The sequence below is a fragment of the Virgibacillus sp. MG-45 genome (assembly GCF_036409425.1).
Classification (GTDB): Bacteria; Bacillota; Bacilli; order Bacillales; family Amphibacillaceae; genus LDC-1.
Genome location: NZ_JAXOFU010000010.1, coordinates 57672 through 115342, shown reverse-complemented (window position 1 = coordinate 115342; position 57671 = coordinate 57672). Strand labels below are relative to the sequence as shown.

Sequence of the window (57671 nt, the reverse complement as noted above, 5' to 3'; positions counted from 1 at the left end):
GCGATAATTTTGATTATTAACATTGTCTACGTTTCATTTTTTACCATTCGTATGATTTTAACAATGAAGGGCCGGCGGTATATTGCTGCCTTTATAAGTATGTTTGAAGTCGTCATTTATGTGCTAGGATTAGGGCTCGTATTAGACAATTTAAATGAAATTCAAAATTTAGTCGCATACGCGCTTGGTTATGGTCTCGGTGTTATTGCTGGTTCCAAAATTGAAGAAAAGCTTGCCCTTGGATATATTACGGTGAACGTTATTTCATCCAACCCAGACATTGACTTTACTCGGAAATTACGGGATAAGGGCTATGGTGTCACGAGCTGGTTTGCCTATGGTATGGATGGGGATCGACTCGCCATGCAAATTTTAACTCCAAGAAAATATGAGCTAAAGCTATATGAAACGATAAAGCAAATCGATGCAAAGGCATTTATTATTGCTTATGAGCCAAAGCAAATACATGGTGGATTTTGGGTGAAGCAGGTTCGCAAAGGAAAACTTTTTCAAGTGAAACGGCGGGAAGCAGAGAAAGGAAACGCTTCTGGCGCAGCAACTGAAGCACAGACGATTCATGCTAATCAAAGTGAAAGCAATCCCAAATGATCGGAATTTAAAAATGTGTAAAAAGAAGATTTTTTTATCGTAGAGCTCAAAATCCGAACGTTATAAAATTTTATTGTAAAAATGTTCGTTTTCTGTTGACACTCGATGTTGCTCTTTGTTATGCTTAACCCGATAAAAGAATACGGTACCTCATATAATTTCGGGGATATGGCCCGATAGTCTCTACCTAGCACCGTAAATGCTGGACTATGAGGGAAGATGAAGGAAATCTGGCTCTTATACAATGTTATGTAGCCTGTTTTGCTGACGGCATGTTTTTCGTTATGGCGTTACGCCTATTCGTCTTCTCTCATGTAAGTTGGGGAGACGAATAGGCTTTTTTAATGGAGTGAATCAGAATTTCATAACATTAACATGTTGATATGCGTTAATACATGAAAGAGGGGATCTTATGGCTTTAATTGGTGTGATCATGGGGAGTATTTCAGATTGGGAAACGATGAAGCATACGTGCCAGGTCTTGGATGAGCTCGACATTTCATATGAGAAAGAAATCATTTCCGCACATCGGACGCCGAATGATATGTTTTCTTATGCTACCTCTGCTCGAGAACAGGGGTTAAAGGTAATTATCGCTGGCGCAGGAGGTGCTGCACATCTTCCTGGAATGGTGGCGGCACAAACGACACTTCCTGTAATCGGTGTGCCTGTGCAAAGTACATCACTTCAAGGACTTGATTCCTTGCTTTCCATTGTGCAAATGCCTGGTGGTGTGCCAACTGCTACGGTAGCGATTGGGAAACCAGGGGCAATAAATGCGGCAATTCTCGCAGCACAGATTCTTGGGACCTATGATGAAGCAATTGCAGCGCGTCTGTTATCGCAACGAAAGCGCATGGAAGAAAAGGTAACGGAAATGAGGGAGCAGCTTGCAACAAATTAAGCATATTCTACCACCACAAACAATCGGAATCGTAGGTGGGGGACAGCTTGGCAGAATGATGGCTATTGCAGCAAAACAAATGGGCTATCGCATTGTTGTATTAGATCCGACGCCAAATTGTCCTGCAGCACAAATTGCTGATCAACAAATAGAGGCAGCTTATGATGATATGGATGCAATCAGCGCGCTAACAAGACAGAGTGATGTTATCACGTATGAATTTGAAAATGTTGATCTTCATGCAGCTACTTATATGGTGAAGAAAGGAAAGCTCCCACAAGGCGCGTACCCTTTAGAAATCACGCAAAACAGGGAAAAGGAAAAGCAATTTATGAAACAGCTAGGACTACCTGTACCGCGCTTTGCGATTGTTACGAATGCGGAAGAATGCCAAAACGCTTTTGAGCATGTTCCACTCCCTGCTGTTATTAAAACTTGTCATGGAGGGTATGATGGCAAGGGGCAGCTCCTTGTGGAAGAACTTGCTGATAAAGAAAAAGCGGCGGCATTTGCTGAAAAGCATCAGCATTGCATCGTTGAACAGTGGATTCGCTTTGATAAAGAAATTTCGGTTATTTTCACTCGTGGAACTACGGGACAAATTACGTTTTTCCCACTTGCTGAAAATGAGCATAGAACACATATTTTACATAAGACGATTGCTCCTGCGAATGTGAGCGATAAAGTAAAAGAACAGGCATATGCAGCAACACGAAAGCTTGCGGAAGCAATGGATATTGTTGGCACATTTGCGATTGAAATGTTTGTGGAAGGTGAGACGATTTTTCTGAACGAAATGGCACCACGTCCACATAATTCTGGGCATTATACCATCGAAGGCTGTAATATTTCACAATTCAGCCAGCATGTTCGTGCTATTTGTGGCTTGCCACTCATTCCTGTTCAGCCTTTGCAGTGTGCGGTTATGGTGAATATTCTTGGAGAAGCAATGGATAAAGTTGTTTCTGTAATGCCACAGCTCTCGGATGGCTTTATCCACCTTTATGGAAAGGCACAGGCGAAAAGAAAACGAAAAATGGGGCATATTACCTTTATTGCAGATACAGTGGAACAATTAAATGAGCAGCTAAGCATGTTGGAGGAGGAAATACAATGATTGAACGTTATACAAGAGAAGAAATGGGAGCAATTTGGACGGAGGAGAATAAATTTAAGGCATGGCTTGAGGTAGAAGTGCTTGCCTGTGAAGCATGGAGTGAGCTCGGGGTCATTCCAAGTGATGATGTTAAAAAGCTACGAGCGAATGCCTCCTTTCAGATGGAACGAATTTATGAAATTGAACAGGAAACAAGACATGATGTTGTGGCATTCACGCGCGCCGTTTCTGAAACGTTAGGTGAAGAAAGAAAATGGGTGCATTACGGTTTAACATCAACGGATGTAGTGGATACCGCACTATCCTTTATCTTAAAGCAGGCAAATGCCATTATTCGTAAAGACTTACATCGTTTCATTGACATATTAAAGCAGCGAGCAATGGAGCATAAGCATACTGTCATGATGGGAAGAACCCATGGCGTACACGCAGAGCCAACCACATTTGGGCTAAAGCTGGCGCTATGGTATGAGGAAATGCAGCGTAACCTGGAACGCTTTGAATTAGCCGCAAAAAATATTGAATTTGGAAAGCTTTCTGGAGCAGTTGGAACCTATGCAAACATCGATCCATTTGTGGAAAAGTATGTTTGTTCAAAGCTAGGATTATCGCCTGCACCTGTTTCAACACAAACGTTGCAGCGTGACCGTCATGCAGCATATGTATCAACGCTTGCATTAATTGCGACCTCCATCGAGAAATTTGCGACTGAAATACGCGGCCTGCAAAAAACAGAAACACGTGAGGTTGAGGAGCAATTCCGAAAAGGTCAAAAAGGATCCTCGGCAATGCCGCACAAACGAAATCCAATCGGGTCTGAAAACATGACTGGAATGGCTCGTGTGCTTCGTGGCTATATGGTTACTGCCTATGAAAATGTCGCTCTATGGCATGAGCGGGATATTTCACATTCCTCTGCAGAGCGCGTAATTTTACCAGATGCAACGATTGCTTTAAATTATATGTTAAATCGATTTGGTAATATTTTAGAAAATTTAACCGTGTTTCCAGAAAATATGAAGCGTAATATTGATAAAACGCACGGGGTTATTTTTTCGCAGCGTGTGCTCTTAGCGCTTATTGACAAAGGAATGGTACGAGAAACGGCATATGATATTGTCCAGTCGAAAGCAATGCAAGCTTGGGAGTCCGAAACACATTTTAAAGAGCTAGTAGAACAGGATAAGGAAATAACCGAATTGCTTTCTCAAGCAGAAATTGATGCATGCTTTGACTACACATACCATTTGAAAAATGTGGATGCGATTTTTGAACGGATTGGACTGTAATGAGCTTAGTTATCGATAAAGTGAATGAGGTGATGTGAAGTGAAAGCAGCGCTTCTTTATGAAGGAAAAGCAAAAAAGGTTTACCAAGCTTCAGGTAATGAAGCACAGCTCGTATTATCATATAAAAATGATGCGACCGCTTTTAATGGGAAGAAAAAAGACGTATTTCCAGGGAAGGGACGTTTAAATAACGAAATTGCTGCAACGATTTTTTCCTACTTAGCGGAGCAAGAAATAGAAAGTCACTTTATTAAAAAATTAAATGAGACAGAGCAGCTTGTTCATAAAACGGAGATTGTTCCACTTGAGATTGTTGTGCGCAATATAGCGGCAGGGAGTATTGTAAAACGACTTGGGTTAAGAGAAAAAGAAGTATTTTCTCCGCCATTAGTAGAACTATATTACAAAAATGATGACTTGAACGATCCGCTAATCAATGATGAACATGCAAAGTTTTTAACAGATCTTACTTCTGTTGAGCTTCATGAAATCAAAGTGAAAGCATTTGAGATTAATACTTCACTTCGTTTGTTATTTCAATCTATTAATCTAACGTTAGTAGATTTTAAGCTAGAGTTTGGGCGGTTGTCAAATGGACGTATTATTCTTTCGGATGAAATTTCGCCAGACACGTGTCGCCTTTGGGATAAAGATACAGAGGCAAAGCTAGATAAGGACGTATTTAGACAAGGAACAGGAGATCTAATCCAGGTATATGAGCAAGTGCTTGAACGACTAACCAATTATGTCAGTGTGTAAAGGTGGGCAACAGCTTGTAGGTTTTTTTCTAGGAAATTACAACGAATATTGGAGGGGACGACGATGAAAACAATGCATGTACCGAGTGCAGAGGAAGTTGAAAAAGAAGGCTTGTATCGTGAGATGGGCTTAAGTGATGAAGAGTTCCATCGGATAAAAGAGATTCTAAAGCGACAACCCAATTATACGGAAGTAGGAATTTTTTCAGTCATGTGGTCAGAGCATTGTAGCTATAAAACATCAAAGCCTTTGCTGCGCAAGTTCCCGACAAAAGCGCCACACGTTTTACAAGGTCCAGGTGAAGGAGCTGGAGTCGTTGATATTGGAGATAACCAAGCAGTTGTATTTAAAGTGGAGAGTCATAATCATCCATCCGCTGTGGAGCCATTTGAAGCCGCTGCGACTGGAGTAGGCGGCATTGTTCGTGATGTATTTTCAATGGGAGCAAAGCCAATTGCAGCCTTGAATTCCTTACGCTTTGGCAGTTTAGATTCCACGCGAACCAGAGAGCTTTTTCAAGAAGTAGTACGTGGGATTGCCCATTATGGAAATACAATTGAGGTTCCAACTGTTGGTGGTGAAATTCAATTTGATACGTGCTATGAGGAAAATCCATTAGTGAATGCGATGGTGGTCGGCTTACTTCAGCATGATGAAGTGCAAAAAGGAATTGCAGCAGGAGTTGGCAACCTTGTCATATATGCCGGAGGAGACACGGGCCGAGATGGTATCCATGGGGCTACATTTGCTTCCGATGATTTAGGAGAAGAAGCAGAGACCAATCAGGCTGCCGTTGCTATTGGTAATCCAGAACTAGAGAAGCGGTTAATTTCTGCCTGTTTGGAATCGATTCATTCGGACGCATTAATTGGAATGCAAGATATGGGGGCAGCAGGACTTACTTCGTCAGCAAGTGAAATGGCAAGTAAGGCAGGTACCGGAATTGAAATGAATTTGGACCTCGTTCCGCAGCGTGAAAAGAATATGACCGCATATGAGCTCATGCTCTCTGAATCGCAGGAGCGTATGCTGCTTGTAGTGAAAAAAGGGAGAGAGCAAGAGATTATCGATATTTTCTCTAAGCATGATGTGTCTGCAGTCGTAGTTGGTAAAGTAATCGCGGAAAAAGCATTTCGCATTATCCAACACGGAGAAATGATGGCGGATATCCCAGTTGACGCCTTAGCGGAGGATGCACCTGTTTATGAATTACCTGCAAAGGAAGCGACTTATTATCAGGAGTTTCAAGCAATGCCTGCTTTTCTTCCTAAGGTTGATAACCCTGCAGAAATGCTGCGTACGCTTTTGCAGCAACCGACGATCGCATCGAAGGAATGGGCGTATTCACAATTTGATTCAGAAGCACAGCAGCAAACAATGGTTGGGCCGGGATCAGATGCAGCAGTAGTGAAAATAGCTGATAGTGAAAAAGCAATTGCAATAACAACCGATTGTAATTCACGGTATATTTACCTTGATCCAGAGGTAGGGGGAAGTATTGCGGTAGCAGAGGCAGCAAGGAATCTTGTAGCTTCAGGAGCGAAGCCACTCGCACTAACCGATGGGCTGAACTACGGAAACCCAACGAATCCAGAAGTATTTTGGCAAATGGAAAAAAGTGTAGCTGGTATTAGTAAGGCATGTGACATGCTTGGTACGCCAGTTATTAGTGGAAATGTTTCTTTATATAATCAATCAAAAGGAAAAGCAATTTTTCCAACACCGATTATTGGCATGGTTGGTCTATATACCTCATTAGATCATATTACTCCGAGTCATTTTCAGACGGCAGGCGATCTTATTTACGTAATTGGTGAAACGAAACCTGAGTTTGGTGGTAGTGAGCTTCAATTTGTGTTGGAAGGAAAATATGCTGGGAGAGCTCCAATACTAGATTTGGAAGTAGAGCGAAAACGTCAAGAACAGCTTTTACAAGCCATTGCAGCAGGAATTGTCTCTTCTGCACATGATCTGTCAGAAGGAGGGCTAGCTGTTGCGCTAGCAGAAAGCGTGTTTTCTAAAAAAGAGCTCGGACTCGAGGTAGAGCTAGTAGGTGATAGTACAACACAATTATTTAGTGAAAGCCAGTCACGCTTTGTTGTAACAGTAAAACGCGAGCATAAGGAACAGTTTGAGACATTGCTTGAGAATGGACAGCATATTGGGTATGTAACGGATGATTCAAGAATGATTGTAAAGGTGAATGGTAAGACAGTCATTGAAGAAGAGGTTAAAACGCTCAGCAAGCTATGGCGAGAAGCTATTCCAGCAAAGCTGAAATAAAACAAAAGTGGGGCATGGATAATGTTTGCGATTTGGGGACATGAAAATGCGGCAGAAATTACGTATTACGGGCTTCATGCCCTGCAGCATCGTGGGCAAGATGGGGCTGGCATCGTAACGAGTGATGGGCAACAGCTAAAGCTGCATAAAGAAGTTGGATTAGTAAATGATGTATTTAGTCGTGCCCAATTTGAGCGGCTTAGCGGACGCGCAGCAGTTGGTCATGTTCATTATATTGTAAACGGGGATGGCGGGCTAGATAATGTTCAGCCCCATCTCTTTCATTCTCAGTCTGGGAGTATGGCGTTCGCGCATATCGGTAATGTCATGAATGCACATCAGCTTCGTGGCGAACTAGAAAACGAAGGCAGTATTTTTCAAACAAAGGCAGATACAGAGCTTCTTGCACATCTGATTAAACGGAATGGCAATGCAATTACTGTTGCATCTCTTGCTGATGCGTTAGAGAAAATGATTGGAGCTTATGCTTTTATCGTCTTATCTGAAGAAAGGCTCTACGTTGCCCTTGATCCACATGGTATTCGGCCATTGTCGATAGGTAGGCTTGGTGAAGGCTATGTTGTTGCATCTGAGACATGTGCGTTTGATATTATTGGTGCAACTTTTGAACGTGAAGTATTACCAGGAGAAATTTTAACGATAAGTGATGAAGGTATCGAATCGAACCGCTTTGCGATTCGTGAGCAACGCAAGCTATGTGGGATGGAATATGTTTATTTTTCACGACCAGATAGCAACTTGAATTATGTGAATGTTCACGCTTCTAGGAAGCGCATGGGAATGGAACTGGCAAAGGAAGCGCCAGTAAATGCTGATGTCGTAACAGGTGTACCTGATTCAAGTATTTCTGCTGCAATTGGTTATGCGGAGCAAAGTGGTCTTCCATATGAAATGGGTCTTATTAAGAATCGGTATGTAGGGCGAACATTTATCAAACCCTCGCAGACACTGCGGGAGCAAGGGGTCAAAATGAAGCTATCACCACTGCACAGCATTGTGGAAGGAAAACGCATCGTTATGATCGATGATTCCATTGTTAGAGGAACGACGAGTATGAGAATTGTCCGCATGCTTAAGGAAGCAGGTGCGCTAGAGGTGCATGTACGAATTGCTTCTCCAGCAGTAAAAAACCCTTGTTACTATGGGATTGATATGTCCACGAAGCAGGAATTAATTGCCGCTAACTATTCACTAGAGGGAGTTTGCAAAAAAATAGGTGCTGACAGCCTAGCTTATTTAAGTCCAGAAGGCTTAGAACGCGCAATTGTAAAGGATCGGACAATTCATCAAGGCGTTTGTACAGCGTGCTTTACTGGGAATTATCCAGTGGTGGAAAAACAGCTGCAAACAACGTGGAAGCAACAATAATAAAAGGGCTGAGGTGTGAAGAGAATGTCGAATATATATAAAGATGCGGGCGTTGATGTAGAAAAGGGCTATGAAGCGGTTGAGCGAATGAAAAAGCATATTGCAAAAACAACAAGACCAGAGGTTCTCGGGGGAATTGGTGCCTTTGCTGGGTTGTTTGATTTAAGTGGTTTTTCCTACCGTGAGCCAGTACTTGTAACTGGAACAGATGGCGTAGGAACAAAATTAAAGCTTGCAATGGAAATGAATATTCATCACACCGTTGGCATTGACCTTGTAGCAATGTGTGTAAACGATATTATCGCACAAGGAGCACAGCCTTTATTCTTTCTTGATTACATAGCGTGTGGGAAAAATAATCCCGAAAAAATAGAGCAGCTTGTTGCTGGAATTGCGGATGGTTGTATACAAGCAGGTGCTGCCCTTATTGGTGGTGAAACAGCAGAAATGCCGGGAATGTATGAAGCGGATGAATATGATCTTGCAGGGTTTACGGTAGGTATTGCTGAAAAATCAAAGCTGATTACAGGAGATGCCATCACTATCGGTGATCTAGTAATTGGCTTACCATCGAGCGGGCTTCATTCGAATGGATTTTCTCTTGTACGCAAAGTATTGGCAGAAAGTAATCTTCAAGCAATTCCACAAGGCTTTGAAAAAACGTTAGGCGAGATTTTGCTTACCCCAACAAAAATTTATGCAAAGCAAATTGCAGCTATTGCAAAAATAACTACGATAAAAGGGATTTCACACATTACTGGTGGCGGATTTTATGAAAATATCCCTCGTATGCTGCCACAAGGCTTAGGAGTAAAGCTAGATGCTTCCTCTTGGCAGCTGCCAGACATATTTACATATATTCAACAAAGAGGAAATCTTTCTTTAGAGGAAATGGCTGGGGTCTTTAATATGGGAATCGGTATGGCAGTTGTTGTCGATAAGTCGGTAGCGCAAAACGTAGTAGAATGCTTACAGACAGAAGGTGAAATTGCAGCTATTATCGGCGAAGTGATCGAAAAAGAGGGGGTTCAAATACAGTGGTAAAGCAACCGAAAGCTGCTGTGTTTGCTTCTGGAACAGGCAGTAATTTTCAAGCCTTGATGGAATCAACGCTTGCCTGTGACATTTGTATGCTCGTTTGCGATCGTGCGGAGGCCGAGGTTGTTCAGAAAGCACGTCATTTCCAGCTAAGAACAATCCAATTTGATCCAACACGTTTTTTATCAAAGCAAGACTATGAGCAGATGCTCGTAGAGAAGCTACACGAAGAAAAAATAGAATGGATCTTTCTGGCGGGCTATATGCGAATAATAGGTCATATTCTACTTGAAGCATATGAAGGTAAGATTATTAATATTCATCCATCCCTGCTTCCGGCGTTTCCGGGTAAGGATGCAATTCGTCAGGCATGGGATAGAAAAGTGAGAACAACAGGTGTGACCATTCACTTCGTTGACGAAGGAATCGATACGGGAGCGATTATTGCACAGGAATCGGTCGCTATTTCACCAGAGGATACGCTCGATTTACTCACACAAAAAATACATCAAGTCGAGCATCGCTTGTATCCGAAAACAATTAATCTGTTACTCCATTCGTGTACGAATAAATAGCAATGCAATTAATTGGCCGGATTTATTCAACTGTATGGCTACTATTACTTGAAGAAGCAAGCCAGGAGAAGCTAGGACAGATACAGGCGTATGCCTGCTGTGTATGCGTCCTGCTTTCGTGAAATGTAACGGAATTATAACTATTATATGAGGAGCAAAGACAATGAAAAAACGTGCACTAATTAGTGTCTCAGACAAACAAGGCATCACTGATTTTGCTAAGCAGTTAGTAGAATTCGGCTATGAGATAATTTCAACAGGTGGAACGTTAACAGCGCTCCAAAAAGCTGGTATACCGGCGATTTCTGTAGAAGATATTACTGGTTTTCCAGAAATACTAGATGGAAGAGTGAAGACGCTACACCCATTTATTCATGGTGGTATCTTAGCAAAGCAAGCAGATCCTGAGCATGTAAGCCAGTTAAAAGCACATTCTATTGAACGAATTGATATCGTCATCGTTAATTTATATCCATTTAAACAGACACTCCTAAAAAAGGGTGCTACTCGAGCAGATAAAATAGAAAATATTGATATTGGTGGGCCTACAATGCTCCGTGCAGCTGCCAAAAACTATGAGAATATTACCGTTGTTGTCGATCCAGCAGATTATTCCCGCGTCTTAGAAGCACTGAAGAATAATAAAGTACATGACGAGCTCCGGAAACAGCTTGCAGCTAAAGTGTTTCGTCATACCGCAAATTATGATGCCATGATTTCTGGCTTTTTTAACGAAATAACCAATGATGAATTCCCGGAAACATACACGGCTACCTATGAAAAGGTACAAACGTTGCGCTATGGAGAAAATCCACATCAGCGTGCAGCATTTTATCGTGATCCACGGCAAGAAGTATTAAGTATCGCGGCAGCCAAGCAGCTTCATGGAAAAGCACTTTCCTATAATAACATTCAGGATGCAAATGCTTGCTTAGAAATTATCAGCGAGTACAAGGAGCCAACAGTTGTTGCGGTAAAGCATATGAACCCGTGTGGCATTGGAGTAGCTGATTCCTTGTACACTGCTTTTCAAAAAGCATATGCAGCAGACCCAATTTCTATTTTTGGAGGGATTGTTGCGGTGAATAAGGAAATCGATCAATCGCTAGCTGAGCAATTAAGCGGAATTTTTCTTGAGATTATCATCGCACCAAGCTTTACAGAGGAAGCACTTGCTTTGTTAACAACAAAGAAAAACATCCGTTTATTGACCCTATCGATGGACGAACTTCCTTCAATGAGCCATAAGCTTACAAGTGTAAATGGAGGCTTGCTCGTCCAAAGTATGGATCATGCACGTGTGAAGGAAGCTGACCTAGAGTTTGTAACGAGACGAAAGCCAACAGAAGCAGAGCTCTGTGATTTACTGTTTGCTTGGAAAGCAGTAAAGCATGTGAAGTCCAATGCAATTGTACTGGCAAAAAAACAACAAACGGTTGGCATAGGGGCAGGACAGATGAACCGTGTCGGAGCTGCAACTATCGCGATTAACCAAGCTGAAGAGCAGGCAATTGGTGCGGTGCTTGCATCAGATGCATTCTTTCCAATGCCTGATACAGTAGAAGCAGCTGCAAAGGCTGGAATTACTGCCATTATTCAACCAGGTGGATCAAAGCGTGACCAGGATTCGATTGATGTTTGCAACGAAAATGGTATCGCGATGGTGTTTACAAAGGTTCGTCATTTTAAACATTAATCGTGGTCGATGATATTGTTCGAAGCGAGCGATAAAAAACAGGGGCAAACCTATTCATTCTCAGAGAATAGAAAAAGCTTTGAAGGTAGAAAAAAGCAAGCTATATATCTGCATAAAGAGACCTGTGGAAAACGTCCGCTTGTAGTGCAAGTAACGTGTAATAATTTATAGAGTAAGACGTACTAAGCGGAAAATAGTGTTTAAACATCATATACAAGGAGGCATATGCATGAAGGTGTTAGTTGTAGGACGTGGGGGAAGAGAGCATAGTATTGCAATGAAGCTGTCAAAGAGTGTCCAGCTTGATAAACTCTATGTTGCACCAGGCAATGCCGGAATGGAAAAAATAGCAGAATGTATACCAATTAAAGAAACGAATATCGAGGGACTGCTCACGTTTGCCAAAGAAAATCAGATTGACCTAACGATTGTCGGACCAGAAAACCCACTCATGGCAGGAATCGCCAATCGCTTTCAGCAAGAACGGCTACCAATTTTTGCACCTACAAAAGAAGCGGCGATAGTAGAAGGAAGTAAAAGCTTTGCTAAAGCATTTATGATGAGACATGCCATTCCTACTGCACAGTATGAAGCATTTACAGATGCAGCGAAAGCGAAGCAATTTGTAAAAGAAAAAGGAGTCCCAATCGTCATTAAAGCAGATGGTCTTGCAGCAGGGAAAGGCGTTGTTGTCGCAGAAACAATCGAGGCAGCCGATGAAGCCATTGATGATATGCTCGTTGCTAAAGCATATGCGGAAGCAGGAAATAAGATTGTAATCGAGGAGTTTTTAGAGGGAAAAGAATTCTCTTTAATGGCATTTGTTCATCATGACAAGGTGTATCCAATGGTGCCTGCTCGTGACCATAAGCGTGCGTTTGATGGTGACAAAGGACCAAATACAGGTGGAATGGGTGCTTATGCGCCTGTTCAGGATGTTGATCAACAAATGCTAGCGTACGCAACTACAGCCGTTTTACAGAAAACGGTCGATGGTCTGAGGGCAGAAAACCGCCCATTTACAGGGATTCTGTATGCGGGGTTAATTCAAACAGCGGAAGGTACAAAGGTGATTGAATTTAATACGCGCTTTGGTGATCCAGAAACGCAGGTTGTTTTACCTTTACTAGAAAATGATTTGCTGCAAGTGCTGACAGATGTTCTCGCAGGCAATAATCCGCATTTATCGTGGGCACAAGAAACGTGTATAGGAGTCGTATTAGCAGCAGAAGGCTATCCAGAGCAATATAAAAAGGATGCGCCTGTTCCAGAACTTCTCGAGGATGGGTCCTTTATTGTTTATGCAGGAGTGAAGCAGACAAAAGCTGATGCCCGTTTGACTTCTGATGGTGGTCGGGTCCTCCTTGTTGGAGCAAAGCATGCGAATATACAAGAAGCAAGAAAAAATGTATATCGCACATTAGCGCTTTGCTCAGACCAAAACTCGTTTTTTTACCGTCAAGATATTGGGCAGGAGCTATAAGAAACAGAAAAGCTACATAAGATTACCTTGATGTGTCGTTATATATATGCGGCACTTTCTTTTATTCTCGTACGAACAAGCTTGACGCTATCAAAGGAGAATCCTACCTTTTTTAGGAAAAAAAAGAGATTTCGCAATTTGTCACAAAAAGTTTACTTTCATTCTTCAAAACTTTACAGTGTAAAAGCATAAAGTGTGTTAAACTAAAAAAAATTACAAAAATCACTGGAGAGTTGTTTTATGATGGAGAATTGGAATTGGAGAAATCGAGAATTACGAAAGCATGTTAGCGTTTTAGATGGGATCACATCTCCGACATTAGTTCTCACAAATGCTGTTTATTTAAATATGTATACGAAAGCATGGCTAGAGGCTAATATTTGGATTTATGATGAACGGATTGTATACGTAGGTGATGCAATGCCATCTCAGCAACAAGGAACAGAAATCGTGGATTGTACAGGTAAGTATCTTGTTCCAGGGTATATTGAACCACATGCACATCCCTTCCAATTATATAATCCAGAAGAACTTGCATATCATGCCGCTAAATTTGGTACCACAACCCTTGTTAGTGATAGCTTAATGTGGCATTTTTTAATGGATGACAAGAAAGCGTTTTCTTTATTGGATGCGTTTCAAAAGCTACCAATATCGATGTATTGGTGGGCGCGATATGATTCGCAAACTGCTTTACAGGATGAGGAAAAGCTGTTTAATACGAGAACTGTCCTTGATTGGTTAGCACATCCTGCTGTACTGCAAGGAGGAGAGCTTACTTCATGGCCAAATCTCTTAAATGGTGATGATCGGTTACTGTATTGGATTCAAGAAACAAAGCGACTTGGCAAACCAGTTGAAGGCCATTTTCCAGGGGCATCAGAAGAAACATTAACAAAGCTAAAGCTTTTAGGGGCGAGTGGGGACCATGAGTCTATCTCTGGAAAGGATATTGTCAAAAGGCTGCAGCTTGGTTATGAGGTTGGCTTACGCTATTCTTCTATTCGACCTGACCTGCCAAAGCTTATTTCTGAAATGCTACAAGAGCAGCTGACGACCTTTGACCATCTGACAATGACAACAGATGGGGCAACACCTGCTTTTTATGAACGTGGATTATTAAATGTTTGTATTGAAATTGCAATTGAAAATGGGCTGCCAGTTGAAGAAGCGTATCGAATGGCTTCCTTTAACGCGGCAAAGCATTTACGAATGGAAGAACAGCTCGGCAGCATCGCTCCTGGACGCGTCGCACATATAAATATGTTAGCGGCGAAGGATAATCCACACCCGGTAGATGTCATCGCAAAAGGAAAATGGCTTGTTCGAAATGGCGAAGAAGTGGAGCGTGCACGAACGATAGATTGGCAAGATTATGGGATCGATTCATTTGCCGTGGATTGGGATCTTACAATACATGATTTACAATTCTCATTACCACTTGGATTAGAGATGGTGAATGACGTTATTATGAAGCCATATGTGATTCAAACAGATCTCACGCCAGATATTCTGCCAGATAACCGACAAGATGCTTTTTTACTTCTTTTGGACAGGGAAGGAAAGTGGCGGGTTAATACGACAATAAAAGGATTTACAAACCGTCTAGGAGCAATTGCTAGCTCGTATTCTACAACAGGTGATATTGTCTTTATTGGTAAGAGTAAGCCAGATCTCCTTCTCGCTTGGAAAAGAATGAAAGCGATTGGTGGAGGAATTGTTGTTGTGCATCAAAGAGAGGTGCTTATCGAAATTCCACTTACACTAGGTGGGGTTATGTTTGATGGGGGAATGGAGACATTAATTGCCAAGGAAAAAGAGTTGAAGCAGCATTTAGAAGCATTTGGTTATCCATTTGCTGATCCGATATATAGTATCTTATTTTTATCCTCTACGCATTTGCCCTATATTCGTATTACCCAGCAAGGGATTATGGATATAAAGAAAAAAGCTGTCCTCTTCCCAGCTACGATGCGATAGCATATAATAGAAGCTGAGCTATTCAATTAGTCTAGCTTCTGTTATTTGCTTTTACTTCATTTGCAGAAGCGAAGCTGGGGAAACAGTTTTTTTATGATCAAGCGGTTGAAAAAGGGTGAGACTCCTTGAAATAGCGTCCGTTCAAACTCCCTACTGATTTAAATAAGCTCTCGTAGATACGATAGATTTTTTTAGGAAGCGTGTGTGCATTTATCCCTGAAAATTAAACGACAATCAAGCGAGGCTTATTTGATAAAAAAATAACATAGAATTAAAAAATCAACTTTAGTAGAAGGTGTTGGGGAAATGAAAAAATGGGTATCAATTTTATTCGTAGTTGCTATTACGGTATTTGCATTGACAGCATGCTCCAAGGACGATCAAAAAGCAGAAGACAATGAAGACAGAGAGAATAAGGTTTCGGAAAAGTCTCAAGCACCTAAGGATGTGTATCCGTTAACTGGGATTGGAACAAATGAAAAAGTGGATCAACGAATTGTTGGTGTGATGGTAAACAATCATTCCAATGCAAGACCACAAACGGGATTATCAAAAGCGGATATCGTTTTTGAAATATTAGCAGAAGGAAAAATCACACGTTTTTTAGCATTATTCCAAAGTGAGCAGCCAGAGGTTGTGGGGCCAGTTCGAAGCGCAAGAGAATACTATTTTGAGTTGGCAAATGGCTATGATGCACTTTATATTTATCATGGTGCTGCTCGATTTGTGGATGACATGATTAAGACACGCGGAATTGAGCATTTAAATGGTGCGTATTATGATAATGACGGACATCTTTTTAAGCGCGAAAGCTTCCGAAAAGCACCGCATAATTCCTATTTACAGTTTGATGCAGTAGTCGATGTTGCAGAAGAAAAGGGCTACGATATGAAACGGAATTATGAGTCATTGCCGTTTTTAACGAAGGATGAAATAAGTGCGCTTGAGGGTGAGCAAGCAGCACATGTTGAAATTGTCTATTCAACAAATCCAATGGAAATTGTAGAATATGATTATGATGAAGCAAGTGGGAAATATAATCGCTCGAATGATCGTGAACAAACCGTAGAATTAGAAACAAAGGAAGCCATTCAAGCAGACAACGTATTTATTATCCAAACGCATCATGAAATCATTGATGATGATGGTAGACGAGCAGTTGACATCGAATCAGGTGGAGAAGCATACTTACTACAAAAAGGAAAGCTTCAGAAGCTGCAATGGGAAAATCGAAATGGCCGAATTCTACCAATAAAGGATGGACAGCCTGTCGGATTCGTACCAGGAAAAACATGGATTAATGTTATTCCGTCAAGCCCTGGATTGGAACAGTCTGTACATGTTTCAAATGAGTAGTGCAGGAGGCGTCTTATATGCAAATTGATAAGTTACGAGGGGAACAGCTAGATCAGCTTTTTGATGCGATTCTCTCATTAAAGGATCGAGAAGAATGCTATCGCTTTTTTGATGATATTGCGACGATGAGTGAAATCCATTCGATTTCTCAGCGGCTTCAGGTTGCCAAAATGCTAACCGAAGGACAAACATATAGTGTCATCGAAAAAGAAACAAAAGCATCCACTGCTACGATATCCCGGGTGCGCAGATGTATTAATTATGGTAGTGACGGGTATAAAATGGTTCTCGATCGTATGAAAAAAAAGAAAGAAAAATAATGGAGGGGCAACCCATAAGTCATGCAAGGCTTATGAGCTGCCCCTTATCGTTTGGTTCTGAATAAAAGCCAATAGATAGACCTCGCTAAATCGTAATCTAGAAGAGGTATTCGAAAAAACTTTTGGTTCTCCTTATTTTCCCCTACCGATTTTTGCTATAATAAACTAATGGATTATGATAATGGAGGTTTAGTCCTTTGTATACAATTAAAAATGAATGGAAGCATATGTTTAAGCTAGATCCAGCAAAGGAAATTTCTGATGAACAGCTGGAGCGGGTATGTGAGTCAGGTACAGATGCGATTATTGTCGGTGGAACAGATGATGTTACATTGGACAATGTGCTCGATTTATTATCAAGCATCCGACGCTATACGGTTCCGTGTATATTAGAGGTTTCGAATATGGAAATGATTACCCCGGGGTTTGATCATTATTTTATCCCGATGGTATTGAATAGCACAGAGAAAAAATGGATGATGGATATCCAGCATGAAGCCATTAAGCAATATAAGGATATCATGGATTGGAATGAAATATTTGTCGAAGGCTATTGTATTCTAAATGAATCGGCGAAAGCCTTTACGACAACAAATTGTACGCTCCCTAATGAAATGGATGTAGAAGCGTATGCTTATATGGTAGAGAATGTATTTCATTTACCGATATTTTATATGGAATATAGCGGTACATATGGTGATCCGCAGCTCGTTGAAAAAGTAAAAGGTCAGCTTGAGGAGACATTGCTATTTTATGGTGGTGGGATCGAAAGTGTGGAACAGGCGAAAGAAATGAAGCAGCATGCGGATGTGATTATTGTAGGAAATAGCCTGTACACGAACTTTGAGGAAGCAATCCGAACAGTAGATGCAGTGAAATAGATTAAATAGTTGCATACAGTTAGATAGAGATTGAACAATTTTTTGGGTGGTGAGCAATAATGAGTCCAGCAACAAATGATTTATTAAAAGGACTAAATAAACAACAACTTGAAGCGGTAAAGCATACAGATGGACCGCTCTTAATTATGGCAGGTGCAGGAAGTGGAAAAACGCGAGTGCTAACACACCGCATTGCTTATTTGATGGAAGAGAAGGGTGTCGCGCCTCGGAATATTTTGGCGATTACCTTTACGAACAAAGCAGCGCGTGAAATGAAAGACAGGGTCGGGAGATTAGTAGGCCCTGAAAGTGAATATATGTGGGTATCAACCTTTCACTCGATGTGTGTACGGATACTGCGAAGAGATATCGATCGCATCGGTTATAATCGTAACTTTACAATTTTGGATAGTGGTGATCAGCTTTCTGTTGTAAAGCAAGTATTAAAGAATTTGAATATTGATCCGAAAAAATTTGATCCGCGTGCAATGCTCGGACAAATTAGTGCGGCTAAAAATGAGCTAGTAACACCAGAAAAATTTGCAGAACAGGTTGGCGATTTTTATAATCGGCAGGTTTCCAACGTGTACACTGCTTATCAAAAAATATTACGAAAAAACCAGTCACTGGATTTTGATGATTTAATCATGCAGACGATTCACTTGTTTCAACGTGTGCCAGAGGTTTTGGAATATTATCAGCGACGCTTTCAATACATTCATGTGGATGAGTATCAAGATACGAACCATGCACAATATTATTTAGTAAAACAGCTTGCCAGTCGTTTTCAAAACATTTGTGTGGTTGGGGACTCTGACCAGTCTATTTATCGTTGGCGAGGAGCCGATATTACGAACATTCTTACCTTTGAAAAAGACTATCCAGCTGCACAATCGATTTTTCTCGAGCAAAATTATCGCTCGACGAAGTCTATATTACAGGCGGCAAATAAAGTAATCAGCAATAATTCTAGTCGCAAGCCGAAAAATCTGTGGACCGAAAACCCAGATGGACAAAAAATTACGTATTTCCAAGGCGCAACGGAACAGGAAGAAGCGCTTTACGTAACAGATAAAATCCAAGCATTAGTTCGAGAAGAAGGCTATAAGCCGAGCGATATCGCGATATTATATCGAACAAACGCGCAATCACGTGCAATTGAGGATACGTTTGTTAAATCAGGTGTAAGCTATCAAATGGTTGGTGGCACGAAATTCTACGATCGTAAAGAGATTAAAGACATGATTGCGTATTTACGATTAATTACGAATCCAGATGATGACATTAGCTTTGAACGAGTAGTGAACGAGCCAAAGCGCGGGGTTGGAAAAACCTCTATCGATCGTTTGCGGGTTTATGCAATGGAACACGGGATTTCGTTTTATGATGCAGTAAAGGAAGTTGATTTTACCGGTGTATCGAAAAAGGCGGCAAATGCGCTCGCAGCGTTTGGTGACCTTATTCGAACACTCCATGAGCAACAAGAATTTTTAACAGCAACCGACATGGTAGAAGCTGTATTAACCCGCTCTGGCTATGAAGAAATGCTGAAAAACGAACGGACAATTGAAGCACAAAGTCGTTTAGAAAACCTTGAGGAATTTATGACGGTTACTCAGGATTTCGAAAAAAACGCGGCCGACAAAACATTAATTGCCTTTTTAACAGACCTTGCTTTAATTGCGGATATTGATCGGGTCGACGAAGCAGATCCTGATAATAACGAAAAAATAACATTGATGACATTACACGCAGCGAAAGGATTGGAATTCCCAGTCGTATTCTTAATTGGGATGGAGGAAAATGTATTCCCACATAGTCGTTCGTTATTTGATGACGACGAGATGGAGGAAGAACGCCGACTTGCTTATGTTGGAATAACAAGAGCAGAACAAAAGTTATTTCTTACACACGCAAAAATGCGTACCTTATATGGAAGAACAAATATGAATCCAATTAGTCGATTCATTAATGAAATCCCTGAAGAGCTCATGGATGGAATCGAACAAGCACGAACAACAATGTTTGGAAATGCTTTTGCAAATCGAAGAACGCAGGGACAGCCTGCTTCATTAAAGCGAAAAGCGCAAAAACTCCAAACAACAACAGGTGCAGAAAGCGAATCATGGCAGCCCGGTGATAAAGCAGCACATAAAAAGTGGGGTGTCGGAACGGTTGTGAAGGTACAGGGAGAAGGCGAAGGACTGGAGCTCGATGTAGCTTTTCCTGCCCCAACAGGAATCAAGCGTTTGCTTGCTAAATTTGCTCCAATAACGAAACAGTAGGGAGGTGCTTGCTGGTGGACAAACAACAAGCACAGGAAAAAATCCAAGCATTACGAGAGGTATTAAATCAATATAGCTATGAGTACCATGTGCTCGATAAGCCAACTGTTCCTGATGCAGAATATGATGAAAAGCTACAGGAGCTACGGCAGCTGGAGGAAGCTTTTCCAGAACTAATAACAGTTGATTCACCTACACAGCGGGTAGGGGATAAGCCGTTAGAAGGATTTACAAAAGTAGAGCATTCGATCCCAATGCTTAGTCTTGGTAATGCATTTAATGAACAGGATTTGCGCGATTTTGCGCGTCGAGCTAGTCAAGGAACCGATACGCCTCCTACGTATGTTTGTGAATTGAAAATTGATGGCTTAGCGGTATCCTTACGATATGAAAATGGTCAATTTGTTCAAGGCTCTACCCGTGGGGACGGGACAGTCGGTGAAGACATTACGAGCAATTTACGTACAATCAACAGTATTCCTTTATCGATTAAGGATAAGCATACAATTGAAGTGCGTGGTGAAGCCTATATGCCGCATAAATCCTTTTTAAAACTGAATAAAGCACGGGAAGAAAATGGGGAGGAGCTTTTTGCGAATCCGCGCAATGCTGCTGCTGGATCGTTACGTCAATTAGATCCCAAAATTGCAGCCTCCCGCAGTCTGGATGTTTTTTTGTATGGTGTAGGTGAATGGGAGGGTAAGCAGCTTGCTTCTCATAGTGAACGTTTAACTTATTTTAAGGAATTAGGTTTCAAAACGAACCCAGAATGGAAGAAATGCAGCACGATTGAAGAAGTCATCGATTATATAAACTATTGGACAGAGGCGCGTCCTAACCTGAATTATGAAATTGATGGCATTGTTGTAAAAGTTGATAACATTGCACAGCAGGAGGAGCTTGGCTACACTGCAAAAAGTCCGCGCTGGGCGATAGCATATAAATTTCCTGCTGAAGAGGTAATGACGACCCTTCGAGACATTGAATTAAGTGTTGGGAGAACAGGAGTAATTACACCAACGGCGATTCTTGATCCAGTGAAGGTGGCTGGTACGACCGTGCAACGGGCTTCATTACATAATGAGGACCTGATTCGTGAAAAAGACATTCGTATTGGTGATCCTGTTGTTGTGAAAAAAGCAGGCGATATTATTCCAGAAGTTGTCCGCGTTATTACAGAAAAACGAACAGGGAATGAGCAGCCGTTTTCCATGCCAACGGAGTGTCCAGCATGTGATAGTGAGCTTGTCCGTCTTGATGGAGAAGTCGCCTTACGCTGTATGAATCCGAATTGTCCTGCGCAATTGCAGGAAGGGCTTATTCACTTTGTTTCACGGAATGCAATGAACATTGATGGACTTGGAGAAAAGGTTATTAGCCAGTTGTTCCGTGAAAAACTGATTCAAACGATTGCCGATGTTTACCGTCTGGAGCGAGAAGCGTTATTATCACTTGAACGGATGGGTGAAAAATCAGTAGATAATTTATTACGGGCTATTGAAGCATCCAAGGAAAACTCCTTAGAAAAACTCTTATTTGGTCTTGGTATTCGATTTATCGGAGCAAAAGCTGCAAAGACGTTAGCGATGGAATTTGAAACAATGGACCAGCTTGCAAATGCAACATATGATGCACTCATTGCAGTGGATGAAATTGGCGAGAAAATGGCCGATGCGGTTGTTCAATATTTTGCAGAAGAAGAGGTTGTTACCTTGCTAAGCGAGCTTCGTGAGCTAGGTGTAAATATGACGTATAAAGGTCCTAAAAAAGCAGCCATTGCTGAGGATGCTGTATTCTCAGGAAAAACAATCGTGTTAACAGGAAAGCTTGAGCAATTTACCCGTCAAGAGGCAAAAGAACGCATTGAAGCACTTGGTGGAAAAGTAACCGGCAGTGTCAGTAAAAGTACCGATATTGTTGTAGCTGGTGAAGCAGCTGGTTCAAAATATGAAAAAGCACAACAGCTTAACATTCCAATTTGGGATGAGGCACAGCTGAAAAATATATTGGAAGCCGAAGAAGAGAAGCAATAAGATGAATAATCAAAGGGAAATAAGGAGCGGGAAGACCGTGAAAAAAATATTGTTCTTGTTAATAAGTATCCTGTTATTTGTAACGAGCTGCGCACCAAAAATTAATGATGATGAAGTGCTTCAAAATGAAAAATCAAAGGAAGAAGCTTCAATTGTTCCGAGCTATCAGCTATCAAAGAATAATTATCGCATGATTCTTCCTTACCGTCCGAGTGAAGCAAGAGGTGTCATCGTTAATCAATTAGCAAATCGAGTTGATATCGATTCCATGGAAGAAGGACTCAGAAGACATTCCAAAGAATACTTTGATCCTGAAAAATATTATTTTGAAGAAGGGCAGTATTTAAAAAAGGATGTCGTCTATAATTGGTTAGAACGTAAGCTAACAAAGGAAGAGCTAGAGAAAGCGGTAAAGAAAGAGATAGCCCGATTAAAGAAAGCAGAAATGACAGTAAATGAAGAGAGAATTCGAGAAAAGCTACAGCTCGGATTAAACCCAGCAATAGCCGATGAGGAAAATAAGGAATTGCAGGAGAAGTACCCTAAATATCTTTCTCATATATTGGAGCAAAACTTTCTGGAAAAGAAGGAAGATAATACGGTGCAAATAGTTGGATTATCGCTTGGTATTTCAATGAAGTCCGTATATCGTTTTTCAACGGAAACGGGTGGTCCTTATTATAAGGATATTTCCAAAAAGAAAATGCTGGAAGAAGCGAATAAAATTGCGAAAACTGTTTTAGAACGGGTTAGAAAAACCGAGGGCTTAGAAAAAGTACCGGTTATGATTGCAATTTATCGGGAAGCAAGCCAGGATTCCCCTGTACCAGGAAACTTTGTCGCAAAAACCTATGTGGAAAAGGGACATAATTCAATCGATAAGTGGGAGTCGATTCAAGAGGAACATATATTATTCCCATCAAACAAGGCGAACGAAGCATATTTTGATGATGCTCAGCTGATAAAAAGCTTTACAGATCAAATATCCAAATACTTTCCGAACTATGTTGGGGTAATTGGTGAAGGTTTTTATATAAATAAGGAATTAAGAAAGCTGACCATTGATATACCGATTGAATTTTATGGTAAGGCAGAGGTTATTGGCTTTACACAATATACGTATGGCGTGGTGAAAGAGCTTTTTCCTGATCATTATGAGCTAGAAATCAATGTAACATCAAGTGCCCAGCAGGAAAGCTTAATCTATCGCCAACCAGGAGAAAAGAATCCGGTTGTTCATATTTTTCACTAAATTCAAAGAAGATGACGAAGAAATATGCTAGATTCATTGAAGCATATGATTATTTCCGTTAAAATAAGGAGTGGATATTCCACTCCGTTTTTTTATGATGCTTTATTGATATTGAAGTTCAACAAGAAAATGGATGGCTGGAATAAACCGGATAAATTTCAAGGGGGTTTTTTCATGGTAGTACCATACAAGCATGAGCCTTTTACAGATTACACCGTAGAGGAAAATAAGCAGCAGCTGCTAGATGCTTTGAAAAAAGTAGAAGCAGAGCTTGGAAAAGAATATCCGCTCATCATTGGTGGAGAACGAATTACAACGGATGAAAAAATAAAAGTTGTGAATCCTGCTAATAAAGCAGAAGTTATTGGCTATGTTTCGAAAGCAAATAAAGCGCTTTCAGAAAAAGCGATGCAGGTTGCCAGTGAAACGTTTGAGAAAACATGGAGAAAATCTGATCCTACATTTCGAGCAGATATTTTATTCCGTGCTGCTGCTATTGTTCGTCGTCGCAAGCTAGAATTTACGGCACATCTTATTAAAGAAGGTGGGAAGCCGTGGAAAGAAGCAGATGCGGATGTAGCAGAAGGAATCGACTTTCTTGAATATTATGGACGTCAAATGTTGAGAATTAAAGACGGTGTAGAGGTAGAAAGCCGTCCAATTGAATATAATCAGTTTCATTACATTCCATTAGGAGTTGGTCTAGTAATCTCTCCTTGGAACTTCTTATTCGCAATTATGGCAGGTACAACCGTTGCTGCAATGGTAACAGGAAATACCGTATTATTAAAGCCAGCGAGCACAACACCAGTTATTGCCTATAAGCTTATGGAGGTGCTTGAGGAAGCAGGAATGCCAGCAGGTGTAGTTAACTACATTCCTGGCCCAGGCTCTGAAGTAGGGGACTTCCTAGTAGACCATCCGAAAACGCGCTTTGTTAGCTTTACTGGATCACGTCAAGTTGGTACACGTATTTTCGAACGTGCTGCAGTGGTTCATGAAGGGCAAAAATGGTTAAAGCGTACGATTATTGAAATGGGTGGAAAAGATACGATTGTTGTTGATAATGAAGCAGATCTTGAGCTTGCAGCACAATCGATTGTACAATCTGCATTCGGTTTCTCAGGTCAGAAATGTTCTGCCTGCTCACGTGCCGTTATTCATGCCGATGTATATGATCAAGTGAAGAATCGCGTTGTCGAGCTGACAAAAGAATTAACGGTTGGTAACCCAGCTGATCCAAGTAACTTGTTTATGGGGCCGGTCATTGACCAAGCTGCATATGATAAGATTTTGAGTTATATCGAAATCGGTAAAAAAGAAGGACAGCTTCTTGTTGGTGGTGAGGGAGACGACAGCAATGGTTGGTTTATTAAGCCAACGGTATTTGCTGATGTAGATCCACAAGCTAAAATTATGCAAGATGAAATTTTTGGTCCTGTCGTTGCTTTAACAAAGGCAAAGGATTTTGATGAGGCAATTGAAATTGCTAATAATACGGAGTATGGATTGACAGGTGCTGTTATTACAAATAATCGGGCACATTTAGAACAAGCCCGTCAAGATTTCCACGTAGGAAACTTATACTTTAACCGTGGTTGTACGGCAGCAATTGTTGGTTATCAGCCATTTGGCGGCTTCAACATGTCTGGAACGGATTCTAAAGCTGGTGGTCCAGATTACCTAATTCAGCATATGCAAGGAAAAACGACTTCCGAAATGTTTTAAGAAAAAAGTCTTATTTTGTAGAAAGCCTCTTTTATCCAAATAAATGGTAAAAGGGGCCTTTTTTCTGCTGAGAGGTTGACTGATTTTCATGGATTAGGAAAGTAGGAAAGTTTTTATTGGGTTTAACGTCATATAAGCCCCTCAACTTTCCCAATATGAAATATCTGAAAGTATGTTAAAATATAAATAAACACTCAGATGACGATAAATGATTTATGAGTGGAATGACGAGGTGGGTATATAGATGGAAATTGGTGCATTTATAAAGTTGCAGCGCATCAAACAAGAAATGACCCAGGAAGAATTAGCGAGTGGTATTGTCTCCATGTCCTACTTGTCAAAAATTGAAAACATGAAAACCGAGGCTAGTCCAGAAGTAATTAGCATGCTTTGTACCCGACTTGGAATCCAAGTTGACGGGGAGAAGGATGTTACCATCAAAGAAAAGTGTGAAAAATGGTACAATTCACTTTTTGAAGTGAACGACAAGGAAGAGATTACGAAAGGCTACCAAGAATTAAATGAGCTGCTAGGGATAGTAAGATCAGACAGTTTAATGATGTTTGAAATTCATAAGATTAGGTATTTTTTAATCTTAGGTGAGATGTCAAATGCATTAGATCAGATTAATCATCTAAATGAGTTAGCAGGTTCCTTTGATAGTCTTCATAAGTATTATTGGTATAAATTCAAAGGGAATTATAGTTCTGCAAGTGGGAGCTATAATCAAGCGATGCGAATGTATAAGTTGGCAGAAGAAAAACTAGATCTATTGAGATTACCTGAGGAAGAAATAGCCGATTTACATTATATAATTGCTATTACTAATAGCAAATTGAGAAATACGTTGGAAGTAATCGAATATGCTGAAAAGGCTATTGATGTTTACAGAAAGAATTATAATTTTTTACGCTGTGCCCAATGTCATATCGTATTAGGAATTTCGTATAGAAGGTTGAAAATGTATGATAAAGCAATTAAAAATCATAATCTTGCAAAGCATCTTGGTGAGCTAAATAAAAGTAAACAAATTATTCAATTAGCTAATCAGAATCTTGGTTATCTGCACTCATCAAAGGGTGAGACAGAAGAGGCAATACATTATTTTGAGGAAGTTGCGAAGGATGAGGAAGTAAATCTTAATGAAAGATTATTAGCTATTACGTCATTAATCAAAGAATATCATAATATATATAATTTTGATAAGGCACGAGAAATCATAGATAAAGCATTGGAACTTTTAGATTTAGGGAAAAATAACGTGCATTATAAATTATATTACTATATTATTCATACTTATAAATTTGCAATCGATGGGGAAGATAAGAAATTTCAAGCGTTGGTTACAGAGGAATTTATACCTTATCTGAAAAAGCAAAAGGACTATGGTAACTTAGTCGTCTATGCGAAAATGCTCGGTAAATATTACGAGGATCAAGGAAGGTATAAAGACTCTGTTAAATACTATAAACTCGCGAATTTAACCTATGAGGATGTAGTGAACTTGTAAAGGGGGGATATTAATGAAAAAGCTTATCGTTTCAATGGCACTAGGAGCTGTTTTAACAGTAGGATTCCTTTTTGCTCAAGATAATCCAGTAGATCTAACAATGGATGCAGAACCTAGTATCTTTTCAGTAGGCAAACCAGTTTATGAATTTTAGTCTTAGTTAGTAGCAAGCTTGTCATTAGTTTTTTTACCCTATTACTATAAATGATAGATTGGCCTGAAATAGCGTGGAACCTATTTCAGGCATTTTTTTTATTAGCGGCAAATTTTTAGGGGGAAAAAGTATTTTCAATTTGTAAAATATTTTCTGATTGTTGTGTTATTATGGTATGCAGAAATAATAAAATTGATATTAAAGGAAAGGAGGTACGAAAGAAAAAATAAAAGGAAGGGGTTTTGTGCATGGAATATGCAATAAGTGGAATGACATGGTTTTGGATATTCGTCCCCATGCCCTTATTAATATTATTATCACTCATTACATTAGTGGCGAGGGGGAGAAAATAAAACATGTCACAAGCAACTTTAATTACGTTTATTGTTTATTTGCTCGTTATGTTATTTATCGGAATTTATATGTATCGTCGAACGAACAATTTATCCGATTATGTCTTAGGTGGTAGAAAGCTTGGTCCTGGTGTAGCGGCGTTAAGCGCTGGTGCTTCTGATATGAGTGGTTGGTTGTTACTAGGCTTACCAGGTGCTATATATGCCTCGGGACTTTCAGAAGCGTGGATGGCGATTGGTTTATCTGTAGGAGCGTATTTGAACTGGCAATTTGTCGCTAAACGATTGCGCATTTACACGGAAGTGTCGAATAATTCGATTACGATACCTGATTTTTTGGCGAATCGATTTAAGGATAATTCACATTTACTCCGAGTTATTTCCGCACTTGTAATTTTATTATTTTTTACATTTTATACATCCTCTGGCATGGTTGCAGGAGCTAAATTATTTGAAGCTTCCTTTGGACTTTCATACCAAAGCGCTTTATGGATCGGAGCCATTGTTGTTGTTTCGTATACCTTATTAGGAGGATTTTTAGCTGTAGCTTGGACAGACTTCATCCAAGGCAGTTTAATGTTTCTCGCATTAATTGTCGTGCCTATTGTAGCCCTTAATCAAATGGGAGGCTGGAATGAAGCGGTACAGGCAGTTGGTAGCATTAATCCAAGTCATCTGAATATGGTGAAAGGGGTTAGTGTCATTGCGATCCTTTCTTCCGTAGCGTGGGGGTTAGGATACTTTGGACAGCCGCACATTATCGTTCGGTTTATGGCGCTTCGTTCACCAAAGGATGTGCCGATGGCTCGCTTTATTGGAACAACGTGGATGATTCTCGGATTATATGGAGCCATTTTTATTGGATTTATTGGCTTGGCCTTTATTAGTACCCAGGATGTTTCCATTCTTAGTCAATTCGGAATAGATGTTGTGACAAAAGATGGGGTACAAATGCTGGCTGACTCTGAGAAAATATTTATTGCCTTCTCACAAATCTTGTTTCACCCAGTAGTAGCAGGGATATTACTTGCGGCTATTTTATCGGCTGTCATGAGCACCATTGATTCGCAGCTGCTTGTCTCTTCATCTGCAGTGGTAGAAGATTTTTACAAGGCGATTTTTCGCAAAAATGCATCTGAAAAAGAATTGGTATGGATGGGTCGTTTAGCTACATTAATTATTGCTTTAATTGCTACGGTGATTGCGATGAATCCAAATAGCTCAGTCCTTGAGCTCGTTAGCTATGCATGGGCAGGATTTGGTGCTGCCTTTGGACCCATTATTATTCTTGCACTGTTTTGGAAAAGAACGACGAGGACAGGAGCATTAGCAGGAATCATTGTCGGCGCGGTAACCGTAATTGTATGGGGGGATTTTTTAGAGGGTGGTATTTACGAATTATATGAAATCTTCCCGGGGTTTATTCTAAACTTGCTCGTAACGATTGTTATCAGCTTATTAGGAACACCAGATCCACGAATTAAAGAGGAATTTGAGGAAACATTAGCGCAACTAAAAGAAAAATAAGGAAACAGATATTTAATACGAAAGAAGAGGCTGGAAAAGAATACATGAGTCATTCATGTAAAATGACTTTATCGAGCAGTTAAAATAGGTGAGAATCCTTTGTTTGCCTGCGGGAAAACCGAGCCAATTTTTAAACTGCGATACTAATGTTCTGATCCAGCCTCATTTTTTTGTGTACATTGTGATGTGTAATATGAAAAGGAATCATTTCTCAGTTGCTTCATATTACGTTATGCCGTATACTATTTATAAACGCAAGAAACTATTTTTGTTTTTATAGTTTACATGGAGTAGGAGGAGGATAAATGAAAGCTAGAATAATGCAAGCTTTTATAGAAGAGACGCAGGCGAAATCGATGAAATTTACGATGGATGATTTGGCAAAACGGCTCGGAATAAGTAAGCGAACCCTTTATGAGCATTTTTCTTCTAAGACAGATATTCTCGATGCAATCATTGATTCTACTTTAACCGAATTCGACGAAAAAACAGATGCAATTATTCAAGATCCGCAATTGACACTGTTGGAAAAAATAAAGCGAACAATTACGGTCGTTCCGTCTTTTAATGATTTCTATGATTGGAAGATCCTTGAGCAAATGAAGAAATCCTATCCTACGCAATGGATTCGTGTGGATAAAGCATTAAATCAATGGGATGCATTACGTGAGTTAATTGAAGAAGGTATACGTGAAGGGTTGATTGAAAATCATAATGTTTCCTTACTTATCAAGCTCATTATTGATGCGACAAACTCAACACTTGATCGGCAATTCTTTTTAGAAAATCGTTTGACAGTATCAGAAGCATTAGATGAAATCGTGGATGTTTTATTATTTGGTATCATCAAAAAAGAACATGTATGAAGGATCCGGCTATATTTGTCCGGTTTTTTTCCTCCATGTGAAAACTGATAAAACAAAAACAGTTTTCAGGTTTTAAATATGAAGAAGGCGAGATGGAATTATGGACCTCCGAATGTGTGAGGTAACTGCAGAAAATTGGATGGAGATTGCTACTCTATCTGTGAATGAGGATCAAAAGAATTATATTGAAAGTAATGTATTTTCGTTAGCACAATCAAAATTTGAACCACAGTGGAAGTCAATCGGTTTATATGACAGAGAAATACTCGTCGGTTATGCGATGATAGGACGCGATAAATCTAGTGGTAGAGTATGGCTTGACCGTTTTATGATTGATCGCAATCATCAAGGAAACGGATATGCAAGTCGATTTCTACCAATGTTAATTAAAGTAATTAAAGAGCACTACCACTGTGATCATATATATTTAAGTGTATATCCAGACAACGTGCCAGCAAAGCATTTATATGAAAAGTTCGGGTTTAGAGAAAACGGTGAGATGGACGAGGAAGGTATTGTGCAAGGGCTTGTCATGGAACTAGACTTAACGAGGAGAAGTACAGGATGAAAACAACATCTTCTAATTTAAATCAATTGGATACAGAGCCGGTTGGGCGTGTTTTTTTACGCTATTTAATTCCTTCTATGATTGGTATGCTATTAATGGCTGTGAACATCGTTGCAGATGGCATCATGGTTGGTAACCGCTTAGGAGCAGAGGCGTTGGCCGGGGTAGGAATTGCTGCCCCGGTATACACTATTTTCGTGGCGCTCTCGCTTTGGATTGGCATTGGAGCAGCTACTAAATATTCCATGGCAATGGGTGCGAAAAAAACGAAAGAAGCACAGGTTGTTTTTTCGCATGCCATCGTTTCGATTTTTTTACTAACATTTGTCATCGGACTGATTGCCTTTCTATTTCGTGAGCCTCTTGCGTATATGCTCGGCGCAAATGGAGACACGTTTCCGTATGTTTCGGAATATCTCCTTGTGATTTTATTATTCGGCTTTTGTTTTACGATTGAAAACACATTTAGTATTTTTGTTCGAAATGATGGTGGTCCGAATCTAGCGATGGCCGCTTTAGTAATTGGTGCAGTCGCAAACATTCTTCTTAATTATGTCTTTTTATTTAAGCTGAATCTTGGTGTGGCAGGTGCTGCCTTTGCGACCATCATTGCTTCTATAATAGCGATTTTCGTATTGGCAATCCACTTTTTTAAGAAGTCGAGTCATTTAAAGCTTGTTCGATTTGCTTTCCAAAAAAAGCTGTTTTGGCTCATTATTGTAATTGGGTTTCCTAGCTTTCTTTCGGAGATTGGTATTTCGGTATTTACTATTTCCCATAATATCGCTTTTGAGCGAACTGTCGGTACAGACGGTGTTGCGGCATTTTCGATTCTAAACTATGTGCATAGTGTAATGCTTATGATGTTTCTTGGAATGGGAGCAGCCATTCAGCCGCTTATTAGCTATTATCATGGTGCTAAGAATGATGTTCGAAAAAGAGAAACAATGCGCAAGGCGATTTTTACTGCATTTGCTGGAGGAGCGTTCTTTTTCCTTATCGGACAGTTTGCAGCAGGGCCAATCGTTTCTATCTTTGGTGATTTTCCTGAGGCTGTTTCGACGCTCGCTGTTTCAGGAATAAAGCTATTTTTTATCGCCTACTTGTTTACAGGGATCAATTTTGTGATGATGACCTATTATCAATCGGTCGGAATTATTCGCATGGCAGTTTGGATTACGGCTGCCCGGGAAATCATTGTCATGCTAATCTTTTTGCTTATTTTACCGCCGATTCTGGGCATCAGCGGCATCTGGTTAGCGATTCCAGCTTCTGAATTGCTAGTATTTATAAGCATTTATTTGTACCACCGCATGAAAGGAAAACGGATGAAAGAATTCATCTAGAAAATGAAGGAAGGGGAAGCACGGCTAACGTGTTTCTCCTTTTTTTGTCGGAAAAGACGAGCAATATTCGGGATAAAGCTGGCAAATAGAGCTTTGGTGGTGAATAATAAACAAAATTAGGGGCAGTTTTTGCTGCCCTTATTTTATAACTCATCCTTAATATTGCATTAATTATCATCCTGTTTGTCCGAAGCTTCGATAAAATTCCCCTTTTTTATGGCGAGTAGATGGAATTCAGTATTACTCTCACTAAACTCAGTATAGAATTCAGCTAGAATTTCCCACTTGAAGTGAGACGCTTGTATAATATTTTTCAGAATTCTTTCGCGTGTTGTTCCTTTTAAAATACAGTTCACAAAAACTCCGCCTACTCTAAGCTCTTCCAGTATTTTTCTTGCAAATTTCGTTTCTTTTTCTAAATCGTTTTTATAGAAATGTAATATTGAATCTAACAGTATCAAATCGATGTTCTTCGTTATTGGAAATTCATAGATGTCTCCGATCAACCCTTTAACCGTTAATTGTCTCTTTGTAGCTTCATTATTGAGTTGTTTTATCCCAACAGTTGAATGATCGACTCCTATAACGTTGAAACCTATTTCTCCAAGTAATAAAGAGTCTCTTCCTTGTCCACAACCTAAATCAAGAACAGTTCCCTTAGGATAGTAGTTAGTAAAGAATTTAATGAGACCTGGATATGGACTTCCAAAATAGTTTTGTTCTTTATAATAGTCGTCATATGCTACTTTTTTCACTATAGTAGACCTCCATTAACATTTATTAATGATTATTGTAATTATGATTATATTTATTACATAATAGCACGGATTGAAATTTCATTTTATGGAGGCAGACTATAAACGTTCTTTTTTTAATTTAGAAAAATATTCTCCTAGTGATTCAGTTGCTTGAAGACCGCAATATCTGCTATTATCAATAGTATTGTAACTGTTTTTTATCGTTTCCTTTCGTTGTATCCATTTGTGAAATAAATGATAAATTATGAGGAAATAGACCGTGTAAATTATGGAGGTGTTTGGTATGGCAGAAATTTCAAAAGAGCAGGTAAAGCATGTAGCTAATCTTGCTAGACTTGCGATTACAGAAGAAGAAGCAGAAATGTTTACCGATCATTTACGTTCGATTATTACATATGCAGAGCAGCTAAATGAGCTGGATACAGAAGGTGTTGAGCCAACAACACATGTGCTCGACCTGAAAAATGTGATGCGCAAGGACGAGCCGAAGGAATGGATAACACAAGAGGAAGCGTTGAAAAACGCACCAGATAAGCAAGCGGCTTATTTTCGTGTGCCATCAATTTTGGAATAAGGAGGGATTCGCATGTCGTTATTTAACCATAGTATAAAGGAATTAGAAGAAAAGCTGCAGAAAAAGGAGATCAATGCAACCGATCTTGTTGATACAGCTTTTGCACGCATACATGACGTAGAAGAAGATGTAAAGGCATTTATTACATTGGATGAGGAAAATGCGCGTAATTATGCAAAGCAATTAGATGCAGCTACAGATAAAACAGAAAAGTTGTTTGGTATTCCAGGTGGAATCAAGGATAACATTGTAACAAAAGGCTTACGTACTACATGTGCAAGCCAATTTTTGCGCAACTTTAATGACCCACTATATGATGCGACGGTTGTACAAAAGCTAAACAATGAAAAGATGATTACAGTTGGAAAATTAAATATGGATGAATTTGCGATGGGATCTTCCACTGAAAATTCCAGCTATGCAAAAACACGCAATCCATGGAATACCGATTTTGTTCCAGGAGGATCAAGTGGTGGTTCTGCAGCAGCTGTAGCAGCAGGAGAAGTGTTATTCTCGCTTGGTTCGGATACAGGTGGCTCGATTCGTCAGCCTGCCTCGTTTTGTGGTGTTGTGGGATTAAAGCCTACATATGGTCGTGTATCACGCTTTGGCTTAGTAGCCTTTGCTTCCTCATTAGATCAAATCGGACCAGTTACACGGACGGTAGAAGACAATGCACGTATTCTTGAGGTTATTTCTGGCCATGACAAAATGGATGCAACAAGTGCAAACATAGATGTTCCTCTATATACGGATAGTTTAACTGGCGATGTAAAAGGATTAAAAATTGCGGTACCAAAGGAATATCTTGGGGAAGGTGTAAATCGGGAGGTAAAAGAATCTATATTACAAGCACTGAAAAAATATGAATCACTTGGAGCAACATGGGAGGAAGTATCTTTACCACATTCCAAGTATGCAGTAGCTGCATACTATTTACTTTCTTCCTCAGAAGCGTCTGCGAACCTTGCACGTTTTGACGGTGTTCGCTATGGCGTTCGTTCTGAAAAAGCAAAGGACATGCTAGAGATGTTTAAACTTTCTAGAAGTGAAGGCTTCGGTGATGAAGTAAAGCGTCGCATCATGCTCGGTACATTTGCGCTAAGCTCTGGCTATTATGATGCGTATTATAAAAAAGCACAAAAAGTACGTACGTTAATTAAACAAGATTTCGATAACATTTTTAAAACATATGATGTTGTAATGGGGCCAACAAACCCAACTACCGCTTTTCGTATTGGTGAGCGGATTGATGATCCATTAACAATGTACGCAAACGATATTTTGACAATTCCAGTTAACCTTGCAGGTGTCCCAGGTATATCGATTCCGTCTGGTTTCTCACAAGAAGGCTTACCAATTGGATTGCAAATTATCGGAAAGCATTTTGATGAAGCAACTGTTTATCGGGCAGCACATGCATTTGAACAAGCTACCGATTTTCATAAGAAACAGCCTCAGCTAGGAGGTGCGAAATAATGAACTTTGAAACGATTATTGGTTTAGAAGTCCATGTTGAGCTAAAAACACAGTCAAAGATTTTTAGTCCAAGTCCAAACGCATTTGGTGCTGATCCAAATACAAATGTAAATCCAATCGATTTAGGGTATCCTGGAACATTGCCAGTGCTTAACGAAGAAGCAGTTAACTTCGCAATGAAGGCTGCAATGGCATTGAATTGTGACATTGCAACCCATACGAAATTTGACCGTAAAAATTACTTTTATCCAGACAATCCAAAGGCATATCAAATTTCGCAATTTGATCAGCCGATTGGAGAAAACGGTTGGATTGAAATTGAAGTGAACGGGAAGAAAAAACGAATCGGAATTACGCGCCTTCACTTAGAGGAGGATGCTGGAAAGCTAACACACGGTGATGATGGCTATTCCCTCGTGGACTTTAACCGTCAAGGAACACCATTAATTGAGATTGTTTCCGAGCCGGATATGCGCTCTCCAGAAGAAGCATATGCATATTTAGAAAAGCTAAAGAACATTATTCAATATACAGGTGTTTCCGATGTAAAGATGCAGGAAGGCTCCTTGCGCTGTGATGCCAATATTTCCTTGCGTCCAATCGGTCAAAAAGAATTCGGTACAAAGGCAGAATTGAAGAATTTAAACTCCTTTGCATTTGTGCAAAAGGGCTTAGAGTTTGAAGAAAAGCGCCAAGAAAAAGTTTTATTATCTGGTGGAGAAATACTTCAGGAAACACGCCGCTACGATGAAAAAACAAAAGAAACAATTTTAATGCGGGTCAAAGAAGGCTCAGATGATTATCGTTATTTCCCAGAACCAGATCTTGTGCCACTTTATATTGACGACGCATGGAAAGCACGCATCCGAAGCGAAATACCTGAGCTTCCTGATGCACGCAAACAGCGTTTTATGGATACGCTCGGCTTGTCCGAATATGATGCAGACGCAATGACAAGCTCAAAAGAAATGGCAGATTTCTTTGAAGAAGCTATTAATCAAGAGGCAGACGTAAAGCAAGTATCAAACTGGCTTATGGGCGAAATCTCTGCTTATATGAACAAGCATTTAAAAGAGCTGCATGATCTAGCGATTACCCCAGCAAGTCTGGCAAAAATGATTAACCTAATGGAGGACGGTACAATATCCTCAAAAATGGCTAAAAAGGTGTTCGCAGAGCTTGTAGAAAAAGGCGGAGATCCTGAAAAAATCGTGAAAGAAAAAGGCCTTGTCCAAATTTCTGATGAAGGTCAGCTAACGGAAATCATTACGAATATTCTCGATGCGAATGAACAATCGATCATCGATTATAAGAACGGAAAAGACCGTGCACTCGGATTTCTCGTTGGTCAAGTAATGAAAGCAACAAAAGGACAGGCAAATCCACCAATGGTGAATAAAATCCTTGTTCAAGAAATGGATAAACGATAACAAGCAGGAAACGAAGCCGCTATCTTTTCAAGGATGGCGGCTTTGCCTATCAAACAGTTTGTATGCCTGCTGCTTGAAGTAGAGTGTTTCTTGTTTGGGGTGATTATCACGTTTACCTGGGGGAAAATGTAATTTTGTTTTCGAATGGCTTTTCAAATAGGATAAAAAGGGATATGATAAGTGTTGTGTGATAAAAACTAGATTCTCGAACCTTGTATATCTTATGAATAGGGGAGGGGTTATCTTGAAGAAAGCCCGAATCATTTATAATCCGACATCTGGTCGGGAGGCCTTTAAAAGAGAACTTCCAAATGTTTTAGAACGCTTTGAAAAAGCTGGATATGAAACCTCTGCACATGCGACAACCTGTGAAGGAGATGCTATTAATGCTGCAAAAGTTGCAGTAGAGCGTGGCTTTGATATTATTGTTGCGGCAGGTGGAGATGGTACAATAAACGAAGTAATTAACGGGATGGCAGAACAGCCTAATCTTCCAAAGCTCGGTGTTATTCCAGTTGGAACAACAAATGATTTCGCGAGAGCTTTGCATATCCCGAAGGAAATAAATAAAGCAGTAGATGTTATCCTAGAGAATGGCTCCATGCTCATTGACATCGGTAAAGTAAATGACCATTATTTCATGAACATAGCAGGTGGTGGAAAGCTAACCGAGCTTACGTATGAAGTTCCAAGTAAGTTGAAAACGATGCTCGGACAGCTAGCTTATTATATGAAAGGCATTGAGATGCTTCCATCACTAAAGCCTACACGTGCAAGAATTGAATATGATGGCAATGTGATCGAGGAGGACATTATGTTGTTCTTAATTTCCAATACGAACTCAGTAGGTGGATTTGAGAAGCTAGCACCAGACGCAGATTTAACGGATGGCTATTTTGATTTGCTCATCCTTAAAAAAGCGAACCTGGCTGAATTTATTCGAATCGCATCGCTTGCTTTACGCGGGGCGCATTTAGAAGAAAAGCATTTGATTTATACAAAAGCGAAGCGGATAAAAGTAGAGCCAGAGGAAAAAATGCAATTAAATATTGATGGGGAATATGGCGGATTGCTACCTGGGGAATTTGTAAATCTTCAGCAGCACATTGAATTCTTTGTCCCACAATCTTTTATTGAGAAACAAGAAGATTACTGATGGAACGGTAATCTTCTTTTCTATTGAGGATGGCGAAATCGAATTCCATTTTAGTTCGAAAACGAACCTCCTACATACTTTTTAACAGACATGTTATGATAAGAGATATTGCGATTAAATGAACGATAAAGGAAGATATAGATGGCAAAAAACCAAGCACCGGTGAAGAAAAATGAAACCATTACCTTGCATTTTGAAGATTTAACCCATGAAGGAAATGGCGTTGGAAAAATAGATGGCTATCCATTATTTGTGCCCTACGCTTTACCAGGAGAAGAAGCAACTGTAAAGGTAATAAAGGTCAATAAAAACTATGGCTTCGGAAAGCTAGTTGACATTATTAAGCCAAGCCCACATCGAGTAGAACCCCCATGTGATGTATTTTATAAATGTGGCGGATGTCAGATTCAGCATATGAGTTATGCGATGCAGCTTGAAATGAAGCAGAATCAAGTACAAAATGTCATGCGTAAAATTGCTCATTTGGACCATGTTCCAGTTCATCCAACGATCGGCATGGAAGACCCATGGCGTTATCGAAATAAAGTTGCCATTCCTGTCGGTGAAAAGGATGGAACGTTAATGACAGGCTTTTATCAAATGCGTAGCCATCGAATCATTGAAGATATGACAACCTGTGTGGTGCAGGATGAGGTAAATGATCGCATGGTAGAAGCAGTCCGTCGCATTGCAGACAAGCTTGGAATAACCGCTTATGATGAGCAATCCGATCGCGGTGTGCTGCGTCATATCATGGTGCGAACAGGTAGTCAGACGAATGAAACGATGGTCGTGCTCATTACACGTACTGAAAAGCTGCCCCATCAAGAACAAATCGTAAGCGAGCTCACGGAAACCTATCCGAATGTAACCTCCATTGTTCATAACGTCAATAACCGACGAACGAATGTGATTCTAGGACGCAAAACAAAGGTGTTATGGGGAGCAGAGTATATTTATGATTCGATAGGTGATATTCGCTTTGCGATTTCAGCCCAATCCTTTTACCAGGTTAATCCTCCGCAAACAAAAAAGCTTTATGAAAAAGCATTACAGTATGCGGATGTTGGTGAAAACGATGTCGTCATTGACGCGTATTGCGGGATTGGTACGATTTCCTTATTTATGGCGCAAAAGGCGAAAAAGGTATATGGCATCGAGGTTGTGCCAGAGGCAATCCATGATGCGAAAATGAATGCGAAGATAAATGGGATTGCGAATGCGGAATTCACGGTAGGTGAAGCGGAAAAGGTGATGCCAAAGTGGAAGGAAGCAGGTATGAATCCTGACGTTATCGTTGTTGATCCACCACGTAAAGGCTGTGAGCCAGCATTTTTAGAGGCAATGATTGCGATGAAGCCGAAGCGGATCGTTTATGTATCCTGTAATCCATCAACTTTAGCGAGAGACTTACGCATCTTAGAGGACGGTGGCTTTAAAACCAAGGAAGTCCAACCAGTTGATATGTTCCCACAATCGATGCACGTTGAAGCAGTGGCGTTGCTACAAAAAGAAACTGTCTAACTAAAAAAATCTCTTGCTAGTTAAAATAAACATTTGCTAGTCCGACCCTGATTTCGTTAAAAAATACTTTTGCGATTTCGGGGTCTTTTCATGCCCAAACCCTTGTCTTGTCATTCTTTTATCGACTTTTTCTTCATTCTAATATCACAAATGTTTTTTATAACTCCGAAAAAAAGGTGAAAAAACAGGCGTAATAGAGGGAAGAAAGTGCCTATTTTTGAAAGAAAAATCATCCAAATGGGGGTTCCGTAGCAAAACTTTATTTTAACGGCAACGGTGGAATGCGGGTTTGAGGGGTGGGATTTAGCAGGAGTTTATTATGGTTTCACAGAAACTATATAGAAATCCTTAGTTTGAACACTTTCACAAGCATTTCGTGTTTGTGGGAGAAGGTGAAAAAACTAGAAATAAAGTACTGAAAACCACATTACCGTTTCGGTGGTAATTGATCAGGGGTGTGGGAACACAAGAGAATAAGATAGGAAACTGGAACGACGATTTGTATTTAAAAATAATTACAGTCGTCGTTTTTATTTTTTATAAGTTGAGGTTGTCCCTTCTATTAACGCAATTAATGAATAAAAGCATTTAGCTGAACATGGGAAATATGCTGAAAGGTCTTCGTCTTTGGTATTAGGTGCTTTAAAATCATTAATAAAAAAGCAAGAAATTAAGAAGATGATGATAAGATTCTTTTAATAATTTCCTCAAATGGTTACAAAGAATTAGCCTGATTTAGTTAAACGATGGTGCTAGTCTAGTATTAGAAATAGTTATTTATGGAAAAATTCACTTATGGCATTTTAATCTATATATGGAACGGTGATAGTTATGTTATATTATTATAATAATTAAAGTTTTAATAAATAGAGTTATACAAGAACTCTATGACTGTTGCACATTGGTAAAAAAATGAAGAAAGACAAAGATGGAGGAGAAAACAATGAATGGTTTAGACGTTTCAAAACATCATGATGTTAGCTTTGATGATTACAAGGGTTGGTTTGAAAAATACAAAAAAAATAACGATGTAAGAGAAATAAATTTTCAGAACGGAGTAGTTAAGAGATTAATAAGTGCCATTTGCCCCGATCTTGATGTTGAAAATATTGAAAAAAAAGGGCCAGACTCGGATATACATGATTATCTTCAATATTGCGGAACATACATAGATCAACAGGGAATAGAAAAGTCATCTACACCTGATTTAGTAATAGCTAACGATTGGAACTGGCTGAACAAGGAAAATAGTGTTGATTATCGTGCCGTTGTAGAGGTTAAGTCACCTTATTTGAATCAACGTATCTATAACAAGGATTATGAAAAATATGGAGAAGACATCAAAAACCAACTAAGTTGTCATTTGTCTGCTAAGAATAATGATAAAGCAATATTAACAGATGCGATGAAGTGGGAATTCTATAAAAAAAATGAGGAAGGTAACGAATTAGTACCTGTTCGAACGATCGAATTGTATGATTTAATCGATGGGAGAGGTCACTGGGAGTGGAAGAAGAGTGAACAAGCCATTGTGAAAGATAATGTTATAACAGAAAGGATAGTAAGTCACAACGAGCAACCTCTGGTAAAAGAGTTTGAAGACCTCAGGGAATTCACAAAAAAATTTCTTAATAGTGAAAACTAACAAATATTAATTTATCAGGCTTATAAAATTACCATATTGTATGATTGATTAAACAATTTCTATTTGGCTTATCCTTAATCATTTTGGACAGTAATAATAAATAAAATAACTAGTCAATCCGAAAAAAAGATAAGATATAAGAGGTAGACCATACATTAATAAATATGAGTTACTGAAACGGATTAATATTTTCACTAGTCTAAGGTTTTTACTATTTGGCTATCACCCCAATAAAGGAAAGAGCAAGCACAAATCCGCTGGAACTCATCTCAGAGAACTTGATTCCACATATTCTTCCTAATAGGAATCAGAGAAAGTAATATCAGCTTCTAAGGCTTGTAACACAAAAAATAATTAATCGTTTTATATAACGAGAACAGACAAATAAAAAAGCGGAAACAATAATTGCTAAAGGAATGCTCAACGCTACAGGGAGATCAATCCCGTACCAAATGCTCATTTTTATTTGGTCAAATCCAAATGTGCGAAGGATTCCAGCGAGTATGGATATGGTCGCACTTATAATTAACCCTGCGTATAAGACAGAAAGGACAGGGATTATTAATAAATAAAAAAAACTGTAAATAGCTTTTATATTGATCATTATCCTTCCCTCCTTATAATATGTTGAACTTTAGAGTTTGACGAGACTGTGTAATTTTTTGTATATGAAAGTGTTTTTATATTGCAACCTTCTCCAACTACCACCGTTTCACCTTCAACAACTTCTGCATCTGTATAAGAGAGTCGTAGATTTTCACCTTTTATATAATTGCAAATTAGTTTTTTCCGTAACAATGGAAATGTTACCTTCCCTTTCTCTACAAAAATTTCATCAGCAATAAGGCGTTCTATAACACTTTTACCTGATAATTTTAGTTGAAATTTCTTTGAATTAATTTCCTTTGCTTGAACAATACCAATTAGATTCATTTTTTCTGACTGAATAATCTGTTCTACAGTGAGATTCCCTGTGCTGATTAGATTTGTTGTTTCCCCGCTATTAATTTTTAAATTCCCTTTATTTATTATTTCTTTAATAGAACAATGTTCTTTTAAAACGCATGAACCTGAGTTTTTAAAGCTGTCTGCTTTAACATCAAAATGAAATGAACTATGTCCATGAGTTGAAATTTTTTTAGTATGTATTTCTTGATGGAAAGAAACAGAGCCACGTATATTAAAGATTTCATATTCTGTTGTCAGATCTTTAATTGTTCCGCTTGTAAGGGTTATGCTATTGTGAGTTTTATTATCCTTCATATTCCACACCACCTATTTTAATTTATATATATTTTAGTTATTAAAATATATATAAATTAAAACATAATCCATGTCTTTTTGGCAAGTGATATTTTATGAAAGTGAAATTTAACGAAGATTAACAGGTGAAATAGGAGACCAAAAGCAGGGTGTGAAGTACGTAGATAATAAAAAAAGAATCTCACGATGGTGAAATTCTATACAATACTATTCATTAGCTTATTAATGTCCTTTAGCACTTTTGCAATAGTAGTTAATTTTTCTTGCGGAAATTTCATGAATATTTCGTGGACCTTGTCCTCTCCAACATTCGTTAAAACTATTTTCACAATCCTGCGATCCTCACTTTTTCTTTCGCGTTTTACTAAGTTTAGCTTTTCCAGCTTATCGCACATGGATGTAACGGCTCCAGGAGTCACACTGAAAAAGTCAGCAATTTCAGTTGCTTTCATTCCACCATTGATTTCCAACTGGAGAAGAAGAATTAGTTGGTTTTGGGAGAGAGACTCTCCTTCAGAAAGTATGTTTACAAATTTTTTAGATTTCTGTTGTAGTTGAAGCATCTCACTCATTATTAATTTTACATGATTCATTTGTTTGTTTCCTGACATATTATCACAGCCTATTAAGATATTTATTAATTATAATATATAGTAAGTATATTATTAAAAGCTGTTTCAGCCAATAGAATTGATTGCAGGTCAGATCCTTAAAAATGCAGTTTGGCGTACTTTACATATATAACAAGGCTTTACCATATCTATACGGAGAATCGTCCGTACCATGAGGGAGCAGCGGCTTGTATTTTGTTACACTGTCGCACGCGCATTTTTGCCTGTTAAAAGGAACATTAAAACGATATACGACTTTTCCATACAGATCATGGTAAGTAGATGAACAATAGATACCTCTGGCATTCAGCGTTCTCTTTTTAAAATTCCGAAAAGCTCGTTGGATTTGAAGTATAGCAAACAAATCTAAAAGTAACATCATTATATGTGAAATTATTCACTATAAAGCTTTAATTAATAGATACAACCATGTGTTGGTGAGTGGTTATATTTTCAAAAATACAATAAAGCGCTTTCTTCCACATTAATGTGGAAGAAAGATGTCATGGCTGTGAAAGAAAGCGTTTACTATAATTAAGTTGTAGAAAGATAAAGGAGAAATTGATCATGAATAAAACTGATTCTAGGCGATTTAATCTTTATAAGTTATTAATGGAAGAATTAGATTACCGGCCGGCTAATTTTTTTAGTACTAGATTATCCGTTTCTACTAAAACGATCTACGATGACGTAGAATACCTAAATCGATTAATGGATAATGTGGCTTATATTGATAAAATTCCTAGAAAAGGTTTGATTCTAAAAGGAACTGAAGCTGCGATTAGGAATGCAGAGAGAAAGATTATGCAACTCATTTCTCCATGTTATTTATCTTTCTCGCCTGAAGAGAGGCAAAGAGAAATCGTCAAGCGGTTGTTTTTAAAGAAAGAATATATGACCTATGAGCAATTGTCAGAAGAATATGTTGTAAGTGTAAGTTCAATAAGAAAAGATATGGACGAAATACAAGCGTTCTTTCGAGGAAAACCTGTTTATTTAGTATCCGATCACTTTGGTACACGAATTGAAGGAGAAGAAAAAGCGATTCAACATGTGTTAAAACAATATATTTTTTCTCTATTAGAACATGGTGCCATGATTGATTCTTCAAACCGCATGGATGTTATTGAAGAATTAGCTGATCAATTGTTCTTACCAGAAATTAAAGCATTTGTTCATGAGGTATATGGAGGTATCTTGGCAAGAGCAGGGAGGCCTTTAAGCGACTATTATAAAGAATCACTCTACATTAGTCTCCTTATATACGTGCAAAGGATATCTATCGGCTGTTACGTAACAAAGAAAAAAGAAATATTTATGAAGAATATGATGTATATGGAATCATACTTAATTGCTGTTGAGATAGCCGAAGCAATCCATCACCAACTAGGTTTGATTCTAGAAAAGAATGATATTGAGTTTTTAAGTGGTTTGTTATTTGCACATGACATAAAGCCTGTTCCTGATATAAGAAAAGTGAGTTCTGAAAACATTGCAACAATAAAGCAACTCATTTGGAAGATGAGCCAAATGTTGCAAATTGATTTATCTACGGATACACACTTGTTCGACGTGCTTACTGCTCATGTGCCCACAATGATATACAGATTGAAGTTAGGAATCACATTAACTAACCCGCTACTAGATAGTATTAAAAGACAATATAGTATTCTATTTAATATTGTCTGGTATTTGATGAATGATGTAGAGGAGACGTATGATATTCAATTAAATGATCATGACATATCATTTTTAACGATTCATTTTCAGGTTGCGATTGAGAAACAGATTCCAACACAAAAGATTTTGATTGTGTGTGAACAAGCTTTAGCAACCTCTGAGTTAATTTTTAACAAAATTAAACATGCTTTACCTGCAACGAGTATCATAGAAACTATTTCATTATCTGAGTTTTATGCAAATGATTTAGATGAAGTTGATCTGATTATTTCTTCTGTACGTATAGAAGATAGCTCGAAATCGGTGATATATGTATCTCCTTTAGTAACGGAAGTAGAGATGAGGCAGATAAAAGAGAAATATGAGGACATTAGTCAAGATAAGTCTGTATTGAAGGCTAAAATGATGCTTAAGGAAAATCAAATATCCAAATTTTTAAATTCAGATTTTATTTTTTTACACAAAGACTTTAAAAATAAAGATCAGGTTTTAGACTTCTTTGCAAATGAAGCATATACACGCGGATTAGTTACAAAAGCTTTTAAACAATCTTTATATGAAAGAGAAGTGATGGGAGAAACAAGTTTATATACTGGTGTCGCTATACCACACGCATCATCACATACATTAAAGGCTTCATTTATTTCTTTGATTACATTGAATCAAAAAATTCAATGGGGAAGCAATAAAGTGAATTTAATCATCTTTGTTGCGGTTACAGAAAAGGATATAACAGAAATTAAGGATGTGTTTGCAGCATTATACGCACTAGTTGAGAAAAAAGAAAATGTATCTCAATTGGTCGAAATGACTGATACCAGTAAATTACTTGAATATATGAATAAAAAAACGTGTGTATAGATTGGAGTTATCGACATGTTATTTGATAAAGAAATTATTTTATTACAAAAAGAGAATGTGAGTGTAAAAGAAGAAGCACTTGAAGAATTAGCACAACATTTTAAAGATAATGGATTAGTCACGGATGAATTCATTCCTGGTGTTTTAAATCGCGAGAAGAAATTTCCTACAGGCTTGTATGTGAATGATGTGGGTATAGCAATTCCTCATACTGATAGTGATAAAGTACGATCGTCTCAAATCGGCTTTATGTCATTAAAGCATCCTGTTGACTTCCGAGCAATGGATGGCTCATCAGAGGTCATTCCTGTTCGACTGATTTTTATGTTGGGATTAAAAGAAGCGCATGAGCAACTAGAAATCTTACAAAAACTGATGGGATTAATACAAAAAAAATCGGTTCTAGATGAATTACTTAATTGTTCTAATAAAGCGGACTATTTAAGCGTTATTAAGAGTGAAAAACTAATATAGCGGGAGGTATCGTTTATGTTAAACGCATTACAGTGGTTTGTAGATTTAGGTGCGACAGTAGTCCTACCTATCCTAATATTTGTATTCGGTGTAACGTTGGGGGCAAAGCCAGGAAAAGCATTTATTTCGGGCTTGAAAGTAGGTATCGGATTTGTCGGACTTAATCTAGTCATCGGGTTACTGGGAAACTCTTTGGGACCTGCTGCTCAAACGATGGTAGAAAGATTTGGTCTAACCCTAACAACAATTGACGTTGGTTGGCCAGCTGCCGCAGCTATTTCATATGGCACGATTTTAGGCAGTCTATCAATTCCTGTTGGAATCGTTATTAATATTGTATTGTTAGTTTTCGGATTGACAAAAACCTTAAACGTGGATATATGGAACTTTTGGCATGCTGCTTTTATAGCTTCTCTCGTATATGTATTAACTGGAAACTTTGCTTTAGGTTTATTTACGACAGCAGTGTATTTTGCGATGATTATCTTATTAGGTGACATTATTGGGCCGATTATTAACAAGTTCTATGGCTTCCCTAATATTACATTCCCACATGGTACATCAGCACCTGGATTTATCTTTGCTGTACCTATGAATTGGATTTTTGATCGTATTCCTGGATTTAATAAATTAGAAGCGGATCCAGAAACGATTCAAAAGAAATTCGGCATTTTTGGAGATACCACTGTTATGGGGCTCCTTATCGGTCTAGTAATTGGTGTCTTGGCTGGTTATGATGTAGGCGGTGTAGGTGAACTAGGAGTGTCAACGGCAGCTGTTATGATCTTAATGCCTAGAATGGTATCGTTACTAATGGAAGGGCTTACACCTATTTCTGAGTCTGCAACAGAGTTTGTTAGAAAAAGATTCCCAGGTAGAGAGCTTTATATAGGTATGGACTCTGCTTTATCTGTCGGACATCCGGCTGTTTTATCGTCATCATTATTACTTGTGCCAATTACTATTGCCTTAGCAATTTTACTTCCGGGTAATAGCACGCTTCCATTCGGTGATTTAGCAACCATTCCGTTTGTCGTTGCTTTGATGGCTGCAGTGTTTGGCGGAAACATTATTCGAACGGTGGTTGGTGGCGCCATTTATATGGCAACGATTCTGTACGTTACATCATGGGTAGCACCATTAGTTACTAAGTCAGCCATCGCAGCTAATTTTGATATGGCTGGTAATACGAGTATCACAGCTATGGCTGAAGGTGGGCTATGGACAACACTAATGTATATCCTTGCGTCTGACTATTTAAGTTGGGTTGGTATCGGGATTATCGGTATTGTGACGATAGCTGGCTTGTATTACGTGAATAAAGTTAAACCAAGACGCTCAAATATGGAAGGAGACGATTAATTATGAAAAAGTTACTGATTATGTGTGGTACGGGTGTTGCAACATCCACAGTGGTCACAGGTAAAATTAAAGAATGGTTGCAAGAAAAAGGTCTAGATAAGAGCGTGACCCTTTACCAATCAAAAGTAGCAGATGAAATGAATAAAATTGATGATTATCATGCGATTATTACAACAACGGTAGTGCCAGATAAAATTAAAGATAAAGTGATTAACGGTGTGCCATTATTAACTGGTATAGGTGCCGATCAAGTTTATGAAGAATTAGAGCGTCAGTTAAGTTAATAAAGATAGGATCGAAATAAAGCCTCAATTACTTTATTTCGATTCTATTTTATAGTCGGAGGGAAATGGATATGTTAGTGAGTTCAAGAGATTTATTTCAAATCGCTCGAAAAAACAGTTTTGCCATTCCAGCAGCAAATTTTGTTGATGCATTAACAGCTAAAGTTTATACAGAAACAGCTGAATCGTGTGGATTACCACTTATTCTAGCATATGCCCAATCACATGAAGCTTATTTAAGTATCGAAGAGGCTGCATGGATAGGAAAATACTACGCAGAAAAAGTAAATGTACCAGTCGTTCTACATCTGGATCATGGTAGTGACTTTCAGTTTATAAAACGAGGAATTGATTTAGGCTTTAGCTCGGTTATGTTCGATGGCTCTTCATTACCATTTAAGCTGAATGTGCAAAATACTAAAGAAGTGGTTGATTATGCTCATACAAAGGGCGTTGTGGTTGAGGGAGAAATCGGGCACGTCGGATCGAATGAGATTTCGTATGAAGGAGAGAGTAATGACCGTTCATATGACACGACATTAGAAGATGCTATTAATTTTGTGAAAGAAACAAATGTCGACTCTCTAGCCATCTCGATTGGAACCGCCCACGGTAAATATACAGGCGAACCAAGTATTAATTTTGATAGGCTGCATGAGATTTCAAGTCATGTCACTGTCCCACTAGTTTTACACGGTGGCAGTTCATCAGGTGATCAAAAATTGAACCGTTGTGCAACAGAGGGTATGAGTAAGATTAATATTTTTACTGATTTTATTGTATCAGCACATAAGAAAGCGAAAGAACCGTCTCAAGATTATTTTGAATTGATAAACCAGCTTGAAGAAGGTCTTAAACAAGTGTTAGTGCACTACTATAAGGTGTTTGAAACACAGCCAGTTCAATGGAAAGGATGATACGAATGAAGCATTCAACAAAAAGTAAACCGTTTTTTATGATTAACCCTAAATCCTATTTAACAGGTAAAGAGATCTTAAAGTTAGCAATTGCGGCAGATAGGCTAGCAGGTCAAGTCGATTTCGATGTATATTTCACTGCGCAATATGTAGATTTAAGACTATTGGCTGATCAAACAGAGAACTTGATTATAACTGCACAACATATGGATGGTATTGACTTAGGGCGTGGGATGGGTTTTGTGACAGCAGACGCACTAAAAGAAGCTGGTGTCACAGCAACAATGATTAACCATGCAGAGCATTCGGTCACTTTAAATGAGTTAGTTCAATCAGTTGAAAAAGCAAAGGAAAAGGGAATAACATCTATAGTTTGTGCGGATTCTGTTAAAGAGGCAAAAGCTGTGGCTATGTTAAATCCTGATATTATCTTATGCGAACCAACAGAATTAATTGGAACCGGACAAACAAGTGATGATCATTATATTCAGAAAACAAATCAAGAAATACGAGCCATTTCAACAGATGTTTTAGTGATGCAAGCGGCTGGAATTTCAACACCTGAAGACGTTTATCGCACCATCGCTGCAGGTGCAGATGGTACAGGTTGCACTAGCGGCATTGTTTTAGCGGATGATCCAATTAACATGATAGAAAATATGTTGAAAGCAGTAAAAGAAGCACACAATAATTAAAGGAAGTAGGTATAATATGTCCACTTATTATGATCAACTCATTCTTACATCAAATGGTACGCGTGTTACCTATCATAATATTACAGAGCAAGTTAAAGAAATCGTTGAGAAAAGTAACATAAAGAATGGTATATGTGTTGTGTCTTCCCCACATACAACGTGTTCTGTCGTATTTGAAGAATATGTCCATGATACAGATTTTAATGGAGATGAGTATATCCAAGTTGATTTGAATAGAATTTTAAATAAACTCATTCCACGACAATTAACTGAATCAGACTACCTATATCCAGGTAAAGAGCATGTAGCATTTCTTCATTCATTGAACGATCCAGATTATCCAACAGATGAAGCAACAATTCTGAATGCGGATGCCCATATGCGTGCGACACTGTTTGGTGCAAGTGAATCCTTTGTCTTAAAAGATCAAGAACTATTAATAGGTTCAGTTGGGTATATTTACTTTATCGATTGGGATCAAAACAGAGTGCGTGATAGAAAGTGTAACATAATGATTGTAGGAGATTAGTAACATACAAATAATACAATGATATTAAATTAGTTGATTGTTATTAATAGTATTAAATAATTTAGTAAAAAAGGATTTCAACTATCTTTTATGATGATGGTTGGAACCTTTTTTGTTAGGTTGGTTATGAGAGCTTGATAAAAAATACATGTGCGAATTCAGGTCTATTCATGCTCAAGCCATTGTCAGTTCAGCGTTCCCACAATTTCCTTTTAATTGTATTTGTTTTGAATACTTAGCTAATATTAACTGTGAAGTTGTTATGGTAACGGGACATGATAATTTAATAAGATATTAGTCTTTTATGGTAAGATAAAACTTAGATTTAGTTATAGTTGGCGTTTTTTAGAATGAACAGCATGAAACTGCAACAGGGGAGAATACAGATGAAAAAGAAAATGAACTATTTTATTTTACTTCTAACAATCATTATTATGGTTGGTTGTACTAATGTAAAAGATGGATCTATTGTAAATGAAGAAACTACAGATAATCTAACTAAGGATACCGAAGTAGAGGAAACAGTAACGCCATCAAAAGAGGAACTGTTCGCAGGATATGAACTTATTGAAGTTGACGGTGGTGATTTATCTGGTTATCGTGAATCAAAAGTCGTCGTTGACATTGGCTTTGGGGATCGTGAGTATTGGGCATTCACTAACGAATACGGGCAACTGGTGCGAGTCGTTGCTGAAGAAATTATTCTACAAGATGACAGTAACGAACCGGTATTATCGTCTGGTAGATACTATTCTGATGAGGCAAAGGTTCCTGGTGTTGAAAGTGACATTTTAGATGAGGGGCATATCATTGCTGATTCTCTTGGTGGGGTGTCGAACGCTTATAATATCACGCCTCAAGAAAGCACACTCAACCGACACGGGGATCAAGCGTACATGGAAAAAAGCATCCGTGATGCAGGTGGAGCAACTAATTTTGAAGCGATTATTACATACCCGAATACGGAAACACAGATTCCTTCAAGTTATCAATATACTTATACGTTAATGGGTAACGAGATTGTTGATACATTTGACAATGTGAATCCTGATGAAATAAACGAATCGCTTGGTTTAACAGATAATAAGCCTTCCAGTTCAACGAGTTCAAACACAAGTGGTGATATATCTAGTGTTGATACAAACGGTAATGGACAGGTGACGATTAAAGAAGCAAAAGAAGCAGGTTTTAGTATGCCAATAACGAGTGATCATTGGTTATATCAATATATGGACGATCGAGATGGCGACGGTATGGTAGGGGAGTGAATTCTTAGAAATATCGACTACGGAAAGTAGTAAGTAAGGAATAAAATAAGTTTATAACAGGTCTATTGAGGGCGATAATATTGTCATCCTCGATAGCCCTTTTTATTTTATATGATTAATTAAATCATGGCGGTTCATATAGTTTCCAAAGACTTTTTTCACAGAGACTACCATTATTTACGAGAAAAGTGTTAGTACCACTTTAGTTAAATAGTAACTATGTTAAGATTACTATGAATAATTTAGGAGGTATTATATGCTTGGTGATGTAAAATAATAATTGGTCCCTGAGTTATACAAATGAAAAGAAGTACTACGTAAGTTAAATTAGTTGTAGTTTTTTTGTAGATTATCGCGATGCATATATGAACGTTCATATAAAAAGTGAAATACCTTAACAACCCCATTCAACTAAATAATCCTATCCCGATGTTACAATAAGGGGACTAATTTCGGTTAATCAATTCTGAAAATTCATAAAATATTTGTTACAATAAACTCTTAAGCTAATCAAGAAAGTTCCGCTAAATTATCATTTTGTGGTGGGGGAGTTGGTGGCATGAATAAAAGACTTATGATTTTAGATTTAATTTGTTATGGAGCTATACCCTTTTTAATTTGGAATTATGGGAGAGAGCCACTAGGTGACGACTACATAGCTATTCTTTTATCAACTGTTCCCGGATTCGTATACACTGTTTATCGATTTATTAAAGAAAAACAGCTCAACATCCTCGGACTTACTATTATTACTTCACTGTTATTAAGTACCATCATCAATTTATTATCTACATCCGCAATTAATATGCTTTGGAATCAGGTCTACTTAGGTTTCGCAGAGGGAATAGTTTTTCTTCTATCCACAGTGATAAAAAAACCTTTGGCACTATATTTTGCTGTTGATTTGGCATATTTGCAAGGTCATCCACGTAAAAACAGTCGAGCGCTATATAAGGCGAAAGGTTTATTTATTTGGTTCCAATTGATTAATCTGTTGTTTACTTTACGATACGTAGCTACTAATTCATTAAAGGCATTTTTGGTGCAATCTTTTGGTGCAGAAGGCTACGGTAAAGTAATTATCTACATGAATATTTGTAGTTGGATATTTAATGGCTTGCTGTTTTTAGGGTTTATTATCGTTAGCAATAAGATTGCACAATACATAAAACGATCTGAGAATAAAACGCAGGATTTCCCAGTAAGTACGGATGTTTAGCACTTCCAATACAATTGTGGTAATGTTTTTTGTCGTCTTTACCAATCGAAATGGGGGACCAATCTATGATACGAAATGCAGTAGGGGCAATTATATTTCAGGGAACTGATTTTCTATTGGTACATAAAGTTAAAATAAGTTCTCTATCAAGTGGGAATGAAGATATCAAAGGTGAATGGGATTTTCCGAAGGGTGGAGTGGAAAGAGAGGATAATAGCCTAGAGGATGCTATATTAAGAGAACTTGAAGATTATTTTAAAAAGGTTCGGGTGTTAGTTTTGAAGGGGGAGTGGGATTAAGATATTTCCCATTATAAAATATGATGAAGAGGAACCGAGAATCATTATAAGATTCTCGGACTCCATGCAGCATATCTATGATTTTCTTTGCCGTTCTGAAACCACGAACTTCCGCATTATCAATATGCCCCAATCTTCTTCCAAATCATTTTTCTGACTGTTTGTGCAATGCTTCTATTTCTTTGTCAATTTGTTCAACATCAATCCGTGCAAATAATGGTGTGACAGCTTTGATTTTTTGAATAGGAGAGATTACTGGCTCCCATTTCGGGTGCGTCATGTCGAGTATCTTCATAATTTTCTCGCTTGAGAATGGCAAAAAAGGGTGAAGAAGCTGTGCCATGTTCGCTATCAGGTAGACACATGTTATCAGTGTGTCGTTACAGTCATCGGGTTTTTCTTTAATTTGTATCCAAGGTTGTTTTTCATCAAAATATTTATTCGCATTTCGGATGTATTGAAATATAAGTTCTAAGCTCTGTTTAAAATGGGTTTCTTCGATTAATCTTCCTGCATTCTCATAAAGTACACTTGTATCAGATTGAATTCGGTGATCAATGTTTCCATTTGGAATCTCTCCGTTAAATGACTTTTGAATAAACTTTAGTGTGCGATTTACAAAGTTCCCGTATGCTCCTAATAATTCGCTGTTATGGCTGTAAATAAATTCCCTCCATGAAAAATCGGAATCCCTTGTTTCTGGGGCATTGATTGTTAGGAAGTACCGGATGGAGTCAGGATCGTATTTTTCCAACATATTAGGAACCCAAACTGCCCAATTTCTACTGGTAGAAAGTTTTTTTCTCTCAATTGTTAAATATTCATTGGAGACGATATGTGTAGGCAAACTATTGATCGCTGCTCCTTTTAATATGGCTGGCCAAATAATGGAATGAAAAGGGATATTGTCCTTGCCATGAATATAATAGGATTTTGTATCGGAATTCCAAAATGCTGTATCATCCTGCTCTGTACTTTGTGCCCACAGCTTGCTAGCTGAGTAATAGCCGGACACAGCTTCTATCCAGACATAGACCTTCTTGTCTTCGTATCCCTTAACTGGTACAGGAACACCAATTGGTAGATCTCGTGAAATGGCACGGTCATGGAGTCCCTCCTTTAGGTATCTTTCAGTCAGTTGAACTGCATTTTCCCTCCACAATTGCTTTCTTTTTGCTTGCTTTACATACGCTTCGAGTTCATCTTGAAATGCACAGAGCCTGAAATAGAAGTGTTCAGTATACTTGCTTACAGGCGTGTCACCACAAATCTTGCACTTGCTATCCACAAGCTCTAACGGATTGAGGATGCTGGAACAAAAGTCACATTGATCTCCTCTTGCTTCTTTTCCACAATTAGGACATCGCCCTTCCACGTAACGATCAGGAAGAAATTGCTGACACGTATTGCAGTAGGCTTGCTCGGTTTCCTTTTTATAGATGCTTTGGTTCTGGAGTAATTTTAGAAAAAGCAGCTGGACGACCTGCTGGTGATGTAGGGCGTCTGTCCGGGTATAGCAATCATACGTAAAACCAAGTTGCTCAAAGCATTTTGTAAATTCCTTATGATAGCGATCAGCGATTTCTTGTACGGATACGTTTTCTTGGCGCGCTCGAATGGAAATAGGTGTCCCATTACAGTCACTGCCTGACACATACAGCACCTGATGTCCTTTTGCTCGGTAATATCGTGCCAAAATATCACCAGACAGCAAGCTTGAGAGATGGCCTAAGTGCAAGGAGCCATTCGCATATGGCCAAGCACCGCCAATAAATATATTCATCATGATTCCTCCTTTGAAATAATTGCAATAAAAAAACCCGTCCTAGACAAAAAAATGTCCAAGGACGAGATTATTCTCGTGTTACCACCTTTGTTCACCAACCACTCACATGATTGGTCTCAGCAAGTACGGAACAGACCTGTTCTTATACTCTGACATTTGTAACGAGTGCCAAATCTCGTCATGCCCTTACTTTCAAAAAGCTCAGCCATGCAGCTCAGGGACCATCTTCAATCAACTCTTCCATGCTTCCTTTCAGCTACCGAAGCTCTCTGTAAAAGAATAAGCCGATTTACTTTTCCCGTCATCACTGTGTTCGTTGTTATTCATTTTTATTATTATGGCACTAGATGTTAGAAAAATCAACATTCCAGGGAATTTTATAATGGTTTGTCTTCTATATCCTATAAGGCTTTGCTAAATGCTATAATAAAAAGACGAAATAGTTATAAAAACACATAAAAATAAAGGCTATATATGATAATGATTTAAAGAGAGAAGTAGTCAGAAAAAATTAGAAAGGAAAAACAAGGATGAAAAATTCAAAAGGAAATTTTAAAAGTATATTCATTCCAATGGGGATGCTCTTTGGATGTAATATTGGGATAATTTTATCGATGTTTTTCAAGCCAGATTTTCTAGTTTACTTCATTAGTTTAGGAGCTGGATTAGGTTTGTTATTTGGAGTTACTGCCTTAGCTATTTCAAGTAAAAAAGAAAATGAATGATTATAGATAGATGAGAATATGTTTAGAATTTTACTTGGATGGTGTAAAGGGGGAAACTCATGGACGAGATATTGCAACGGATAGCTAATTTGATAAATGAAAAAGAGAATAGAATTATCATTGGAATTTCAGGTCATGGTGCTTCTGGAAAGACCACCTTTTCTAACAAGCTTATGAAGCTATTAAAACAGAACGATATAAATTATATGAACACGGATCCCTATATTATTGGATCGAATCTAAGGAAATACGCTGCAATAGATTATGAATTCAAACAAAGAAAACATCATTATAGAATGACAGCATGCCACCCTGCGGCTCATAATCTCTTGGCCTTAGAAAGAGACATTAATATGATTAGGGAGGGGTTAGATCTTTATACGATTGAAACACATTATATGGAAAGTACATTACTCGCTTCACATAATAACGTAACTATTGTTGAAGGAATGAGTGTGGCATTTTGTAATCCAGATCTGTTCGATTTGACGATTTACTTCTATACGGATGGAGAAACAGAGTTCATGCGAAGAAGTGATCGGGATGTCTCTGAGAGGGGAGCAGACATCAATTATTTAAGGGATTCACACAAGGAACGTAGAATTCAATACGAATTGTTTATGCATCCGTATCATCAGTATTTTGATATCGTGATAAGAAATTCCAATGAGGCGGTTATCGTGGAAAAGAATCTTTTTAACCAATACTAGAAAGATGTATCATCAAGAAGCGATTTTGATTTTGTTTAAAAGACTCCACCCAAATTACCTTTGCTTAGGAGGAAGTATGAATAAAAATATTTATATTATAAGGCATTGCGAAGCAGGGGGACAGTCTTCTGATTCTCCATTAACGGAAAAAGGCTTTACTCAAGCAAATGCACTATCTAAGTTTTTATCAAATAGAAAGGTCGATCGAATTATTTCCAGCCCTTTCGTACGAGCTATTCAAACGATAAAGCCATTTGCGGAGGACGCAAATATTGAAATTGAAATAGATAACCGATTAAGTGAACGTATTCTTAGCTCTAGCTTTTATTCAGATTGGATGGAGAAATTAGAAGCAACATTCAACGATATGAATTTAATGTATGAGGGTGGAGAATCCAGTAGGGAAGCGATGAACCGAATTGTAGACGTTGTTACAGAAATTGAGGAAAGTGATGCTGGAAATACAGTGATGGTAGCACATGGCGGCATTATTTCTCTATTATTAAACTACTATGATAAGGAATTTGGATTTGAACGGTGGAAAAAGTTAACGAACCCTGATGTGTATTTATTGCGAATCACAAAGAATGATGCACAATATACACGTTTGTGGAAGGGGTGATTCGTTTGCAGACAAACTTGTATTTCGTTAGGCATGCGCATTCTACATATACGCCAGACGAGTTAGGGAGACCGTTGTCTGAACGTGGGTTTTCTGACGCAAAAACTGTAACCGATTTGCTAAAAAGAGAAGCGATCGATTTTGTATATTCAAGTCCATATAAACGTGCAATCCAAACAGTTGAGGGAATTGCCGCATACATAAACAAAGAGATAAACGAATTAGATGGTTTTAAAGAACGTATCTTGGCGGAAGAGCCTGTAGAAGATTTTGAAGTAGCCATCACAAAGGTTTGGCAAGATGATGATTTTTCATGGGAGGGTGGAGAATCAAACAGGGTTGCACAACAAAGAGGAGTTAACGCGACTTTCAACGTATTAGAGAGGCATTTAGGTAAAAATATAGTAATCGGAACGCATGGGAATATAATGGTGTTAATAATGAATTATTTCGATAATCAATATGGCTTTGATTTTTGGAAAGAACTCGAAATGCCAGATATCTATAAACTATCATTTAACGAAAAGAAATGCATAGATATTCAACGAATATGGGGAGGGAATTATGGAAATTCGAGCTTATCATAGGGAAGATGAAACGAGTTGGCTCCGCTGCAGAGTATTGTCATTTTTAGATACTGCTTATTTTGACAATGTTCTAAAAGAGAAGGAGAAATATGAGAATCCAGCAATTGAACTTGTCGCAATCGAAGATAATCAAGTGGTTGGATTAATAGATGTCGAGTATGAAGTAGAGGAAAGGACTGTCTGTTCAAGAGGAAGTGGCTTAGGCGGTATGATTTGGCATATTGCAGTTCATCCTGACTATCGTAGAAGAGGCGTTGGGACGCAATTATTAAATGAAGGCGAAAAAATCGCAAAAGAAAAAGGGCTGAACCGACTAGAAGCTTGGACTCGAGATGATCAATGGGTAAACGATTGGTATATACAGAACAGCTTTTCAAAGGTAGCATCTTATTTGCATGTATTTATTGATGGTGATGAAGAGTTTAATGGTGCGCTAAAACCAGAAGTATCGAATCTATATCCAGTTTCTGCCTTCGCGCATTATGTAGGGGAAGAAAAAGAAAAAATTAGAAACAGATTTAACCGAGTGCATGAATGTATTTGTTTTGAAAAGGCGCTCCACTTTTAATGGGATTGCTTAGAAGTCTAACTAATTATAGAAGGAGTTTGTGAAAGCCATGTGGTGGGAAGTTCTCGGCAATTTGCCCACGCATAATGTTTATATTCAGAAACTACAAAAAACTGGAAACCAAATAATAATGTGGATTAAATAGAATTCATCTCACATAATACTGAAAAAGGTCTCCCAGGTGAAACAATATCATTTGCGCCATGCTGAAGGAGGAGAATTTTATCATGATCTACGATAGTCAAAATAAAACAATTACCACGGATAGGCTAGTACTTCGATTGTTTCAAGAAAAGGATGCCCCAGCTGTAACGGAGCTTTGCAATAACTACAATATTTATAAAAACACATTACATTTACCGTACCCGTATTCTTTACAGGACGCATTATCATGGATAACACATCATCTTGAAAATTTTAATGCAGATAAGTCCTATGAATTTGCGATAACGAAAAAAGGCAGTGGAGATTTGCTTGGTACGGTTGCACTTTCTAACAATAAAAAGTTTCATAACGGTGAAATAGCATATTGGGTAGGTGAACCATTTTGGGGAAATGGTTATGCAACGGAGGCAGCGCAAGCAATGTTAGACTTTGCCTTTATGGAAAAGAATTATCATAAAGTATTCGCCCGTTATTTTGATTCGAATCCAGCCTCGGGCAAGGTTTTAGAAAAACTAGGCATGAAAAAAGAAGGCATACTCGTTGACCATGTGCGGAAAGAAAATCAGTATAAGGATCTCGTATACTGTGGAGTAATCAACCTAGATTCATAGGCTTATATAAATAATTCGCAGAGGATATTTGTAAGGCGAGGGGTTGTGAACTTAGGGATATCTTTGATAGATGAAGCTTACTGGAACTTGGAATAGTATCGGTGTTTAATAGAAGAATCGATTGGAGACTAGCTGTTAGGGTTTAGTCTCTTTTTATGTATGTGAAAAGGCTTCAATTGTAGTAAGGGATAATTTACCAAATAATTAAGAAATTTATGATAAGATAAATCTACAACAAACTAATAGAGATGATTTCGATTAGCGAAAGGAGCCTGCCCATGAGAACAATTACTTTATCCACTGGTAAGGTAGTAGAGGTTGAATGTTTGAGTTGTGCATTAGTAAATGGATGGGTTGAGCCCGAAGGTGGAACAGTTATTGAAACAAAGTATTTTCATGCGCACCAAGATGTTGCGTATCCTATTAAAGGACTAATTATATTGGCGGCAAAGCGCCATATTACATGCTTCGATGAATTAACAGAAAATGAAAGATATGATTATATCAATCTGCTGGCAAAGATAAGAAAGGCTCAAAGAGAAATTTTAGGAATTGAGCATGTCTATTA

At 38.5% G+C, this 57671-nt stretch carries 53 protein-coding genes, 1 riboswitch and 1 other annotated feature (2 of these 55 cut by a window edge); of the genes, 48 read left to right on the top strand and 5 right to left on the bottom strand.

Annotation, left to right across the window (positions count from 1 at the left end):
• The 25 genes from SPK86_RS12130 to SPK86_RS12010 form a co-directional block, all read left to right on the top strand.
• On the top strand, positions 1–609 hold the 3' portion of the coding sequence (locus tag SPK86_RS12130; protein WP_330949484.1) for a DUF2179 domain-containing protein. 27 nt of this gene lie to the left of the window's left edge; the window shows 609 of its 636 coding nt (coding positions 28–636); its start codon lies off the left edge, out of view; it ends in the stop codon at positions 607–609.
• A 130-nt stretch (positions 610–739) separates the two neighbouring features.
• Positions 740–839: riboswitch (purine riboswitch) on the top strand.
• A gap of 182 nt (positions 840–1021) precedes the next feature.
• Positions 1022–1513 (top strand): 5-(carboxyamino)imidazole ribonucleotide mutase, encoded by a 492-nt coding sequence (purE, locus tag SPK86_RS12125; protein ID WP_330949474.1) that lies wholly within the window; start codon positions 1022–1024, stop codon positions 1511–1513.
• Entirely contained in the window at positions 1500–2630 is a 1131-nt protein-coding gene (gene purK / locus SPK86_RS12120; RefSeq protein ID WP_284141356.1) for a 5-(carboxyamino)imidazole ribonucleotide synthase, read from the top strand. Before purE ends, purK begins: the two co-directional genes overlap by 14 nt.
• Positions 2627–3919 (top strand): adenylosuccinate lyase, encoded by a 1293-nt coding sequence (gene purB, locus SPK86_RS12115; protein ID WP_330949473.1) that lies wholly within the window; start codon positions 2627–2629, stop codon positions 3917–3919. The genes purK and purB overlap by 4 nt, the downstream gene beginning before the upstream one ends.
• Positions 3920–3958: 39 nt before the next feature.
• On the top strand, positions 3959–4678 hold the full coding sequence (gene purC, locus SPK86_RS12110) for a phosphoribosylaminoimidazolesuccinocarboxamide synthase (RefSeq protein WP_330949472.1): 720 nt from the start codon (positions 3959–3961) through the stop codon (positions 4676–4678).
• Between the two features lie 63 nt (positions 4679–4741).
• A complete protein-coding gene (gene purL / locus SPK86_RS12105; RefSeq protein ID WP_284141359.1) occupies positions 4742–6961 on the top strand; it encodes a phosphoribosylformylglycinamidine synthase subunit PurL in 2220 nt (739 codons plus the stop codon).
• A 21-nt stretch (positions 6962–6982) separates the two neighbouring features.
• The gene (purF, locus tag SPK86_RS12100) at positions 6983–8350 is read left to right on the top strand and encodes an amidophosphoribosyltransferase (RefSeq protein WP_330949471.1); all 1368 of its coding nucleotides are present in this window, start codon (positions 6983–6985) and stop codon (positions 8348–8350) included.
• 24 nt (positions 8351–8374) lie between these two features.
• On the top strand, positions 8375–9394 hold the full coding sequence (gene purM, locus SPK86_RS12095; RefSeq protein WP_284141361.1) for a phosphoribosylformylglycinamidine cyclo-ligase: 1020 nt from the start codon (positions 8375–8377) through the stop codon (positions 9392–9394).
• The gene (purN, locus tag SPK86_RS12090; protein WP_330949470.1) at positions 9388–9963 is read left to right on the top strand and encodes a phosphoribosylglycinamide formyltransferase; all 576 of its coding nucleotides are present in this window, start codon (positions 9388–9390) and stop codon (positions 9961–9963) included. Before purM ends, purN begins: the two co-directional genes overlap by 7 nt.
• 163 nt (positions 9964–10126) lie before the next feature.
• Positions 10127–11659 carry a bifunctional phosphoribosylaminoimidazolecarboxamide formyltransferase/IMP cyclohydrolase gene (purH, locus tag SPK86_RS12085; RefSeq protein WP_330949469.1) on the top strand — a complete coding sequence of 511 codons (1533 nt, stop codon included), beginning with the start codon at positions 10127–10129 and terminating at the stop codon, positions 11657–11659.
• A 229-nt stretch (positions 11660–11888) separates the two neighbouring features.
• The gene (gene purD, locus SPK86_RS12080) at positions 11889–13142 is read left to right on the top strand and encodes a phosphoribosylamine--glycine ligase (protein WP_284141364.1); all 1254 of its coding nucleotides are present in this window, start codon (positions 11889–11891) and stop codon (positions 13140–13142) included.
• A gap of 240 nt (positions 13143–13382) precedes the next feature.
• Positions 13383–15122, top strand: coding sequence for an adenine deaminase C-terminal domain-containing protein (locus SPK86_RS12075; RefSeq protein ID WP_330949468.1), 1740 nt, complete (start codon positions 13383–13385; stop codon positions 15120–15122).
• Between the two features lie 306 nt (positions 15123–15428).
• Positions 15429–16478: a DUF3048 domain-containing protein gene (locus SPK86_RS12070; RefSeq protein ID WP_330949467.1), complete on the top strand. Its 1050-nt coding sequence runs from the start codon at positions 15429–15431 to the stop codon at positions 16476–16478.
• A gap of 17 nt (positions 16479–16495) precedes the next feature.
• Positions 16496–16798 (top strand): YerC/YecD family TrpR-related protein, encoded by a 303-nt coding sequence (locus tag SPK86_RS12065; RefSeq protein WP_284141367.1) that lies wholly within the window; start codon positions 16496–16498, stop codon positions 16796–16798.
• A 197-nt stretch (positions 16799–16995) separates the two neighbouring features.
• Positions 16996–17679, top strand: a complete 684-nt coding sequence (locus SPK86_RS12060) for a heptaprenylglyceryl phosphate synthase (protein ID WP_443089780.1) — start codon at positions 16996–16998, stop codon at positions 17677–17679.
• A 59-nt stretch (positions 17680–17738) separates the two neighbouring features.
• On the top strand, positions 17739–19964 hold the full coding sequence (pcrA, locus tag SPK86_RS12055; protein ID WP_330949466.1) for a DNA helicase PcrA: 2226 nt from the start codon (positions 17739–17741) through the stop codon (positions 19962–19964).
• A gap of 14 nt (positions 19965–19978) precedes the next feature.
• Positions 19979–21997 (top strand): NAD-dependent DNA ligase LigA, encoded by a 2019-nt coding sequence (gene ligA, locus SPK86_RS12050; RefSeq protein WP_330949465.1) that lies wholly within the window; start codon positions 19979–19981, stop codon positions 21995–21997.
• A gap of 37 nt (positions 21998–22034) precedes the next feature.
• A complete protein-coding gene (locus SPK86_RS12045; protein WP_284141370.1) occupies positions 22035–23249 on the top strand; it encodes a CamS family sex pheromone protein in 1215 nt (404 codons plus the stop codon).
• Between the two features lie 174 nt (positions 23250–23423).
• Positions 23424–24977, top strand: coding sequence for an L-glutamate gamma-semialdehyde dehydrogenase (gene pruA / locus SPK86_RS12040; RefSeq protein WP_284141371.1), 1554 nt, complete (start codon positions 23424–23426; stop codon positions 24975–24977).
• Between the two features lie 244 nt (positions 24978–25221).
• Positions 25222–26487, top strand: a complete 1266-nt coding sequence (locus tag SPK86_RS12035) for a helix-turn-helix domain-containing protein (RefSeq protein ID WP_330949464.1) — start codon at positions 25222–25224, stop codon at positions 26485–26487.
• Between the two features lie 13 nt (positions 26488–26500).
• Entirely contained in the window at positions 26501–26641 is a 141-nt protein-coding gene (locus tag SPK86_RS12030; RefSeq protein WP_284141373.1) for a hypothetical protein, read from the top strand.
• 356 nt (positions 26642–26997) lie between these two features.
• A complete protein-coding gene (gene putP / locus SPK86_RS12025; RefSeq protein ID WP_284141374.1) occupies positions 26998–28521 on the top strand; it encodes a sodium/proline symporter PutP in 1524 nt (507 codons plus the stop codon).
• Positions 28522–28826: 305 nt separating this feature from the next.
• Positions 28827–29387 carry a TetR/AcrR family transcriptional regulator gene (locus SPK86_RS12020; protein WP_330949463.1) on the top strand — a complete coding sequence of 187 codons (561 nt, stop codon included), beginning with the start codon at positions 28827–28829 and terminating at the stop codon, positions 29385–29387.
• Between the two features lie 100 nt (positions 29388–29487).
• Positions 29488–29955, top strand: a complete 468-nt coding sequence (locus SPK86_RS12015; RefSeq protein ID WP_284141376.1) for a GNAT family N-acetyltransferase — start codon at positions 29488–29490, stop codon at positions 29953–29955.
• Positions 29952–31301: an MATE family efflux transporter gene (locus SPK86_RS12010; RefSeq protein ID WP_284141377.1), complete on the top strand. Its 1350-nt coding sequence runs from the start codon at positions 29952–29954 to the stop codon at positions 31299–31301. Before SPK86_RS12015 ends, SPK86_RS12010 begins: the two co-directional genes overlap by 4 nt.
• Positions 31302–31468: 167 nt before the next feature.
• Here SPK86_RS12010 and SPK86_RS12005 read toward each other — a convergent pair whose 3' ends face one another.
• Positions 31469–32056 (bottom strand): class I SAM-dependent methyltransferase, encoded by a 588-nt coding sequence (locus SPK86_RS12005; protein WP_330949462.1) that lies wholly within the window; start codon positions 32054–32056, stop codon positions 31469–31471.
• A gap of 286 nt (positions 32057–32342) precedes the next feature.
• Between SPK86_RS12005 and gatC the strand changes: the two genes are divergently transcribed.
• The 6 genes from gatC (at position 32343) to SPK86_RS11975 (ending at position 39867) form a co-directional block, all read left to right on the top strand.
• Positions 32343–32633 carry an Asp-tRNA(Asn)/Glu-tRNA(Gln) amidotransferase subunit GatC gene (gene gatC, locus SPK86_RS12000; protein WP_284141379.1) on the top strand — a complete coding sequence of 97 codons (291 nt, stop codon included), beginning with the start codon at positions 32343–32345 and terminating at the stop codon, positions 32631–32633.
• A 12-nt stretch (positions 32634–32645) separates the two neighbouring features.
• Positions 32646–34112 carry an Asp-tRNA(Asn)/Glu-tRNA(Gln) amidotransferase subunit GatA gene (gene gatA, locus SPK86_RS11995; RefSeq protein ID WP_330949461.1) on the top strand — a complete coding sequence of 489 codons (1467 nt, stop codon included), beginning with the start codon at positions 32646–32648 and terminating at the stop codon, positions 34110–34112.
• The gene (gene gatB, locus SPK86_RS11990; RefSeq protein WP_284141381.1) at positions 34112–35542 is read left to right on the top strand and encodes an Asp-tRNA(Asn)/Glu-tRNA(Gln) amidotransferase subunit GatB; all 1431 of its coding nucleotides are present in this window, start codon (positions 34112–34114) and stop codon (positions 35540–35542) included. Before gatA ends, gatB begins: the two co-directional genes overlap by 1 nt.
• Positions 35543–35786: 244 nt before the next feature.
• Positions 35787–36698, top strand: coding sequence for a diacylglycerol kinase (locus SPK86_RS11985; protein WP_284141382.1), 912 nt, complete (start codon positions 35787–35789; stop codon positions 36696–36698).
• A gap of 141 nt (positions 36699–36839) precedes the next feature.
• Entirely contained in the window at positions 36840–38222 is a 1383-nt protein-coding gene (rlmD, locus tag SPK86_RS11980; protein ID WP_330949460.1) for a 23S rRNA (uracil(1939)-C(5))-methyltransferase RlmD, read from the top strand.
• Positions 38223–39165: 943 nt separating this feature from the next.
• A complete protein-coding gene (locus tag SPK86_RS11975; RefSeq protein ID WP_330949459.1) occupies positions 39166–39867 on the top strand; it encodes a hypothetical protein in 702 nt (233 codons plus the stop codon).
• 322 nt (positions 39868–40189) lie between these two features.
• Here the strand turns inward: SPK86_RS11975 and SPK86_RS11970 are convergent, their stop codons facing one another.
• The 3 genes from SPK86_RS11970 to SPK86_RS11960 form a co-directional block, all read right to left on the bottom strand.
• Complete coding sequence (locus SPK86_RS11970; RefSeq protein WP_284141816.1) at positions 40190–40471, bottom strand: hypothetical protein; 282 nt, start codon at positions 40469–40471, stop codon at positions 40190–40192.
• Complete coding sequence (locus tag SPK86_RS11965; RefSeq protein WP_330949458.1) at positions 40471–41130, bottom strand: hypothetical protein; 660 nt, start codon at positions 41128–41130, stop codon at positions 40471–40473. The genes SPK86_RS11970 and SPK86_RS11965 overlap by 1 nt, the downstream gene beginning before the upstream one ends.
• A gap of 197 nt (positions 41131–41327) precedes the next feature.
• Positions 41328–41723, bottom strand: a complete 396-nt coding sequence (locus SPK86_RS11960) for a MarR family winged helix-turn-helix transcriptional regulator (protein WP_330949457.1) — start codon at positions 41721–41723, stop codon at positions 41328–41330.
• A gap of 585 nt (positions 41724–42308) precedes the next feature.
• Between SPK86_RS11960 and SPK86_RS11955 the strand changes: the two genes are divergently transcribed.
• From SPK86_RS11955 to SPK86_RS11910, 10 genes are all read left to right on the top strand, one after another.
• The gene (locus SPK86_RS11955; protein WP_284141797.1) at positions 42309–44282 is read left to right on the top strand and encodes a BglG family transcription antiterminator; all 1974 of its coding nucleotides are present in this window, start codon (positions 42309–42311) and stop codon (positions 44280–44282) included.
• Between the two features lie 15 nt (positions 44283–44297).
• Positions 44298–44756 carry a PTS sugar transporter subunit IIA gene (locus SPK86_RS11950; protein WP_284141796.1) on the top strand — a complete coding sequence of 153 codons (459 nt, stop codon included), beginning with the start codon at positions 44298–44300 and terminating at the stop codon, positions 44754–44756.
• A 15-nt stretch (positions 44757–44771) separates the two neighbouring features.
• Positions 44772–46118: a PTS galactitol transporter subunit IIC gene (locus tag SPK86_RS11945; protein ID WP_284141795.1), complete on the top strand. Its 1347-nt coding sequence runs from the start codon at positions 44772–44774 to the stop codon at positions 46116–46118.
• Positions 46119–46120: 2 nt separating this feature from the next.
• Positions 46121–46402 carry a PTS sugar transporter subunit IIB gene (locus tag SPK86_RS11940; RefSeq protein ID WP_330949455.1) on the top strand — a complete coding sequence of 94 codons (282 nt, stop codon included), beginning with the start codon at positions 46121–46123 and terminating at the stop codon, positions 46400–46402.
• 71 nt (positions 46403–46473) lie between these two features.
• A complete protein-coding gene (locus tag SPK86_RS11935; RefSeq protein WP_330949454.1) occupies positions 46474–47319 on the top strand; it encodes a class II fructose-bisphosphate aldolase in 846 nt (281 codons plus the stop codon).
• 5 nt (positions 47320–47324) lie between these two features.
• A complete protein-coding gene (locus tag SPK86_RS11930) occupies positions 47325–48014 on the top strand; it encodes a triose-phosphate isomerase (RefSeq protein ID WP_330949453.1) in 690 nt (229 codons plus the stop codon).
• Positions 48015–48030: 16 nt separating this feature from the next.
• Entirely contained in the window at positions 48031–48543 is a 513-nt protein-coding gene (locus tag SPK86_RS11925) for a YjbQ family protein (protein WP_330949452.1), read from the top strand.
• A 386-nt stretch (positions 48544–48929) separates the two neighbouring features.
• A complete protein-coding gene (locus tag SPK86_RS11920) occupies positions 48930–49811 on the top strand; it encodes a DNA/RNA non-specific endonuclease (RefSeq protein ID WP_330949451.1) in 882 nt (293 codons plus the stop codon).
• Positions 49812–50370: 559 nt separating this feature from the next.
• Positions 50371–51030, top strand: coding sequence for a VC0807 family protein (locus tag SPK86_RS11915; RefSeq protein ID WP_330949450.1), 660 nt, complete (start codon positions 50371–50373; stop codon positions 51028–51030).
• A 65-nt stretch (positions 51031–51095) separates the two neighbouring features.
• Positions 51096–51329: an NUDIX hydrolase gene (locus SPK86_RS11910; protein WP_330949449.1), complete on the top strand. Its 234-nt coding sequence runs from the start codon at positions 51096–51098 to the stop codon at positions 51327–51329.
• 145 nt (positions 51330–51474) lie between these two features.
• On the opposite strand, the gene metG is transcribed toward SPK86_RS11910, so the two are convergent.
• Positions 51475–53112 (bottom strand): methionine--tRNA ligase, encoded by a 1638-nt coding sequence (gene metG, locus SPK86_RS11905; RefSeq protein WP_330949483.1) that lies wholly within the window; start codon positions 53110–53112, stop codon positions 51475–51477.
• A 57-nt stretch (positions 53113–53169) separates the two neighbouring features.
• Positions 53170–53429, bottom strand: a binding site (T-box leader).
• Between the two features lie 216 nt (positions 53430–53645).
• On the opposite strand from metG, the gene SPK86_RS11900 reads away from it, so the two are divergent.
• The 7 genes from SPK86_RS11900 to SPK86_RS11870 all read left to right on the top strand — a co-directional run.
• A complete protein-coding gene (locus SPK86_RS11900; protein ID WP_330949448.1) occupies positions 53646–53840 on the top strand; it encodes a hypothetical protein in 195 nt (64 codons plus the stop codon).
• A gap of 59 nt (positions 53841–53899) precedes the next feature.
• A complete protein-coding gene (locus tag SPK86_RS11895) occupies positions 53900–54550 on the top strand; it encodes a uridine kinase family protein (protein ID WP_330949447.1) in 651 nt (216 codons plus the stop codon).
• 76 nt (positions 54551–54626) lie between these two features.
• The gene (locus tag SPK86_RS11890; RefSeq protein ID WP_330949446.1) at positions 54627–55172 is read left to right on the top strand and encodes a histidine phosphatase family protein; all 546 of its coding nucleotides are present in this window, start codon (positions 54627–54629) and stop codon (positions 55170–55172) included.
• Positions 55173–55177: 5 nt separating this feature from the next.
• Entirely contained in the window at positions 55178–55759 is a 582-nt protein-coding gene (locus tag SPK86_RS11885) for a histidine phosphatase family protein (RefSeq protein ID WP_330949445.1), read from the top strand.
• Complete coding sequence (locus tag SPK86_RS11880; protein ID WP_330949444.1) at positions 55737–56327, top strand: GNAT family N-acetyltransferase; 591 nt, start codon at positions 55737–55739, stop codon at positions 56325–56327. The genes SPK86_RS11885 and SPK86_RS11880 overlap by 23 nt, the downstream gene beginning before the upstream one ends.
• A gap of 227 nt (positions 56328–56554) precedes the next feature.
• A complete protein-coding gene (locus SPK86_RS11875; protein WP_330949443.1) occupies positions 56555–57103 on the top strand; it encodes a GNAT family N-acetyltransferase in 549 nt (182 codons plus the stop codon).
• Between the two features lie 278 nt (positions 57104–57381).
• Positions 57382–57671, top strand: partial view of an HIT family protein gene (locus SPK86_RS11870; RefSeq protein WP_330949442.1) — the 5' portion only. Its footprint extends 199 nt past the window's final position; only the first 290 of its 489 coding nucleotides appear in the window; the start codon lies at positions 57382–57384; its stop codon lies beyond the right edge, outside the window.

Bases quoted from the DNA above. Each gene is read 5' to 3' on its own strand.
- SPK86_RS12070 (WP_330949467.1), top strand. From the start codon at position 15,429: ATGAAAAAATGGGTATCAATTTTATTCGTAGTTGCTATTACGGTATTT.
- SPK86_RS11960 (WP_330949457.1), bottom strand. From the start codon at position 41,723: ATGAATCATGTAAAATTAATAATGAGTGAGATGCTTCAACTACAACAG.
- SPK86_RS11890 (WP_330949446.1), top strand. From the start codon at position 54,627: ATGAATAAAAATATTTATATTATAAGGCATTGCGAAGCAGGGGGACAG.
- purF (WP_330949471.1), top strand. From the start codon at position 6,983: ATGTTTGCGATTTGGGGACATGAAAATGCGGCAGAAATTACGTATTAC.
- rlmD (WP_330949460.1), top strand. From the start codon at position 36,840: ATGGCAAAAAACCAAGCACCGGTGAAGAAAAATGAAACCATTACCTTG.
- SPK86_RS11930 (WP_330949453.1), top strand. From the start codon at position 47,325: ATGAAGCATTCAACAAAAAGTAAACCGTTTTTTATGATTAACCCTAAA.
- SPK86_RS11950 (WP_284141796.1), top strand. From the start codon at position 44,298: ATGTTATTTGATAAAGAAATTATTTTATTACAAAAAGAGAATGTGAGT.
- SPK86_RS12065 (WP_284141367.1), top strand. From the start codon at position 16,496: ATGCAAATTGATAAGTTACGAGGGGAACAGCTAGATCAGCTTTTTGAT.
- pcrA (WP_330949466.1), top strand. From the start codon at position 17,739: ATGAGTCCAGCAACAAATGATTTATTAAAAGGACTAAATAAACAACAA.
- SPK86_RS11900 (WP_330949448.1), top strand. From the start codon at position 53,646: ATGAAAAATTCAAAAGGAAATTTTAAAAGTATATTCATTCCAATGGGG.
- SPK86_RS11895 (WP_330949447.1), top strand. From the start codon at position 53,900: ATGGACGAGATATTGCAACGGATAGCTAATTTGATAAATGAAAAAGAG.
- SPK86_RS11910 (WP_330949449.1), top strand. From the start codon at position 51,096: ATGATACGAAATGCAGTAGGGGCAATTATATTTCAGGGAACTGATTTT.
- SPK86_RS11880 (WP_330949444.1), top strand. From the start codon at position 55,737: ATGGAAATTCGAGCTTATCATAGGGAAGATGAAACGAGTTGGCTCCGC.
- SPK86_RS11970 (WP_284141816.1), bottom strand. From the start codon at position 40,471: ATGATCAATATAAAAGCTATTTACAGTTTTTTTTATTTATTAATAATC.
- SPK86_RS12010 (WP_284141377.1), top strand. From the start codon at position 29,952: ATGAAAACAACATCTTCTAATTTAAATCAATTGGATACAGAGCCGGTT.
- putP (WP_284141374.1), top strand. From the start codon at position 26,998: ATGTCACAAGCAACTTTAATTACGTTTATTGTTTATTTGCTCGTTATG.
- purD (WP_284141364.1), top strand. From the start codon at position 11,889: ATGAAGGTGTTAGTTGTAGGACGTGGGGGAAGAGAGCATAGTATTGCA.
- SPK86_RS11940 (WP_330949455.1), top strand. From the start codon at position 46,121: ATGAAAAAGTTACTGATTATGTGTGGTACGGGTGTTGCAACATCCACA.
- purM (WP_284141361.1), top strand. From the start codon at position 8,375: ATGTCGAATATATATAAAGATGCGGGCGTTGATGTAGAAAAGGGCTAT.
- purL (WP_284141359.1), top strand. From the start codon at position 4,742: ATGAAAACAATGCATGTACCGAGTGCAGAGGAAGTTGAAAAAGAAGGC.
- SPK86_RS11925 (WP_330949452.1), top strand. From the start codon at position 48,031: ATGTCCACTTATTATGATCAACTCATTCTTACATCAAATGGTACGCGT.
- SPK86_RS11955 (WP_284141797.1), top strand. From the start codon at position 42,309: ATGAATAAAACTGATTCTAGGCGATTTAATCTTTATAAGTTATTAATG.
- purB (WP_330949473.1), top strand. From the start codon at position 2,627: ATGATTGAACGTTATACAAGAGAAGAAATGGGAGCAATTTGGACGGAG.
- SPK86_RS11945 (WP_284141795.1), top strand. From the start codon at position 44,772: ATGTTAAACGCATTACAGTGGTTTGTAGATTTAGGTGCGACAGTAGTC.
- SPK86_RS12035 (WP_330949464.1), top strand. From the start codon at position 25,222: ATGGAAATTGGTGCATTTATAAAGTTGCAGCGCATCAAACAAGAAATG.
- SPK86_RS11935 (WP_330949454.1), top strand. From the start codon at position 46,474: ATGTTAGTGAGTTCAAGAGATTTATTTCAAATCGCTCGAAAAAACAGT.
- SPK86_RS11915 (WP_330949450.1), top strand. From the start codon at position 50,371: ATGAATAAAAGACTTATGATTTTAGATTTAATTTGTTATGGAGCTATA.
- SPK86_RS11875 (WP_330949443.1), top strand. From the start codon at position 56,555: ATGATCTACGATAGTCAAAATAAAACAATTACCACGGATAGGCTAGTA.
- SPK86_RS12075 (WP_330949468.1), top strand. From the start codon at position 13,383: ATGATGGAGAATTGGAATTGGAGAAATCGAGAATTACGAAAGCATGTT.
- gatC (WP_284141379.1), top strand. From the start codon at position 32,343: ATGGCAGAAATTTCAAAAGAGCAGGTAAAGCATGTAGCTAATCTTGCT.
- SPK86_RS12030 (WP_284141373.1), top strand. From the start codon at position 26,501: ATGAAAAAGCTTATCGTTTCAATGGCACTAGGAGCTGTTTTAACAGTA.
- purE (WP_330949474.1), top strand. From the start codon at position 1,022: ATGGCTTTAATTGGTGTGATCATGGGGAGTATTTCAGATTGGGAAACG.
- gatB (WP_284141381.1), top strand. From the start codon at position 34,112: ATGAACTTTGAAACGATTATTGGTTTAGAAGTCCATGTTGAGCTAAAA.
- purH (WP_330949469.1), top strand. From the start codon at position 10,127: ATGAAAAAACGTGCACTAATTAGTGTCTCAGACAAACAAGGCATCACT.
- SPK86_RS12020 (WP_330949463.1), top strand. From the start codon at position 28,827: ATGAAAGCTAGAATAATGCAAGCTTTTATAGAAGAGACGCAGGCGAAA.
- SPK86_RS11975 (WP_330949459.1), top strand. From the start codon at position 39,166: ATGAATGGTTTAGACGTTTCAAAACATCATGATGTTAGCTTTGATGAT.
- SPK86_RS11920 (WP_330949451.1), top strand. From the start codon at position 48,930: ATGAAAAAGAAAATGAACTATTTTATTTTACTTCTAACAATCATTATT.
- metG (WP_330949483.1), bottom strand. From the start codon at position 53,112: ATGAATATATTTATTGGCGGTGCTTGGCCATATGCGAATGGCTCCTTG.
- gatA (WP_330949461.1), top strand. From the start codon at position 32,646: ATGTCGTTATTTAACCATAGTATAAAGGAATTAGAAGAAAAGCTGCAG.
- pruA (WP_284141371.1), top strand. From the start codon at position 23,424: ATGGTAGTACCATACAAGCATGAGCCTTTTACAGATTACACCGTAGAG.
- SPK86_RS12015 (WP_284141376.1), top strand. From the start codon at position 29,488: ATGGACCTCCGAATGTGTGAGGTAACTGCAGAAAATTGGATGGAGATT.
- SPK86_RS11965 (WP_330949458.1), bottom strand. From the start codon at position 41,130: ATGAAGGATAATAAAACTCACAATAGCATAACCCTTACAAGCGGAACA.